Source organism: Aerosakkonema sp. BLCC-F183 (assembly GCF_041929145.1).
Taxonomy (GTDB): domain Bacteria; phylum Cyanobacteriota; class Cyanobacteriia; order Cyanobacteriales; family Aerosakkonemataceae; genus Aerosakkonema.
This window is the reverse complement of the sequence record NZ_JBHFNU010000056.1, coordinates 1-42,816: the sequence shown is the minus strand read 5'-3', so window position 1 is coordinate 42,816 and position 42,816 is coordinate 1. Positions and strand designations below refer to the sequence as shown.

Annotated in this window: 32 protein-coding genes; 18 read left to right on the top strand and 14 right to left on the bottom strand. The window is 44.9% G+C overall.

The window, feature by feature from the left end:
- The first annotated feature begins 450 nt into the window (after window positions 1–450).
- A complete protein-coding gene (locus ACE1CD_RS16835) occupies window positions 451–684 on the top strand; it encodes a Nif11-like leader peptide family natural product precursor (protein WP_374793766.1) in 234 nt (77 codons plus the stop codon).
- A gap of 38 nt (window positions 685–722) precedes the next feature.
- On the opposite strand, the gene ACE1CD_RS16830 is transcribed toward ACE1CD_RS16835, so the two are convergent.
- Window positions 723–2,120 (bottom strand): 1-acyl-sn-glycerol-3-phosphate acyltransferase, encoded by a 1,398-nt coding sequence (locus ACE1CD_RS16830; RefSeq protein WP_374793767.1) that lies wholly within the window; start codon window positions 2,118–2,120, stop codon window positions 723–725.
- Window positions 2,121–2,306: 186 nt separating this feature from the next.
- Complete coding sequence (locus tag ACE1CD_RS16825) at window positions 2,307–6,416, bottom strand: hypothetical protein (protein WP_374825621.1); 4,110 nt, start codon at window positions 6,414–6,416, stop codon at window positions 2,307–2,309.
- Window positions 6,417–7,137: 721 nt separating this feature from the next.
- On the opposite strand from ACE1CD_RS16825, the gene ACE1CD_RS16820 reads away from it, so the two are divergent.
- Window positions 7,138–7,692 carry an FHA domain-containing protein gene (locus ACE1CD_RS16820; RefSeq protein ID WP_374793769.1) on the top strand — a complete coding sequence of 185 codons (555 nt, stop codon included), beginning with the start codon at window positions 7,138–7,140 and terminating at the stop codon, window positions 7,690–7,692.
- Between the two features lie 76 nt (window positions 7,693–7,768).
- On the opposite strand, the gene ACE1CD_RS16815 is transcribed toward ACE1CD_RS16820, so the two are convergent.
- The 3 genes from ACE1CD_RS16815 to rpmG form a co-directional block, all read right to left on the bottom strand.
- Complete coding sequence (locus ACE1CD_RS16815) at window positions 7,769–9,787, bottom strand: ribonuclease catalytic domain-containing protein (protein WP_374825619.1); 2,019 nt, start codon at window positions 9,785–9,787, stop codon at window positions 7,769–7,771.
- Window positions 9,788–10,042: 255 nt separating this feature from the next.
- The gene (gene rpsR / locus ACE1CD_RS16810) at window positions 10,043–10,258 is read right to left on the bottom strand and encodes a 30S ribosomal protein S18 (RefSeq protein WP_190466124.1); all 216 of its coding nucleotides are present in this window, start codon (window positions 10,256–10,258) and stop codon (window positions 10,043–10,045) included.
- Window positions 10,259–10,386: 128 nt separating this feature from the next.
- Window positions 10,387–10,575, bottom strand: a complete 189-nt coding sequence (gene rpmG, locus ACE1CD_RS16805; RefSeq protein WP_190466120.1) for a 50S ribosomal protein L33 — start codon at window positions 10,573–10,575, stop codon at window positions 10,387–10,389.
- Window positions 10,576–10,814: 239 nt separating this feature from the next.
- Here rpmG and glp point away from each other — a divergent pair, with 239 nt between their 5' ends.
- From glp to ACE1CD_RS16785, 4 genes are all read left to right on the top strand, one after another.
- Window positions 10,815–12,098, top strand: coding sequence for a gephyrin-like molybdotransferase Glp (gene glp / locus ACE1CD_RS16800; RefSeq protein ID WP_374825623.1), 1,284 nt, complete (start codon window positions 10,815–10,817; stop codon window positions 12,096–12,098).
- 115 nt (window positions 12,099–12,213) lie between these two features.
- Entirely contained in the window at window positions 12,214–13,404 is a 1,191-nt protein-coding gene (dxr, locus tag ACE1CD_RS16795; protein WP_374793771.1) for a 1-deoxy-D-xylulose-5-phosphate reductoisomerase, read from the top strand.
- Window position 13,405: 1 nt separating this feature from the next.
- Window positions 13,406–13,903, top strand: a complete 498-nt coding sequence (locus ACE1CD_RS16790; RefSeq protein WP_374825617.1) for a tetratricopeptide repeat protein — start codon at window positions 13,406–13,408, stop codon at window positions 13,901–13,903.
- Between the two features lie 105 nt (window positions 13,904–14,008).
- Window positions 14,009–14,812 carry a tetratricopeptide repeat protein gene (locus ACE1CD_RS16785; RefSeq protein WP_374825615.1) on the top strand — a complete coding sequence of 268 codons (804 nt, stop codon included), beginning with the start codon at window positions 14,009–14,011 and terminating at the stop codon, window positions 14,810–14,812.
- Between the two features lie 76 nt (window positions 14,813–14,888).
- Here the strand turns inward: ACE1CD_RS16785 and ACE1CD_RS16780 are convergent, their stop codons facing one another.
- Window positions 14,889–18,698 (bottom strand): AAA-like domain-containing protein, encoded by a 3,810-nt coding sequence (locus ACE1CD_RS16780; protein WP_374825613.1) that lies wholly within the window; start codon window positions 18,696–18,698, stop codon window positions 14,889–14,891.
- Window positions 18,699–19,580: 882 nt separating this feature from the next.
- On the opposite strand from ACE1CD_RS16780, the gene ACE1CD_RS16775 reads away from it, so the two are divergent.
- The gene (locus tag ACE1CD_RS16775) at window positions 19,581–19,799 is read left to right on the top strand and encodes a hypothetical protein (RefSeq protein ID WP_374793776.1); all 219 of its coding nucleotides are present in this window, start codon (window positions 19,581–19,583) and stop codon (window positions 19,797–19,799) included.
- A gap of 52 nt (window positions 19,800–19,851) precedes the next feature.
- On the opposite strand, the gene ACE1CD_RS16770 is transcribed toward ACE1CD_RS16775, so the two are convergent.
- The 3 genes from ACE1CD_RS16770 to ACE1CD_RS16760 all read right to left on the bottom strand — a co-directional run bounded on the left by ACE1CD_RS16770 (window position 19,852) and on the right by ACE1CD_RS16760 (window position 21,684).
- The gene (locus ACE1CD_RS16770; RefSeq protein WP_374793777.1) at window positions 19,852–20,334 is read right to left on the bottom strand and encodes an acyl-CoA thioesterase; all 483 of its coding nucleotides are present in this window, start codon (window positions 20,332–20,334) and stop codon (window positions 19,852–19,854) included.
- A gap of 98 nt (window positions 20,335–20,432) precedes the next feature.
- A complete protein-coding gene (locus tag ACE1CD_RS16765; RefSeq protein ID WP_374825611.1) occupies window positions 20,433–21,428 on the bottom strand; it encodes an ADP-ribosylglycohydrolase family protein in 996 nt (331 codons plus the stop codon).
- Between the two features lie 82 nt (window positions 21,429–21,510).
- Entirely contained in the window at window positions 21,511–21,684 is a 174-nt protein-coding gene (locus tag ACE1CD_RS16760; RefSeq protein WP_374825609.1) for a hypothetical protein, read from the bottom strand.
- A gap of 5 nt (window positions 21,685–21,689) precedes the next feature.
- Here ACE1CD_RS16760 and ACE1CD_RS16755 point away from each other — a divergent pair, with 5 nt between their 5' ends.
- Entirely contained in the window at window positions 21,690–21,944 is a 255-nt protein-coding gene (locus tag ACE1CD_RS16755) for an RsbRD N-terminal domain-containing protein (protein ID WP_374793780.1), read from the top strand.
- A gap of 52 nt (window positions 21,945–21,996) precedes the next feature.
- On the opposite strand, the gene aroQ is transcribed toward ACE1CD_RS16755, so the two are convergent.
- From aroQ to glyA, 5 genes are all read right to left on the bottom strand, one after another.
- The gene (gene aroQ, locus ACE1CD_RS16750) at window positions 21,997–22,455 is read right to left on the bottom strand and encodes a type II 3-dehydroquinate dehydratase (protein ID WP_374793781.1); all 459 of its coding nucleotides are present in this window, start codon (window positions 22,453–22,455) and stop codon (window positions 21,997–21,999) included.
- 37 nt (window positions 22,456–22,492) lie between these two features.
- On the bottom strand, window positions 22,493–22,630 hold the full coding sequence (locus ACE1CD_RS16745; RefSeq protein ID WP_190466092.1) for a hypothetical protein: 138 nt from the start codon (window positions 22,628–22,630) through the stop codon (window positions 22,493–22,495).
- 211 nt (window positions 22,631–22,841) lie between these two features.
- Window positions 22,842–24,089, bottom strand: a complete 1,248-nt coding sequence (locus ACE1CD_RS16740; protein ID WP_374825607.1) for a competence/damage-inducible protein A — start codon at window positions 24,087–24,089, stop codon at window positions 22,842–22,844.
- 23 nt (window positions 24,090–24,112) lie between these two features.
- Window positions 24,113–25,204 carry a glycosyltransferase family 4 protein gene (locus tag ACE1CD_RS16735; RefSeq protein WP_374825605.1) on the bottom strand — a complete coding sequence of 364 codons (1,092 nt, stop codon included), beginning with the start codon at window positions 25,202–25,204 and terminating at the stop codon, window positions 24,113–24,115.
- A 115-nt stretch (window positions 25,205–25,319) separates the two neighbouring features.
- On the bottom strand, window positions 25,320–26,603 hold the full coding sequence (glyA, locus tag ACE1CD_RS16730; protein ID WP_374793784.1) for a serine hydroxymethyltransferase: 1,284 nt from the start codon (window positions 26,601–26,603) through the stop codon (window positions 25,320–25,322).
- Window positions 26,604–26,895: 292 nt separating this feature from the next.
- On the opposite strand from glyA, the gene ACE1CD_RS16725 reads away from it, so the two are divergent.
- The 10 genes from ACE1CD_RS16725 (at window position 26,896) to ACE1CD_RS16680 (ending at window position 42,719) form a co-directional block, all read left to right on the top strand.
- A complete protein-coding gene (locus tag ACE1CD_RS16725) occupies window positions 26,896–27,093 on the top strand; it encodes a hypothetical protein (protein ID WP_374793785.1) in 198 nt (65 codons plus the stop codon).
- Between the two features lie 144 nt (window positions 27,094–27,237).
- A complete protein-coding gene (locus tag ACE1CD_RS16720; protein WP_374793786.1) occupies window positions 27,238–27,789 on the top strand; it encodes a Tic20 family protein in 552 nt (183 codons plus the stop codon).
- A 317-nt stretch (window positions 27,790–28,106) separates the two neighbouring features.
- On the top strand, window positions 28,107–28,880 hold the full coding sequence (locus tag ACE1CD_RS16715; RefSeq protein WP_374825603.1) for a DUF928 domain-containing protein: 774 nt from the start codon (window positions 28,107–28,109) through the stop codon (window positions 28,878–28,880).
- A gap of 241 nt (window positions 28,881–29,121) precedes the next feature.
- Window positions 29,122–29,913, top strand: coding sequence for a DUF928 domain-containing protein (locus tag ACE1CD_RS16710; protein WP_374825601.1), 792 nt, complete (start codon window positions 29,122–29,124; stop codon window positions 29,911–29,913).
- A gap of 131 nt (window positions 29,914–30,044) precedes the next feature.
- The gene (locus tag ACE1CD_RS16705; RefSeq protein ID WP_374825599.1) at window positions 30,045–32,240 is read left to right on the top strand and encodes a CHASE2 domain-containing protein; all 2,196 of its coding nucleotides are present in this window, start codon (window positions 30,045–30,047) and stop codon (window positions 32,238–32,240) included.
- Window positions 32,241–32,509: 269 nt separating this feature from the next.
- Window positions 32,510–34,912: a CHAT domain-containing protein gene (locus ACE1CD_RS16700; RefSeq protein WP_374825597.1), complete on the top strand. Its 2,403-nt coding sequence runs from the start codon at window positions 32,510–32,512 to the stop codon at window positions 34,910–34,912.
- A gap of 45 nt (window positions 34,913–34,957) precedes the next feature.
- Complete coding sequence (locus tag ACE1CD_RS16695) at window positions 34,958–37,483, top strand: filamentous hemagglutinin N-terminal domain-containing protein (protein WP_374825595.1); 2,526 nt, start codon at window positions 34,958–34,960, stop codon at window positions 37,481–37,483.
- 37 nt (window positions 37,484–37,520) lie between these two features.
- Window positions 37,521–39,950: a filamentous hemagglutinin N-terminal domain-containing protein gene (locus ACE1CD_RS16690; protein WP_374825593.1), complete on the top strand. Its 2,430-nt coding sequence runs from the start codon at window positions 37,521–37,523 to the stop codon at window positions 39,948–39,950.
- 48 nt (window positions 39,951–39,998) lie between these two features.
- Entirely contained in the window at window positions 39,999–42,479 is a 2,481-nt protein-coding gene (locus tag ACE1CD_RS16685; protein WP_374825591.1) for a filamentous hemagglutinin N-terminal domain-containing protein, read from the top strand.
- A gap of 66 nt (window positions 42,480–42,545) precedes the next feature.
- Window positions 42,546–42,719: a hypothetical protein gene (locus ACE1CD_RS16680; RefSeq protein ID WP_374825589.1), complete on the top strand. Its 174-nt coding sequence runs from the start codon at window positions 42,546–42,548 to the stop codon at window positions 42,717–42,719.
- Window positions 42,720–42,816 lie beyond the last annotated feature (97 nt).

Here is a 42,816-nt window from a genome sequence, read left to right as displayed (position 1 = left end):
ATCGGCAAATATAGAAAAAGTCGGCACGGGGCATCGGCACGACTCTAAATGTACGTCGAGACAGATTAAGACTACCTCGGTAGCATCCGTCAATGAAGCGTAAAGAATCCCCACGCCTTCAGGCTGGGGAGTATGTCAATTATCCGGGGCCACTATGCCTGATGGGACTAAGCACAAGTAGCTTGGTTGAGCTTTATATCATAAAGGCTGTTATTTTTTGGTTATCTCTGAGACCAAAAGCTTTAACTTATGTCAAGATTTAGTGAAATTTCTGGTTGCTGGATTTATCCTTACATGATAAGGGGTAGGCGATCGCACGATGCCAAGTGGACTTCTCACAGCAGAGGTTGAGTTTATTCAGCTCAACCCAAATTACTATTTCCGAGATCTACAAGCCCCTGCAACTTGAACTACAGCATTGAAATACAGCTTAGAACAGGAAGTAAGATTATGACTCAGGAATCTGCTGCCCGCTTTTTTAAAGCTATCCAGCAAGATGAAGCTTTAAAAGCTAAATTGAAAGCAACCAAAGATCCAGAAACTTTTGTCAAAATTGCTGGAGAACGCGGTTATCAGTTCACGGTTGAAGATTTGCATATTCAGATCGAAAAATTGTCTCCAGAGGAGATAGCATCTGCGATCAATCCGGGTGTAGGCCCTCGGCGGCATCTTGTGCCAAGGTAATATTTCGTAGGGTGGGCATTGCCCACCCCTAAAGCCAATCAATTTGCGATCGAATCTTGTAAAGCATTTTGCAAATTTTGAGTTAAATCGGCAACAGCTTTACGGCGACTGCTTTGATAGGCATCCCACTGAGATGAAACTGATATAGGTTCTCCCAGTGTTATTTTTACCTTTTGCTTACCGAGTCGCGGACGCCCGAAGGGATTGCCTCCTTTAATGCGGGTTAACATATCCCAAAGTAATAAAGTTGTTTCGGCAAATCTTTCTACGGTTGGTTTTTCCAAAACGTAGCTGCCTGTAACAGCCACAAAACTTTCTACCAGTCGCATATGCCACATTCGCAGCGCTGCTTCTTCGGCGATGCGATCGGCCAAACCGCGCTCTAGAGGCGATAATGCTTCTAGATTCTTGATATCTTCTCGATAAATCCAATCCCAACCGGCTTGTTCCAAACGGCGACAGCGATCGATTAAACTGCCTTTAGCGGGAAGATTAAAAGACTTTTCTGCTACTTGCAATGCCACATCAAGCAGTGCCTTGAGTCGAATTGCCAGTACTTCGTTAGCATTCCCCGTTGATATTTCTGGTGCTTTTGGCAGTGTTTGATGATAAAAACGGACATAAAAGTCTTCCATCAAATTTAATATATGCTCGCCCAATCGATAAAGTCTTCGATAGAGCAATGAAGAAGGATGAAGAATAGATGATAAATCTTCATTTATCGCTTCGGTTTGGTCTTTCATCCCCACAGGTAAACCGCTATCGATTTCCAACTGGCTCATCAGCTTTTCTAACGATTTCCAAGGAGATTCAGTATATTGGTATTTAATGCCGATCGGCACGATAAAAACTTGTTCTTGCCGTTCCGCCTTCAGCAAATCTTCCACACACCAAAATCCCATTTGGGCAATCCCAGGCTCAAGCGGACTGATAATTTCATTATGACCGTTGGTAGCTCCTTCTGGAGATGCCATCATTGGAAATGGTGCATTAGCAAATAAATCGCGTGCCGATCGCAAACCCACTCGGTCTAGTTTACCGCGATGAATAGGGGTACCGCCCAATTGGGAATATAGCCAGCCCACGGAAGATCCAGCCCACAGGGGTATGCCGCGATCGTATATAAAATGAGCGTGAATTGGGTATTTCAGAAAAACGCCCTGCTGTTTGGCTACTCGCGGCACTAATTTCCAAAGCAGATACATCAGGCTGAACGGATCTTCGGTGCTAGGATGCCGAAACGCCATCAAGAAGCGGATTTTACCTGCCTGAAACTGACGGTAGAGATCGACTAAAACTTCAACATTTTCAGCTGTAATTTCACCGATCGCAGTTTGATATCGCAGCCAAAAAGGTAGTATCGACTCTGTACATCTTAGTACTAGAGGGTTGAACGCTGGGGCGATAAATTCTAAACGCGGTTGAACTTGGTTCATAGTAGTTGAGGTATGGAGGATGGGGCATGGAGGATAGGGCACAAGCCATAACTGCATAAAAGATCAAAAATTGTCCGATATCCTGCGCCCTATAGAATTTAGGTAAGCATTTACTTTAGCTGAAGTTCACTTCTTCCAAATTTAATTTATCGATAGAACCCTCCCCGATTAACTATGCCCTATACCCTATTCCCAATTTTGCAATTCAGAGAGCGAGTTCCGCACCAAGCTGGCGATTTGGGAACGGCGAGTTTCAAAATTGGCAGCAAGCAACATAAAACCGATACCGACAACTAAACCGATCGCCCATTTTAAAAACGAGTAGCGATCGTTGAGAATCACTAGCTGAAAGCTAGCATTAATTAAAAATGTTACAGTGCCAATAAACAGGAAAGCTCTTATTCTCAAGGCCAATCCCACAAAAATCGCACTACAGCTTATCATGCCGGAAACCAAACCAGTCCAATGCTCAGTCCATAACGATACTCCACAAATCGAACCTATTCCCAGCAGGCGTAAAATATGACGAATCTGTTTTTGTTCTGGCTGCTTTAATCCAGGATCGACTTGGGCAAGGTACAGCACAGCCAAAGCTACGGGGATGACATACCACAAGAAATGATTCGAGATATTGGTGAGTTGCATCTCTTGCCAAAACCAGCGGTAAGTGACCCACTCGACGATGATAATGCTGACATAAGTTAAGCGCACATTTTGTGCTAGCTTGGCCAGCAATAAATAAACAATGGCAACCACAATTAAAGTGATGCGATCGATTACTAAACTTGTCGCTAAAACAGTAAATCCAGGCAATATTGCCATTGAGTTCTTCCAGGCAGTTGCTGGCCAACCCCAATTTTGCCAAGGGGCATTGTACATAATTAAGGCAATGACACAGACGAGCGCTGCCAACCAAGGATCTAATACGCTCAGTTCCGTCCAAAATAATCGCCCATAGGCATATACTCCGGCAACTTCAATTAATCCCAAATATACCCACTCGCTAGGATTAAACCGACTAAACTCGTAGCGTCCCTGTGCGATCGCGTAAGCAGCTAGCAGCAAACTTACCGCAACTCCAATTACCGTCAGTTGGGGCCCAGTGCCAACTCCGATCGACGCTACCGCAAACATCAGGGTACTACCGAGCGCCCAATGAATATGAGCCGTATTGATAATTTCTGCTAAGCTGAGGCGTAGCAATGGTTGTAACCACCTTGCCAACAAACGATAGATAAAAGCGATCGCCGCACCCACTACTGCCAATACAGTCAAACCATCTGCTAGGTTACCTCCCCCTGACAGTCGCATTTGATAAATTACCAGCTCGTATACAGATAGAGAAATACCTGTAAGCGCAAGATATTGCAACGCTTTCCAAGCCGGACTTTTACCGCCAATCCCAAGTCCAACGATTGATGCGCCAAATAAAAGTACTCCCGTCCAACTGTTAAAAGTACTCCCTCGCAACGCCAAACCCAAAAAAGCATAAATTAGAGGCAAAATTCTGATACTGCTTGGCGCTGATGGATAGCGTTTTATCGACCATAAAGCGAGAATAAAACCGACGAGTGCGATCGCAATGTTGGCGATTGCTAAATCGAGGTAAGAACCGCCCCCCAATTTTACGCTTTCTGCGACGAACAGCTCGAATCCCCAACCGATCGCATAAACGCATAGATTCCTGGGATGTGGCAAACAGCGATAAAAATTTGCCCCCATCAGCAAGACAGCAGTTGCTAAATAGGTAAGTGCGGCAGTAAAAATATCGCTATAAATTCCCACACTGCGGAATGTCAGCACCACAAGTTCCTGACTGCACAGGGCGATCGCCCACAGATCCACTGCCCGGGCATAAATAATATATAAAGATGGAGAGGATTTTTCTCCTACACCTTCTGCTGCGGCTTGCACTGCTTTTACAGATCGTTCCAGCAACCAACTTCGCAGCCACCATAAAATATTGATGGCGATCGCACTTACCAGAAACCAACCATCTACCGACAGTGGCGGGAATCCTGGAAAGCCCTCCCACAAGCTAAAACCGAGGAAGCTAATTGTAAAACCTACAGTAACTAATGTTGCTGCCAAATGGCGTAAATAGCGGCTATTTACCAACATCGCCATACTGGCAATACCCAGACCGACTAACCTAGCATCTGGTATGTACACCGTCAAAATCTGCGCCATCCCAAAAGCAATTAAGCTTAACCAACTGGCAAGGGATCTTTGGGATGTTTCGCTGCGATTGGCAACTAAGGTTAGAGTTAGCGGTACTAGCAGCCACGACAACCTTAAAATAGAAGTGCTGCTGAAATCAACCACAAATAGTATGTAACTCAGCGCAGCTAGGCTCAATCCTATGTACCAAGCACTACGACTTGTAGTTTTAGATTGAGGATTTGGATTTTTATATAATAGGGAGCTTTCTGTTTCTGGGATGGGCGTTTGTATCTGCGGTACTCGATCTCTCAGCCCTTTAAGGCTTAATAACCACTCGGCGATCGTTAAACCTAATAAAACCGTCGCCCAATTTTCTAAACTGAAATTTGGCAACAAATAATCGAGCGCGGAGACAAGCGACAAAATAATGCTGATGTGGGTCAGATACACCAATGTACTTCTGGGGTGTCGCCAATTGACTATTGCCAAGTTGATGGTGACAGCCAGCAAATTGAGCGATCGCAACAAAGGGTTAACTAAGCTGATGCAAGTAGTAATCAATCCAAAGGAAAAGGCGATCGTTTCCCCAAATTCCGCTAGTTCCGACTTTGACCGTCTCCAGAGCCAGTCTGTCAGGATGACTATCCAAATAGCATAGGGAAATAGCACTAGGCTCAGTAAAGGATAGGGATTTTCTTGTGCATTGCTTAGCTCGATCGCAGTACTTATCAACCGATCCTGATTTTCTGGAGGAATTAAGCGCCAAAATAACCAAATTGCTTGCAACCCAATCCCCAACATGGCAGAGAAATCCACCCACAACCAAAATCTTTGCAAGCGACTCCAAAAAAACCATAAACCTAAGCCGCTCACTCCGATCGCCTGCCAAGCTGGATCTACGCCGACGGAAACTACCCAGCCTACCAACAACAAAATAGCGCCGATCGCTTCCCAATTCGATTGTGAAAACGCCGATGAAAAATTTAAGGGACTGGGACGTTGTAGCGATAGCCAAGCTAAAAGCCAACCGCAAATTCCTACCGCTAAGCCGAGTTGTCCGATTTCTACATAGTTAGAAAATATCGCCCGCACCAGCAAAACAGCAAGAGCATAAACTACAATACCGACTTTTCCTTGGCGGCGATCTGTCGCTGGCGGCTGAGAACTGGCAATAGGCCAACCATTTGATAATAAATCATTTGGTAATCCGGACAAATTATCTTCCCCAGGCGTCTCACCTACAGACTGCAAGTAAGACAGGAGCAAATCTATGTTTGCCTCTGCGCCTGTGTCTGTGTTGCCATTTTCCCCTGTTTCTATCTCCCCCTTTTCCGAAGTGTTGCGAGAGCGGAGTTTGGCGACGCAAAAGCGCCAAATTAGGAAAACAACCGTTCCTACTATTCCCAGATAAACTGCTAGCAGTGGAAATCCTGAAAATTCCCAGCCCCAGTGCAGGTAGCAAAGTCCTAAATAGTTGATCGGTACAGAGTATTCGAGATTGCGAGGTTGATTTTTGAGAATGAAAGCGGTTATGCCCGTTAAAGTAAGGGACGCGATTCCTACAGTCACCCATTCCGTAGGGTTTCCCCACAAGCGAAATCCATCCATCGCCCAGAAATTCACCGGCACTAGAAACAAAGTCACCAGTTGCAAAGTCTGAGCGGTCAGTTGTAAATTTTTCTGTCGAGCTGTCCAGAAACTTGCTCCCCAGAAGATTAAGGTGTAACCGAGCAACACCGCATACTGTCCAAATGCCGGAAACCTCTGCCATTGACTGGCGGCTAGCACCCCAGAGGACAGTACCACCATAAACACGCCCAAAAACAAAAACCACCGGACGCTGAGTTCTGCCAATAAGGACTGGAATATCCTCTTTCGCCTCTTCGGTAGCTGCGGTTCGTTTACTGGCGTTAGTGGTGGTTTGCTCTGAGCTGGGACTGTCGTCGCTGGTACTTCTAGTGTCTCGATCGGCTGGGGTAGAGGACAGCTGAGATACTTTTGGCACAACTGCCTCACCTGTGCATCAGAAATCAAACCTAAGCGCAGCCATATGTCTAGACCCTCTAACAGCGTTGGCTGCGAGGACGAGAGCATCATTTCTAGTCTGATCTGACGGTCGGGTTGAGATGGCATTTCCTACTTAGTCGCTACTCTCACACTGGGAGATACCCAATTATGAACTTTTTTGAAGGCTTTAGTTATGTGTTGCTATGCCACTTCTGAAAGCGATCTGTTCTGATTGTCCCGATCGATCGCACTCTCCCAGAGGTGCAAAGAAAAGGGTATAAGAAAGCTAATTGTATCAATGTAGCTTGGGTTTAACTTAAAATTTTGCCTTCCATCGCTACTTATTTAACCGCGCTTTCCGTAACAAAAGTAGCTGTTCTGTATAGTAATACTTTAGGATTTTAGGTAATTTTAAATTATATTAATTATTCTTAAAAATTTTGCCCTTAATATGCGATATATGCAGATATGTCCATTTGCGTACTTACGCAAAAATATCAAAATATATACAAATAAATCTACGTACACTTAAGGATATTTCCTATACTGTTTCAGATTTGCACATATCTGTCATTCTGGCAACAGGGCAAACACTAAGTATCATTTTGTCTAAAACTTCATATAAGTGGCTATATATAGTCACTTATATGAAGTTTTGGTAAAGTTAGGCGATCGAGTGGTTGTTAATGCTCTTGATATGTAGTAGATGTCTATTAATACTATTCGCACATGAATTTTTACTGGAACGATCGCGAATGGCTCAAGCTGATTAGGGCTTTCGTTACGGTTGTGAAGTATATATGTTCAAATTTGATGTTTTTGCACAGAATCGTTGAGAAAACGGTGTATGAAAAACCTAAGTAAACCCGGTAGCTCCACCGATGGAGCTTTGAAGTTTTTGGAGCAGAATACCTGCTTCTTACGCTCTTTGTTTGCTAACTGCAACCAAGATGTCGAGAGGGTAACAACAATTATTGAGCCAATATTGAATGCGCCGAAACGCTGCGAAATCACTCCTTTTTACATCCAGGCTATCTGTACCGAACACACAACTTTTCTGGTGACAAATATTACAGAAGGCCAAGTAGTTCGAGTGGTAGACAGTGCTTCTAGTTGGTTAATCGGTAGGCGATCGAGCTGCGCGATCGCCATCCAAGACCCCTGCGTTTCGCGCCAGCACGCTGTACTTGGGCACGAAAGAGGTCAGGATTTTCACATTACAGATATCGGTAGTAGAAATGGTAGCAAAGTAAACAATCGCCCCTTAGCAACTTTGGAGCGTCGCAACCTTCGCGATGGAGATTTGATAGAGCTAGGCTTTGTTCAGGTAGAGTTTTTTGTTACTACCTCTCAACAATCATCGCAACTTGGCACCGATCTCAGTATCACTGACTGGATGTAGAATCGGAAAAGTTACTTTTCCGATTCTGTTCGGTAGTAGACTGATGATTAATTTTTAAATTTTTAATGTTTAGTTTTTAACTAACTGCTGTTTGCGCCGCCCGATCGACAGTTTCTTGGAACTTGATCGCATCTTGGCGAGGATCTACGTGGGTAACGCGCACTTCCATGCGATCGCCTAAGTACACAGAACGCCGAAACACCATCGGCAATTCCAATCCCAAATCCTCTAACAGGATTAAACCCAGCCTGTCATCTTCCCTTAACCAACGCAACAGCAGTGCTTGCCAGACGCGATCCGAATTGCGTCGCAGATACTCCAAAGCCCAATAGCGATGGGTTTGGCGTTCTACTAAACTCGCTTCCTGGCTGACAGCAGTAACGCTCATCATCACTTCCTTCATTTCTTCAGCGGAGAAAGGCAGCTGTTCTCCTCTCAGGTGAGCCTTAATTTGGAAATGGCTGAGCAAATCTGTGTAGCGACGAATGGGAGAAGTTACCTGAGTATAAGTCTGCAAACCCAGACCGGCATGACGAGCGGGAGTGATACTCATTTCGCTGCGAGGCATACATCGACGCATAGCGGCGGCGCGAACCCACCCGGCGGGAAGTTGCAGCAATTCCTCTTCTGAAGGTAATTCTGGTTGAGGCTGACTGCGAAACGGCAAAGGAATTTGGTGAGTGTGACCGTACCGAGCAGCGACTTCACCCGCGACAATCATCATTTCCGCTACCATTTGGCGGGAAGCCGAATCTTCTAAAACGTGGATATAAATCTCGTCATCTTCAACCTTAATTAATCCTTCCGGTAGATGAATGCCGATCGAGCCTTGCGAACGCCGCCATTTTTCCCGTCGTTGCGCTAAAGATGCGATCGTAGCTAATTCCGGTTCGCCAGGGACAGCCAATTCCAGCATCTCATCCACATCTTCGTATGTCAGACGATAGGTTGGCTTGATAATGCTGGCATGGATGCTGTACTCTTGCACGGCTCCATCTTCATCCAGTACAATACCGAAGCTGAGGGCAGTACAAATTTTTCCCTGCACTAAACTCATTGGGCCGGTAGCCAGTTCTGGTGGGAACATGGGAATCATACCAGTTGGCAAATACAGTGTTGTACTGCGACGTCGGGCTTCCAGATCTAATTCATCCCCTGGCATCACCCAGCGAGTGGGGTCAGCGATGTGAACCCAAAGTTTTGCCCGCCCATCAGCCATTGTTTCACAGCTCAAACCATCATCTATTTCGCGGGTACTTTCATCATCTACGGTGTAAACTTTCAAGTAAGTTAAATCGAGACGATTTGTGTCCGCATCGGGGGGTGGAAACTCGATACGCTGCTGAGCCACTTCTAGCACCTTAGTTGCAAAGTTAACAGGGATCTGGCTGCGCCGCAGAAACAGGTTTTCGTGCGTACTCCACAAACCCATCTGCACCAGGAGATCGAAAGCCGCTTGGGGAGTGTTGGTTCGTTCCAAAGCTACCAGCGTTTCTTGGGCTACAGAACGTCCGGAAGCTTCTTCCCCCAGAGAGGCAAACTTTTCTAATGCCTCCAAGCGAGTGCGATCGCTACTCTGCCATTCTACCGACTCACCAGAAAGCGCTTGCTGCACGCGAGCCAAAAATTCTTCCGATTCTCGTTTGCGCTGTCCCGCTACTTGCAACTGATGTTTCAGTTCCTCGACAAGATTGCGAGAGCGAGGTTCGTAGCGGTCTCCCTTTTGTTTGAAATATAGTTTGTCTTCCGACAGCAGGTAGTAAGCTGCGTAACACTGAGGCGCATTTTGCTCGGAAAACAGTAACATCGCCATTTCGCCTATGCTGACGCTCGTACCATCTTCGGCCAATATTTCCCAGGCTACTTCCAAACTGGAAGGGTCGAGATACAGCTCTACCTCTTGCCGGAATTTAGGAATATCCTTTGGCTGGTAACTTTGACCAGTCACTTCATAACTGATTTGCTGGGGATTGACGGTATATGATTGACCGCGCTCATCTTGCACGACCCACTTTGTTTTGCCTTCCGGGCGTTCTGCAACGGTCAACCGCCGCTCTCCGTGCAGCCGAACTTCTATCAGCCTTCCTTTTTCCACAATTTCTCGTTATCCCCGTGCAGTCTTGTGATTTTAGATTTTGAGATTTTAGATTTTGGATTTGGGGATAGCTGTATTAGTGGCAAATACTTTGGAACTTAGCTGTAGCCTAATAATCTCACGACTTAGGCTCTTGCGAGTCAGAAACCCGGTTTTTCCTGGATCTCCAGTTTCCCAAACCACGATTTTTCATAGCAACCGGGTTTCTTTGTAGTCCTAAATCTAAAATCCTTGCATCCAAAATCCAAAATCTGCTTAACCTTCTTGGTTAATAAAGGGCAACAGTGCCAGTATGCGGGCACGCTTAATCGCTATTGTCAAGTCTCTTTGTTGCTTGGCGGTCAAACCTGTGATGCGGCGCGGCAAAATTTTACCCCGCTCGGTCACAAATTTACGTAATAAATCGACATCCTTATAGTCGATCGGTTCGCTTGGTTTTATGGGAGAGAGGCGACGACGGTAGTAGGTCATAGACAATTGGTATTTGGTGAAAGGTAATTGGTAAAAAGGTAATGGCGCATTGGAATGTAGGATTCTAAATGAAGGGTTCTGGATAAAAGACATTTTTCCAGTCCCCACTCAACAGTCCCAATTACCATCTACTTGATCTCCTTGTGAACTGTGTGTTTGTTACAGTGAGTGCAGAATTTCTTCAGTTCTAGCCTTGCCGTCGTGTTGCGGCGGTTCTTTTGGGTAGTGTAACGAGACACGCCATTCGATCGCTTCACTGAATTAGAGCGACACTCGGTACATTCCAGTGTCACTATGATACGAACACCTTTAGCCATAAGTTTACTAGCTGCAACGTCAGGGCAGAATTAAACACAAATATCTATCATTTCATAAAATGGGTAGCTTCAGCAACCGATCTGTGAAGTTTTTAGGGGTTAGGGGTTAGGGCGTCGGGGCTAGGGGTTAGGGGAAGAGGGAAGAGGGAAGAGGGAAGAGGGGAGAGGGAGGAGGGAAGAGGGAAGAGGGGAAGAAGTTTTTTAATATAAAAATAAGTGTTGAGGGTGGGTGGATGGCGATGCTGTCGGTTGAACAAGCAGAAGCAATTATTTTAGAAAAGGTGCAACCGCTAGATACAGCGCGGGATACAGAAGTTATAGACTTGTTGGAAGCAATGGGTCGGATTTTAGCGACACCAGTTACAAGTCAGCTAGATTTTCCCCACTGGGATAACTCGGCGATGGATGGATATGCGGTGCGTTATGCCGACGTGCAAGGCTGTAGTGCCGAAAAACCAGCTATTTTAGCAATTGTGGACGAAATACCCGCCGGATATCAACCCCAGCATACTATTCAATCGGGACAAGCTGCGAGGATATTGACTGGGGCGATGATGCCAGCCGGTGCGGATACGGTGGTAATGCAGGAAGTAACGAGACGAGAAGGCGATCGCATTTTCATTCACTCAGCACCAGAACCGCAAGCATTTGTCCGCCATCAGGGTGCTTTCTACAAAGCTGGCGAACCGCTATTACCAGCGGGAATTGCTCTCGGTGCTACGGAAATAGCTGTGCTGGCATCTGCCCAATGTAACCAACTTTCTGTTTACCGTCGCCCTCGCGTGGCAATTATCTCCACTGGCGACGAATTGGTAACGCCAGACCAAGCTTTGCAACCCGGTAAGCTTGTAGACTCGAATCAGTACGCTTTGGCGGTGTTGGTAGCGCAAAGCGGCGGGATACCGGAAATGCTCGGTATTGTTCCGGATGAACCGGAGGCGCTCAAAAGTACGATCGCCAAAGCAGTCGCCTCTGCTGATATGGTAATTTCTTCCGGCGGCGTCTCCGTTGGCGATTACGATTACGTCGATGCAATCTTGGCTTCCCTCGGTGCCGAAATACACATTCGCGCCATTGCGATCAAACCGGGTAAACCGCTGACTTTCGCGACATTCTCCCAGTCCGGGGAAATTTTTTCCTCTCCCCCATCCCCCATAACCCATGCCCTATATTTCGGTTTGCCGGGAAATCCGGTATCATCTTTGGTGACTTTCTGGCGGTTCGTGCAACCTGCGCTGAAAAAACTGGCCGGACTTTCCCAATTTTGGGGGCCAAATTTTGTGCAGGCGAGATCGCACCAAGAGTTGCGATCGGATGGTAAACGGGAAAGTTATGTTTGGGGTAAATTGCAATTAGTAGATGGTCTGTACGAATTTGATTTAGCCGGAGGAAGTCACAGTTCCGGTAACTTGATTAATTTAGCCCAAACTAATGGTTTAGCCGTTCTGCCAGTTGATGTAAAATTTATCCGCCCTGGAGAAATGGTAAAAGTTTTACAGGTCGGCTCCCCTCTGTTAAATTAACGATTAGCCCACCATTCCCAACGGCCTTTTTTTCTTTTGACTTTTGACTTTTAATTTTTGACTTTCTAGTCCCTAGCAGGCGTATAGTAAAATTGCCCTTAATTCTTCAACAATTGTGAAAGCGATTACACTTCTTGGTTCCACCGGCTCAATAGGTACTCAGACTCTGGATATCGTCGCTCAGTACCCCGACCAGTTTAGGATTGTGGGATTGGCAGCAGGAAGCAATGTGAAGATGCTAGCTGAGCAAATTCGCCAATTTAAACCGGAAATTGCTGCTATTTGTGCTGAAGATAAGCTGCCAGAACTGAAAGAGGCGGTTGCTGACCTCGACCCCCAACCGATTTTACTGGGTGGAGAAGCAGGTGCGATCGAAGTGGCACGCTACGGCGATGCAGAATCTGTAGTAACTGGTATTGTTGGTTGTGCGGGATTGCTACCTACCATCGCCGCCATCGCAGCTGGCAAAGATATCGCTTTGGCAAATAAGGAAACCTTAATTGCTGGCGGGCCGGTCGTGATACCTTTGGTAGAGAAACACAACGTCAAGTTATTGCCAGCAGATTCCGAACATTCAGCGATTTTTCAGTGTCTGCAAGGCGTTCCACCAGGAGGTTTGCGGCGCATTCTGCTTACGGCGTCTGGCGGTGCTTTCCGAGATTGGCCGGTGGAAAAGTTGGCAGAAGTTAAAGTTGCAGATGCGCTGAAGCATCCCAATTGGTCGATGGGTCGCAAAATTACTGTCGATTCTGCTACGTTGATGAATAAGGGATTGGAAGTAATTGAAGCACATTTTCTTTTCGGTTTGGATTACGACAACATCGAAATTGTGATTCATCCGCAAAGCATTATTCACTCTTTAATAGAATTGCAAGATACTTCTGTTTTAGCTCAGTTGGGTTGGCCGGATATGCGCTTGCCGCTGCTTTATGCTATGTCTTGGCCGGAACGAATTTACACTGATTGGGAACGCTTGGATTTGGTGAAAGCTGGCAGTTTAACTTTCCGAGAACCGGATCACCAAAAATATCCTTGTATGCAGTTAGCTTATGCTGCGGGTCGCGCAGGCGGTTCGATGCCTGCGGTATTGAATGCGGCAAACGAACAAGCAGTAGCGCTATTTTTAGAAGAGAAAATCGGCTTTTTAGATATTCCGAAAGTGATTGAGCGGGCGTGCGATCGACATCAATCGGACAATCACCTAAATCCATCTTTAGATGATATTTTGGCCGCAGACAAATGGGCGCGTCAAGAAGTTCTGTCAGCCAGTAAAATGTTGGAAAAGCCTGTGATTTCAGTTGGATAAAATGAATTATATCGCAAAGGCGATCGCTACCTCAGTAATTTCTGCTGCCATTGGCGGATTAATTGGGGCTTGCTCGATTCAAGAGCCGAAAATCCTCATTAATCAAAAAATGGCAGAACATTTCTATAACCGAGGATTGGAGAGGTTGGAGAAAAGAGATTACCAAGGTGCGATCGCCGATCTCAACGAAGTAATTCGACGGCAATCTAGTAATTATCGAGCTTATACAAACCGCTGTGTCGCCCGCTTTAAAATGGGAGAAATTCAAACGGCTATAGCAGATTGCGATCGAGCAGTTAAACTCAATCCAAAAGATGGTGACGCCCGTTACAAACGGGCGGATATCCGCCTTTCTCTTGGCAATAAGCCAGGTGCGATCGAAGATTTGCAGACGGCAGCATTAATTTATCAACAAGAAGGAAATATGCCGCGATACCAAGATGCAATGGAGAAATATCAAAAATATTCAAAAGATATAACCCAGGATGGAAACATCTGATTCAATCCGATAATCGAATTATAAAAATTATCCATTCCAAAGATGTAAGTTGAAATTAAACAGGGAGTTTTTGACATATACAATTAATTTGCAAGGGTGGGAAAAATGAATTCAGAAAAATTATTTAACCAAGCTATAGCAAAATTCGGACAAGGAGATTTTTTGGGAGCGATCGCAGATTTCGGTCAGTCAATTTCGCTTAATCCTAACTTGGCTCCTGCTTATTATGAATTAGGTAAAATATGCTACCAAGGTGGAGATTATGAAGGAGCCATAGAAAATTTCGATCGAGCAATTCAAGTAAAGCCTGACTTTGCAGATGCCTATTATATGCGGGGTAGCGTCCGTTACAGCCAGGGGGATTTTCAACGAGCCATTGAGGATTTCACTCACTACATTAATTTGCATCCCCATATTGCTAATGCCTATTATATACGAGGTGCTACTCGTTCTTATATAGGGGATAATCAAGGAGCAATTGCAGATTTTACGGAGGTTATACGTCTCAATCCCACCTACAATAACTACTACAACCGAGGAGTTATTCAGTATTTGCTAGGAAATTATCAGGAAGCGATCGAAGATTTAACTGAAGCAATAAATCTCAATCAAAACTTTGCTGATGCCTACTACAATCGGGGAAATGCACGTTATGAGTTAGGCGACGAACAAGGAGCTTTTGAGGATTACAACCAAGCTCAGCTAATAGACGCATCTGAAGGTAATATTGATAGCAAAGACGAACATGGATGTTACGGACGGGGTATAGCCAGATCTAAGTTAGGGGACGTTCAAGGAGCAATTGAAGATTTACGAAATTCGTTAAGAATCTGTTCTTACCAGAGAAACATGGCTTTCTACAAAGAAGTCGAGCGGGTGCGGGGACAGATCCAGCAGGATAATATTTAAGTAAAAATATGGCTTTTTACCAACAAGTGCAGGAGACGATCGCACAGCATCAGCAGTAGTTTAGCGAGATTGCTCATTAGCGCATACCAATTCGATCGCACAAATGGCGCTCGGTGCTGTGTACTTCTTTATTAGTTCGCAGATAATCTCGTACCCACTTGCAGCCATACTGTAGCGGATCGAGCTTGAGAATACGGTTTAAGTCCCACAGAATCACCATTTGGTCATCACCTCCAGAAGCGATCGTCTTGCCATCTGGACTGAAAGCAACTGCAAAAAGACTGGCGGTATGTCCGCTGAGAGTTTTGAGCAAAGTGCCGTCTAACTTCCACAATTTGATCGTATTGTCGGAACTGGCAGCAGCGATCGTCTGACCGTCTGGACTGAAACTAATGGCAGTAAAACCGCTCATACTAGGGCCAGTAAGTATTTTGTAGGGCTTAGTTTCAAACTCACCCGTAGTATCTTTTCTCCAAAGCTGAATAGTGCCGTCCACACTTGCCGAGGCAATAGTTTGACTATCTGGGCCGATCGCAATTGCCCAAACAGCATTTTTATGTCCCTGAAGGCTGCCAAGCCAAGTGCCGTCAGGCTTCCATAAATCAATTAAATTATCTGCGCTGGCGGCAATATATTGACCGTCAGGGCTGAAAGCAACACTCCAAACTCTAGAACCGTGAGCCTTGAGGTGTTTGTAGGGTTTGGTTTCAAAAAGGTTCATACCGTCAACCCTCCATAGATTAACAGCCCCATCATCACCTCCTGATGCCAAAAGCTGTATAAATTCTGACTTGTGAGCATCTGAAAATTTGGGATCGACGCGCTCGGTGGAGGTCACGTTCACCCAGCCGAAGGCAACATCAAGAACCATAGCACTATGCCCTTGGAGAGTTTTGCTAGCAGTGCCATCTAAGCGCCAAAGTTTCACCGTATTATCGTCACCTGCCGATGCCAGTATCTGACCGTCAAGGCTGAAGGCGATGCCATTGATTCCACCAGTAGTGTGTGCTTGGATGGTTTTCAGCAAAGTACCATCCGATCGCCAAAGTTTGATTGTTTGGTCTGCACCCGCAGAAGCGATCGGCTCACCGTCAGGACTGAAAGCGATACTCGCAATGGATGCCGTATGACCGTTAAGGGTTTTTAGCAGTGTCGCAAACGGTTTCCAGAGTTTAACAGTGGTGTCGGAACTTGCCGAAGCGATCGTCTCACCGTCTGGGCTAAAAGTAACATCCCATACAGTAGCGCTGTGTTCCCTAAGTGTTCTCAATAAAGTTGGCTCTTTTAAAGTAACTTCCGGAGGAGCCTGAAATATGGGTAGCCCTCTTGTGCCTTCTGGAACAGTTTTAAACACGATCGGTTCAGAAGTCTGCTCAGAAAGTTTAAAAATATTACCGTTGTAAAAGCCGGAAAAAATGCCATCCAACTTCCAAAGTTTGACCGTTTTATCTGAGCTTGCCGAGGCAAGGATCTGACCGTCTGGACTGAACGCCACTCCATGCACTTCCGCTTGGTGCCCTTTGAGCGTTCGCAATAATTTGCCGTCTCGTTTCCAAAGCTTAATCGTATTATCTGCACTTCCAGAGGCGATCAGCTTTCCGTCAGGGCTAAAGGTAACATCCCAAACAGATGCCTGATGACCTTCCAGACTTTTCACAAAAGTACCGTCTGTTTTCCACAGTTTGACGGTGGCGTCTACACTGCTAGAAGCGATTGTCTTACCGTCCGGACTGAAGGCAACATTCCAAACGCTACCGCGATGTCCCAGCAATGTTTTCAACAAAGTGCCATCCCGTTTCCAAAGTTTAACGGTTTTGTCTGCGCTGGCAGAAGCTAGAGTCTGACCATCGGGGCTGAAGGCAACGTGCCAAACTGCTGCACGATGTCCTAACAGGCTCCCTGCTAAAGTGCCGTCCAGATTCCACAGATTAACGACTCCATTTACATAGGCCACCGCAATCTGGTGACCGTCTGGGCTAAACTGGACTCCGTAGGCTACCGAATCGTATTTTATAGTTCTGATGATGGTACCGTCTCGCTTCCAGAGTTTGACAGTTTTGTCGTTACTGGCAGTTGCGATCGTCTTTCCATCCGGACTGAAGGCAACGCTCAAAATTGCACCGGTATGTCCTGACAGGCGGTTGAATTCCAAAGCTCCATAAACTGTCTGTTGCAGTGTATTTTCAACTTTAGTCTCGGTTTCTGCATCTGTATTTTGGCTCCTGGAAGAACTGAAAATATTGCTGCCCCATGAGTTTGTTGTTAGTGTTATCCCTTGCAGTCGTTGTTTTGCTTTGATGGCATCTACCAGCGCATCTAATGTTTGATTGGAGGCAAACAGTCCTTGAGATGATGAAGCGAGTGCCTGAACTTCACTAATTCTGGCGTGCCATTCGCTGACTATGGCTTTGCGGTATTGCCAGAAAACTGCCGCTCCCAATCCAATCGCGATCGCTAATGCAATACTCAGTACGGCAATAAATAATTTTCCCAACAGGGCACTTTCTTTTTGTTGTACCAGTCTCTTTTGTTCTTCTGCCAGTCGCGCTTCTACTTCTTCCGCTCGTTCTGCCTCCAATCGGATCTCAACCTCTCGCCTGTCGAGTTCTTGAGACACAGCTAAAAACTGATAATCTAAGTCGCTCAAACTTTTACCTCGCGACCACGATTGGGCATCAGTTAAGGCTTGTCCGCGCAACAGCCGCGATTCATCTGTTCGATTGGAAGCTATCCAAGCATCAAATACCTGCGAGTAAGGGCGCAGCGAACTTAGTTGTTTTTCTACCCATTCTAAATTGAAAACTTCTTGATAAATCCGGTTCCTAATCTTCAGTTTTCCCTGGTCTTTCACTACCAAACCAGACAGCAACAAATCCACTTGTTCTTGCGAGTCATCCGTCTGCACTTCTGTACCTTGTAATATATGCTGGTACAGCCCCAACAATCTTCCCGCACGAAGCTCGTTTCTCAAAAGACGATCTCTGATCGTCCGTAAATGTTCCGGCTCATCTTGGGATTCCCATTTGTGAATGATGCGCTCTCGCACCAAATTTTCTAACCAAAATGCCTCTGTCCCCGGCGGAAGAGTTAAGTTATCGCTGAGTGCATCTTGAACTGTCCAAACTACCAATTGACACAATTTTTGGGTTAGAAATGGTTGTCCTGCTGTCCAAGCTAATATCTCTTTGAGAATGTTTTGAGGATTACTTACTTTTCCCTCTAGCCCTTCCGCTAGCGGTTCCGTCTCTGCCAATGTAAAACCATGCAAATCAATAGCTTTCCCGATATTAAAAGGCGTTCTATTTTTATCTTTTATTAAATCGGAAGGGCTTGTTACGCCAAACAGTGCAAAGCTAATACGGTTATATTCTGGATTAATTGCTCGCTGATTATAGCAATAGCGAATTAGTGCAAAAAAATCATCTATTGGAAAATTTAAACTGATAATACTATCGATTTCATCTATAAATATAAACAGTCGTCGTGTGGGGAATTGCTTCAGCAATAATTCAGCAATAAACTCGCTTAGCTTTTGTAAAAGGGAGTATTCTTCTTTTTCTTGCCACCAGAATTTTAAGTTGATTTTACCCAAACAACCGAACCCCAACCACAGATCTCCCACGACTCCCTTATACCACTGCAAAGGAGTAATATTCTCACTACCGATCCGAGTCATGTCAATGCTAGTGCAGAGGTAACCTTCTTTTTCTAATTGATATTTTGCTCTCACAAGGAGAGAAGATTTCCCCATCTGACGGGAGTTAAACACATAACAAAATTCACCATCTCTCATTGCTTGATATAGTTGTGAATCAGCAGAACGGACAACATATGTAGGGTCGCTATTGTGAAGACTGCCACCAACTTTATACCTGGTAAAAGCCATTTGGGTAGCTCCAAAAATTTCTAAGTTTGCAGTATTTATTATTGGCTATTACAACTATAATATTTGTAATCATTCTGAGCCGAATTTAAATAATGTCCGATAGATTTACCCCAGCAAAAGGAATATTTCTGTCCGATCGAATTCACAGCTAACATTCTGTTATCTGTGAACTTTTCCTTAGTAATAATACCGCTCATTAGACATCTCCAAAAATTCTTGTGGTGTAGGTATATTGCCTGCCGAAAGAGATTCTTTTGGAGGAGATGTCTATTAGGAAAGTTTTTAGCATTTGCCAAACGACTTTATTAAAGGTAATGCTTACCAGTTTTAAAGTCAAAGAGGTGGTGAAAAAGGGAGGGTTCTTTTATGGCAGGATGTTCTTCTGTAAAGTTTAGAGTTTAGGGACACAGTGCGGCTGGTAAATTCCGGAACTGCTTAAAATATAAACTTTTTTATGCAATTAGGGATAGTTTCTTCTTCAAACAACTTTACTTTATATTGTTGACAAATTTGCATGTGCGTGCATTGCTTTTGATTTCAGCTGTTGCTGAGGAGGCAACTAGAGGTAACCGCGCCTCTGCTTGCGATCGCACTCTTACTAGAGCGCCAGTCCACTAGAATAAATTGACAAAAACAATGAAATATGTGTTGTGTAGGGGCGAAGCAAGAGGGCGACAATCGATCCTCAGAAGCAACAATTTTTATGTCCTCTTGCTTCGCCCTGCCGATCTATACAAATACACATCTTATTTCTTTTGTCAACTTCTTTGACTGGACTGGCGCTATAGCAGCAGTTGTTAGAGCCCCTTCCCTGACAATTACCAGCTATAGTAGAAAATAGCTGGCTGGTTACTACGCTTTTATGTATTGATAAATCAAATTATGCCAATAGATTTAATCATTTGGATTGCTGCTATAGTTGTAGCTGGTTTAGTGTTTACCTTGTTGCTTAAAGTAGTAAAAGCAACTATTAAAACTGCTATTACTATCGCTATAATAGTTTTGATTTTGCAGTTATTCTTTGGGATTGGCCCCAATCAGCTTTGGCAGCAGATTATTTATATTCCCCAAGCATTTTGGCAAGCAGTAACTGGCAAATAAGCACATCAAAGATACTCCCTTTATTGCAGGTAAAGAGAGTATCTTAAAACATTTACAATTTAGTGGAAAGTCTGACTAAGGCATCTTTTACTGCTGGTGGCAATTGGCGCATAATCTTACCTTTTTCGCGATCGACTGCTACCAACGTTACCCGCGCCGATAAATATAGTTCTTCTCCATCTAGGGACTGAATTTGGTTATCCCAATTGAGTCGCACGCCTTCGATTTCTGCCATTCGCGCCTTAACTTTTGCAGTCATTCCCATTCGCAAGGGGCGATGATAGCGCACGGTAAGTTCTACCACAGGTAGATCGCAACCCAAAGCTACCAAATCCGCGAATTCAATGCCAATCGATCGCAAACATTCTACCCGCGCTTCTTCCATCCAAGCAATGTAAGAACCGTGCCAAACATTGCCTGAATAGTCGGTGTGGTGAGGTTGTACGCGGATTGGATACTCAAACCACGTTGGAGTTACCATTTCCCGCATGGTTTGAATAGCACCAGTGGGTGGAAGTTGAAGTTGTTCGCTCATCTTTCAGCGGTCAGTTGTTATTTGTGAGTTGTCAGTTGTGATGATTATTTTTTGAGTTTTGATTGAGTGACTTTTGATTTTTCTATCCCTTACCTATTTTATCGCGGTTTGATAACTTTGGGAGCGGCAACGGCTGCCACAATACTCGTATCAATAAGGAATTTATCTGCATCGTAAACGCCAGACCAAGCTGCGAGAAGACGAGCTGCCAGTCTTAACAGCTCCGCTTCGGAATTTAGCCCCCACAATGTAGTTAAAGGTGAGTCATTCTCATATCCGGGAAAGCTGTGACGATCGCCCAAAGCCAGCCGCCATCCCACAGGTATACCGGCTATGCTGTTATAAGCTCCAGAAATAGCACCTGCGATCGCACTGGTAATTTGCGCTTGCGGACAGCGAGCAGCCCGAATAACGCTAAGGCGGAGGTCTTCCAGCGTACTCAAGAAACAGTAAAAAGCCAAGGCAATAGCGGCATTAGGACGCGGTGCTGAATGACGGGGCATCAAAGTTGCCAAAGTCATTTCCAATCCAGCGCCTTCATCTAATAAACTTTGGACTTGTTTAAGCTGCTGTACCAGTGGGGTTTCGACATCAAGATACTCAAGTGTTTGCGGAATGAGGGTAGCAGGATCGAGTTTTTCTTTGAGTGCCAAGGCGATCGCATATCCGACAGCTAAAGTGCCATCTTTGAGCACAGAATCATCTTGCCACACATCTGCCACTTGATGTAAATTTTGTCGCAGTTTTGCTTCATCTTCATGGAAAAATAAAGCTACCGGCACAGTAGCAACAATGCCGGAACCAGAAACGCTTTTTGGTGGAAAGTAGGATGAAGCAGTAATATCCTGACGCTTTCCTGTGTCTGTGGGGGAAAGTAGCGTTTCTTCAACAGACTCGCACCAATCGGCTAAATCTAACTTTCCTTGTCGGATTAAGCCTTCAGTACCGCGCACAACCAAACGCCCCCAGCTATACAGCTGCCCAGAAGGTTGCTTTGTACCCAGCTGCCACGAGTTACCGTAAGCGCCCCAAATTTCTCCTACAGCAGCGCCCAGCAAGGCACCGCGAAACCTGCTTAATAGAGAGTACTGCATCAATCTATTTTGTTAGCAACCGTAATGACACCTAGATTCGTCATCGTAACTTAATCTATCTTTGGTGAATACCTATCTTTTGTTAGAAGTCTAATACTATTAAGCAGTTTAGCCTGAGATCGGTAGGAAATGGGTAATGAGTGTAGGCGACGATCTTGAAAAGACGCTCATGCGATCGGTAATTGGCGATCGTTTTGTTTGTCTGTTGTGCTTGTGCCTTCGTCATTTCCCGATAACCGATTGCCGATTGCTGCATCAATTATGTTCGATCCCAGCCAAATACTCGCTACCAAAATTGACCAGATTCTCGAAAAGTGGATGGATGCTGTCCGCAAAGATAAGCACGTAGAAAGTGCAAAGAATCTATCGGATACGGCGTTGAGCAATTCTTTGACAATCCTGCTCGATCAGTTAGTCAAGGCGCTGTCTCACTCTCAAGCAGAGAATAAGTCAAACTGCTACAGGGTGAAATTCACCTTAATTCTCAAAAAGGTGTCGGGTCTACTTTTACAGTGACTTTTCCGCTCAAGATTACAGCCAATCGAACTTTTGCCGAAGAAAGAACACCCTAAGCTGATGTTTGAGATTTCCGGATCTCGTTGACCAGAGCTTGTAACCCCAAACGGTAACTTTGCGCCCCAAAACCGCTGATTTGCCCAATTGCAACGGGCGCGATCCAAGAATGATGCCGAAATTCTTCCCGCTTATAGATGTTACTCAGGTGAACCTCTACGGTTGGGAGCGCAACGCCTGCGATCGCATCCCGAATCGCTACACTGGTGTGGGTATAGGCACCTGCATTAATCAGAATGCCTTGATGACGCCCCAAAGCACCGTGAATTGCATCGACTATGATGCCTTCGTGATTCGACTGTAGCGCTGTTACCTCAGCGTTTAACACCTGCCCTTCTTTTTCTAGCAGGCGATTGATTTCATCTAAAGTTACACTACCGTAAACTCCTGGTTCTCGTTGTCCCAGCAAGTTTAAATTCGGGCCATGCAGTACCAGAATACTTAGTTTTTGCAATTTAGTTTTTGCAATTGTTTAACTTAATTCAGACGGACTAGCGGCGACGCCCTGGTTCGTTTACAGGAATGGGAATCGGTTCTGGTTCCGGTTGAACCTCTGGGCCGAGCAGCACTTCGAGAATTTTACGTGCCCATTCCTTCAGCGTTTCCAGTATATCTTCGATAAGGTCCATTGAAAAGACAGCTCCTTCAATACTGCCTGAGTCTTCCGCTCTAGAGCGAAACACCCAGTATTAAGTCTGAGGTTTTGAGAACTCAACCAAGATTTTTGTATCTAAATATACAAAAATTTCTCAGCATGGTTGCACTGGTTATTGAGTTCTTTACTTTATGATAACCAATAAATCCTACAAGGTTAAGGATTGTTAATAAATTTTCAATAGTTTAGGACAACAAATAGCGCCGCAAGCGATCGAGAGCGCTACAAGTGCTGAAGTGACGAATCAAAGAGCGGTCTTGCAGGGGATTAAAGCGATGCTCGAAACTTTTCACCAGGGCGTTTGGCCCAGCCAACCCGATGTAAACTAAACCTACAGGCTTAGTTTCCGTACCGCCCCCCGGACCGGCAATTCCCGTAATACTCAGTCCCCAAGTTGTAGAGAGGAGAGATCGCACACCTACTGCCATTTGCTTGGCCACCGTCTCGCTCACCGCTCCATATTGAGCTAAGTCATCCGGATTCACTCCCAACAAGGAAATCTTGACCTGATTATCGTAAGAAATTATCCCTCCTTGGAAATAAATAGAACTTCCGGGCACAGAAGTAATCGCACTACCCAAACCGCCGCCAGTGCAGGATTCAGCAACGGAGAGAGTTTGATTGGCTGCTTGGAGGAGTTTTCCCACTACCGAAGCGAGAGAGTCGTCGTCTGCACCGTAATAATCCAGACCGGCAATTTCTTGCAGTTGTTGTGCTACTGGCGCGATCGTTTCCTCAGCCAACTCAGCAGATGCCGCTTGAGCAGAAACGCGCAACTTCACCTCACCCATACTCGCATAAGGAGCAACAGTCGGATTTGAGAGATTGAAAAAAGGAGCAACTTTTTCCGCCAATGCCGCTTCGGCAATGCCCCAAAATTTTAACATCCGGCTATAGATAATTTCTTGACCCCAACCTTGACTTTTCAGGTAAGGGACAGCAGTTGCATCCCACATCCGCTGCATTTCAAACGGCACACCTGGAAACGTGAGGATAGTAAGGTTGGGGCGGGGTTGCCAGATGATACCGGGCGCTGTTCCCCACTGATTCGGTAGAATTTCTGCGCCTTGAGGAATAAGGGCTTGTTTGCGGTTGCTGGGAGTCATTTCGCGCCCGCGTCGGCGATATTTGTCGGCGATATCTGCGAGAATTTCTGGCCGTTCCACTAGAGGGACGCCAAAAAAGTCGGCAATGGTTTCCGTCGTGAGATCGTCTGGGGTGGGGCCAAGACCGCCCGTAAAGATGAGGATCTCAGATCGATCGCACGCAATCGCCAGCACTTGTTGGAGGCGTCCGGGGTTATCTCCCACAACCGTTTGGTAATAGTGAGGAATTCCCAATTGAGCTAATTGCTGGGCTAAAAACTGGGCATTGGTATTGACAATATCACCCAGCAGTAACTCAGTTCCGACACAAATAATTTCTGCGCTCATTTTAGGTGTACTTCGACTGGAGACTAGGGACTGGGAGGGGAAAAATTTTCATTTTTCCTTCTAGCAATGTATTGCCATACCTTCCAACTGGTAAAACCCAGCAGCAAGGTTCCAGCTAAAGCATAGACTAGCCCATGAGGTACGCCAGCAAAAGCCAATGCCCAACTGCCCGCCCACAGAGTTAAGGAATAGATAAACAATACCGTCAAGCGGTGTGATAAACCAGCCTTGAGGAGTCGGTGATGCAGATGTCTTTTATCGGCAATAAAGGGAGATTTACCGTGACGCAGACGATCGAGGATCACCGCCGACATATCCAAAATCGGTACTGCTAAAATCACATAAGGCAGAGCGAAAGAAGTGAAAGCAGTAGTTTTTACCAAACCGATCACACCAACGCCAGCCAAGGTAAAGCCCACAAAGTAAGCACCGCCATCCCCCATAAAGATTTGGGCTGGATTGAAGTTATAGCGGAGGAAACTCAGCAGCGCACCCGCCAAGGCTGCCACAATTAAGGCGGCTGCTGGTTGACCCATAAACAAACTGACAATCAGCATCACGAAGGCGGCAATACCTGACACACCGGCGGCTAAACCATCCAAACCATCTATCCAGTTGGTGGCGTTGACCATACCCACTAGCCAGAGTACCGTAATCGGCAGACCGATCCAATCTGGCAATGGTAGTGCTTCCTGAAAAGGCATGGAGAGAAAATTAATTTGCACACCAGCTTTCCAAGATGCGCTGGCGACGATTACCTCGATCAACAGCCGGGAGAAAGGTGACAAGCCAAATAAGTCATCTGCTAAGCCAATCAAGAAAAAAGCCAGACCTCCAATTGTGACACCCCAAATTTCGTACTCCTGATTTGGGGGGAGAATCTGGCCACGGGCATCTACAAAGCCGCCAGACCACCACACGACTAAAAGTGCGATCAGAGTTCCGGCGAAAATGGACACGCCTCCCAAGCGCACCATCGGGCGTTGGTGAACTTTGCGTTTGTCCGGTACGTCAAACAGTCCGCTTTTGAGGCCAAATTTGTTGACAGCTGGCGTACTCCAGAGGACAACTACGGCAGAGACTGCAAAGGCAATCAGATGGTAGGGGTAAGGCATCTGAAATCAGTAGGAAGTGCGACAAAAATGCGTCAGGCAGAGTCTACTACATTTCAGACCTTCACTGTTCCCGCTCTCAATCCGTAAGGGAAGCGATCGAATATTTTCATAGGCCCTATGCCAATGCCGGTAGTGGTATGGTGAGATGAGGGTACAGGGGAAAGCGATCGCATAAAGAAGCTACCCGACGCCGACATTCTTGGGCAACTGCGCTGTCTTCCGGATTTAGGAGTCGCTCGGCAATTATATCGCCAATTTCGCTAAATTCTGGCGTTCCTAAGCCCCGTGTGGTCATGGCGGGAGAACCCAATCGCAAACCGCTGGTGACGAAGGGCGATTCGGTATCGAAGGGAACGGTATTTTTGTTTGTGGTGATGTTTACTTCTCCCATCAGTTGGTCTGCTCGTTTGCCGGTCATACCGATGCAGCGCAGGTCAACTAGCATGAGGTGGTTATCCGTGCCTCCAGACACAATTTTAAAGCCGCGTTCTTTGAGTTGGCTCGCCAAAGCGCGGGCATTTTCGATTACTTGGGCCGAATAAGTTTTAAATTCTGGTTTGAGGGCTTCTCCAAAGGCAACTGCTTTACCAGCGATGACGTGTTCCAACGGCCCACCTTGAGTGCCTGGAAAAACGGCTTTATCGAGTTGTTTGCCCAATTCTGGGTCGTTGGTCATAATTAAACCACCTCTAGGGCCGCGCAGCGTTTTGTGGGTTGTGGTGGTGACGACGTGACAGTGGGGGAGGGGATTGGGGTGATGACCGGTAGCTACTAATCCGGCAATGTGGGCAATGTCGGCTAACAGGTAAGCACCCACTTCGTCAGCGATGCTGCGGAATTTGTCAAATTCAATGATGCGGGGATATGCTGAGTAACCGCAAACAATTAATTTGGGACGATGTTGTTTTGCCAGATCCCGAATGCGATCGTAGTCTAGTTGTTCTGTTTCCTGACTGACGCCGTAGTGACAAACTTTGAACCATTTCCCGGAAACATTGACTGGCGAACCGTGGGTGAGGTGTCCGCCGTGGGACAAGTCCATTCCCATAATCGTGTCCCCAGGTTGCAACAAGGACAGGAAAACAGCAAAATTAGCCTGAGCGCCAGAATGGGGTTGTACGTTGGCATGAGCTGCGCCGAACAATTGTTTCACCCGATCGATCGCCAGTTGTTCGACTTTATCGATAAACTCGCAGCCGCCATAATAGCGCTTACCGGGCAACCCTTCTGCGTACTTATTGGTTAAAACAGAACCTTGTGCTGCTAAAACAGCTGCCGAGGTAAAGTTTTCGCTGGCAATCAATTCCAGATGGTCGCGTTGACGCTGTAGTTCCTGCTGGATAAATTCTGCGATCGTCGGATCGGTCTGAGCCAAAAATTCTAAGTTAGTTTTAGTCACAAAGCAAATCTCTAGGAAACCAAAAGAAGAAATAATTATGCGAGGTCGATATTCCCACCCACGCTGGAGCAGTCGCTCTCGTCAAGCCTGCCGCGTTCTTCATCATAACCCCGCTTCATCAAAACTACCAAACAGCACGAGGTAAGCTTTTTTGTAGGTTGGGTTTTGTACCTCAACCCAACCTACAAAGGTATATTAGCGCTCATTAAGCTCTGTATGATTTTACACTATCTCCCAAAAACCTTGGCATACAATGAATTCAGTGACATCGGCCCTATGGGGGAGGTGTGAAATGGTTGTGATTTTAATAGAGGATGGGATCGTTCCCTCCCAAATGGTTTGTCAAAACTGTTTGCTGGCCGATCGCAGCGGTCAACCCCGCTTTCGGGCCGGTCAACTCCGCTGCGGTCATGCAATCCGCAAACTCGCCGAAAATCAACCAGAGCAGTACGAGTGTCAAATGGGCTTCCGAGTTGCCAACATCGAATAATCTCGGTGTCTGGAATTTAATTTTTTTAATTTGTAGACGTTGAGAGTGTTTTGGAACTAAGATCGTTCCAAGCTCTAGGCTATTTTATGGCCTCTTCTCACCTAATCAAAAAGTACCAATTTAATTTTGATAGGAGAATAATCGATGACTTGGCGCGGACGCACTTCCATACCAGATCGCCTTTGGTCTTGTGTAGTATACATTCTACCTCTAATTGAAGTGTTTGTATTGGGAATATTCTTAATAGCAAAGTTTCCCATAATAGGACTGTTCTATGTACCTCTATTTCCGGTTATGTATGTGTATGCCTTTTTAGAAAGTCAAATCCCGTATTTTAGTTTCATGGTATTTTTGGCTTTGTACTTTTTCCTCGTGAGAAATGGAAAAATTAACCATTTTATTCGCTTCAATATTATGCAGGCTTTGATGCTGAGTATCGTGGTGCAACTATTTTTGACAATTATGGAGCTTTTGAATCTATTGTACATACCAAGTATGTACAGTTTGCTAGTATCCGGAATTCCGCAAGGTAGTAGCGCATCTGCATTTATATTGGAGATAATTTTAGATGCCATATTCATCGGAATTGTGGCTAGTTGTTTGTATTCTATTGTTCAAGCTTTGAGGGGAGTTTATGCAGAAATTCCTGTAATCTCTGAAGCTGCTTATGTACACAGCCGCAGTTGCTGCGATTAATTATTTGGGGATAGTGAGAAGGCTTTTTTGTCCGAGTCCCGTTTACCTTGTTTAAACTCTTGCGTACTTAGTCCGGAAAACGGATTTTTTTTGGCTGGGTATTAGGCATTGGGTAAGAACTATGGTAAACTCAACTGTGTATACTTATACCACGATGTACAGGAGAGGGCTAAGCAGGGAACAGAGAGCTTTTAAACAGTGGATTTCTTCACAAGTTCTTCACTTTTGAGTTTTACCATATGGTGACAGAAGGTTAGCTTTAACCTAACCAAGTGACCAAACAGGCTTTCTTTCATAAGTGAAAGGGTAATCTTCTTATGTTGAAACTAAATCGTCTTATGTTGAAACTGAATCCGCTTGCCAGCGCAATCCGATTAAGCGCACATACTTTGCTGGGCGCATTAGCGCTACTCAGCGCTCCTACCACTTTTAACTCTCTTACACCCCTGGCGAGTAGCAATGAATTGACAGCTAATGCAGCCGAGGTCAAACAGTACGTTCCTCCCAGCGGTAGAGAGCGACTCCAAAGAACAGAAGGTAGTGGATCGCGAGGATGCACAAATTCTATTCCCGTATCTTTAAAATTATTGACGCCCAGCGACCATATTGCACAGACAGTCTCAGGTCGCCCCACATTCTTTTGGTACATATCAAATCCTACAAATGTACCAATGGAGTTTAGTTTGGTAGAGCCAGGAATGACTCAACCGGTTTTCCAACAACAGATCAAAGTTGATAAAGCTGGCATAGTAAAGGTAGAACTTCCGGCAAACGTTTCAGAACTGGCGGTAAGTAAGCAGTATCGATGGACAGTTGCTCTAGTTTGCAGCCAAAAGCGTCCTTCGGAAAATATTTATGCCCGTGCTTGGATCGAGAGAGTTTCCGCTTCACCTGAATTAAATCAAAAGCTTGCTGCTGCTACTTCCGCTCGCGATCGCGCTTTGATATATGCTCAGTCTGGTATTTGGCAAGATGCAATAGCCACCCTTTACAGGGTTTATACTGCTAATCCAGGCGAAAATCAAGCTTTAGATACTCTGAATAAGTTGCTAGCACAAGTTGGTTTAACGCAAGTAGCAGCAACTCACTGAAAATTTATTCAATTTTACAACAAATTTACACCAAAACTGATATCCCTTCAATTAAAATATATTGTTGGGAAACACTTGATTTTTCCACCTGCAAGCCGAGTCTTTAACTAAGTAGTTTCAAAGACTAAGTAGTGTCAAAGACTAAAGTTCGACCTTTGACTTGTACTAAACGACGATCTTGTCGAACTTAGGCTTCATGCTGTTTATCCTGTTTATAGTTAACAATTTGTAATCTCAACCAATGAATAATACCAAAATTACGGCAATGCTCACCGGAGCAGCCTTATTCACGTTTTTGCTATCTACAAATGCGATCGATATTGCGAGCAAACATTCGCTGGCACAATGGAAAGAGTTGAGCGTCTGGAATAACAAAGCGTCGGCTAATCCATTGGGAGGTTACGTTCCCCCAGCCGGTCGAGATAGAATTCTACGCACTGAAGGAGCTGGATCGCGAGGCTGTCCTTCAGGTTCTTTCGGATCGCTCACGCTACTGATTCCCAACGATCATATCGGATTGACAACTTCCAGTCGTCCCACTTTCTCCTGGTACGTCTCATCAGTAGCATCAACGCCGATGCAGTTTACTCTTGTAGAACCTGGAGTAGCAAAACCATTGCTAGTTAAGCAGTTCCGCAACCATAAAAGTGGCATTATTCAACTAGAACTGCCGCCAAATGTGCCAGAATTGTCCGTAGGCAAAGTATATCGCTGGACAGTATCTTTAGTGTGCAATGCTAAGCGTCCCTCAGAAAATATCTACGTGCGAAGTTGGATCTCAAGGGTTGACTACCTAACTGCAATTAATAGCCAAAGCGGTTCGGAAAGCGACTCTTATGCACAGAAGCTTCGCCAAACTGCCGCCGCTTACGCACAATCGGGAATTTGGTATGACTCGATTGCTTCTGTTGCTAAAGCTTATTTAGCAGAACCTCAAGATCGACAAAACTATCAATATCTCCGCTTTTTGTTGGATGAAGTAGGCTTATCTCAGGTTCCCATTTCCCAACCACAAATTTTGGCGGGAAATTAAAGCTGAATTCAGGAGCGAAAATTCAAAATTAAGCATAGATAATTGAGGTTGAATTATAACGCCTGAATCTAGGCTCCTAAATCCTGAATTTTGACTCTTAACGCCTGAGTCCTAATTTTTGACTTTTGTCAATGATAAAGCATTCTTCAGCTAAATTAGCTAAGCAATTTTTGGGGCGGTTGTCCTTAAAAAATTGCCCTATATTAGCCAGCCAAATAAAAAAGGTAGCGTGGGAATGGCAAGGTGTGGCGTTCGTGACACTTGGAGTAGCAGGAATAACGATCGCTATCAGAATGTTGGGATGGTTTCAGCCTTCAGAATTAGCAGCTTTAGATCTTCGCTTTCGCCTGCGTCCTCAAGAACCGATCGACGATCGCATTTTGCTCGTCAGTGTGGAAGAATCAGATCTAGCTAAGCTAGGACAATGGCCTTTTTCTGATGCCACTTTGGCAGAACTTATAGAACGGATTAAGCAAAAAAGACCAAAAGCAATCGGACTGGATTTGTATCGCAATTTGCCTGTAAAACCCGGTTACAAAGAATTGGTAAAGGTATTTAAAAGTACTCCTAATTTAATCGGCATTCAAAAAGCGATCGGAGACAAATATATTTCTGCGATCGCACCTTCTCCCGTGCTTGCCGAATTAGGGCAAGTCAGCGCTAACGATATTGTTGTAGACTCCGATGGAGTGGTACGTCGTGCCGTACTTTTTCCTATGCCTGAAGGTAATGAAGCATTACCCACTTTGGGATTAGCGGTAGCAATGCTTTACTTAAAGGGACGAGGAATTACCCCTAAAGCAGACCCAAATGGCTTTATGCAATTGGGGAAAACAATTTTTACTCCTTTTGAGAAAAATGATGGCGGCTATGTGCGTGCAGATGCGGGAGGTTACCAGATTTTACTAAATTTTCGGGGGCCTGCCCGCACATTTGCAACTGTTTCGGTAATGGATATATTGCAGAACCGAGTTTCATCGAATTTAATTCGCGATCGCATCGTTTTAATTGGTGCCAAAGCTAATAGCCTGAATGATGTTTTTTACACACCTTACAGCGCAGGTTTCAGTAGCAGTCCGGTACGGACTTCGGGAGTAGAAATTCAAGCAAATATCGCCAGCCAAATTTTGAGTTCCGTCTTGGACGATCGGCCTTTAATTCAAGTTTTGCCTAAATTCATAGAAAACTTATGGATTTTAGTTTGGGCTGGGATAATTCCTGTGTTTGCATGGAAATGGCGACACGATCCAGGTAACTTTTTTATCGGTAAAGTTACAGCACTCATACTCCTGGCAGGTGCTTCTATATTACCGATCGGTTATTTTAGCTTTTTAGCAGGTTTGTGGATTCCTGTTATATCCCCATTGGTAGCTTTAATCGTGTCGGCTATAGCAATTGGAAGTTACATTTATGTCAGCAAGTTGCACGAACTGAATACCATACTAGATCGAAGCGTCAAAGATCTGGAACACGCTTTAGAGAAATTACAGCGATCGCAATTACAATTAGTTAATAGTGAAAAAATGTCAGCCCTCGGTCAATTAGTATCGGGAGTTGCTCACGAAGTAAATAACCCGATCGGCTTTGTTTCTGGCAACCTCACCTATATGCAGGAGTATATCGAAAATTTGATCGAGCATTTAAAACTATATCAAGAAAAATTTCCCAATCCGGGCACAGAAATTGAAGAAAATGCTACGGAAATAGACCTTGAATATACCTTAGAAGACCTGCCCAATTTAATTACATCAACTCAGGTTGGGATGAACCGAATCAAGGAAATAAGTGTATCGTTACGCACTTTTTCCCGTAGCGATACAGCTAATAAGGTAGCGTGTAACATCCACGATGGGATTGATAGCACTTTGATGATTTTAAAACACCGACTGAAAGCTAATAGTCACCGTCCAGACATTAAAGTTGTTAAAGAATATAGTAAACTACCTGCGGTAAGTTGTTATTTAGGCCAATTAAATCAGGTAATAATGAACTTATTGAGTAACGCCATTGATGCGTTTGATGAATTCAACCAACAACGCTCTTTAGATGAAATTAAAGCTAATCCCAATATAATTACAATTCGCACAGAAATATCTGAAGATAATGCTATGGTAGCGATTCGGATCAAAGATAATGGCCCTGGCATACCGGAAAGCGTACAGCAGAAAATTTTCGAGCAATTATTTACAACTAAAGGAGTAGGTAAAGGCACAGGTTTGGGTTTATCAATCAGTCGCCAAATTATTGAAGAAACCCACAAAGGCAAATTGACTTGTATTTCTGCTCCAGGAAAAGGAGCAGAGTTTGTGATTGAAATACCAGTTTGACATTAAGGAGTAATTTTATGAAAGCAAAACAGCTTATAGGGCATTTACCAAACCGATTCCAAAATATAATAAGTATATTTAAAATAATCGGCATTTATTTGCATCCATTTGGATTATATAGGCGTGTAACAAGAAAAGCACGCCCTTTACAAATAAAAATATCATTATTTGCATTGGGCTTTTTTATTTATTTATTGCTGCATATTTTAACTACTGATTCAATCGCTAATGCTGTAGACACAAAATTGACACAGAACAGTTATGAATCAATGGATAAAAATTCACAAAATAGTGGCGAAGACGAAGGCAGTATTCGCTATAATGCAGGACAATACCAAGAAGCGATCGCAATTTGGCAGTCAGCACTAAACCAAACATTCGATCGCAAACAAAAAGCCCTACTTTACACTAATGTAGGAACTGCTTATCGCCAAATTGGAAATTTAGGAGAAGCAATCGCCAATTGGGAAGAAGCTGCCAAAATTTATCAATCTTCCTCAGATGGAGAATCTCGCCGTTTTTTAGCGCAAGTATTGACCGAACAAGCACAAGCTTACAACGCTTTGGGACAATTTCGCCAAGCCATGCCAATTTTGCAGTCTGCGATCGATATAGCGCGTAAAAATCAAGACAAAACCACAGAAATAGCCGCTCAAGGAGCATTAGGAAATACCTATTCTGCTGCGGGAGAATTGGAAAAAGCGATCGCGGCTTACCAAACCAGTTTAAATTTAGCAAATACGTTGAAAAATCCTCAAGCGATCGCGACGAATTTAAACAATTTAGGCAGCGTTTTTAACCGGCGCTACCAACAATATTTATTACAAGTGAATGCCGCCCAAAGAGAAGGAGACGATCGAGAAGAAGCGCGGTTGACGAATTTAGCCCAACAAGACGCCGTATCTGCTCGCACGACTTACGAACGTGCCATAGAAGCCAGTAAACCTTTAGGCGGCATCATGCACGCCAAAGCATTATTAAATTTAGCTCAGTTCTTACAGCAATTACCATCTTCAAAAACTGATGCGATCGAAAATTATTCCATACAAGCCATCTCTCTTTTAGAGAAAGTACCCGACTCCCGTCAGAAAGCTTATGCTTTAATCAACGCCGCCGAAATTGTAGGCAATGCCAACCGCAATAACCAACAATTAAAAGCTCAAACCTTACAAAAAGCGATCGTCATTACCAGAAATATCGGGGATAAACGCGCCGAATCATTTGCCGTCGGAGCATTAGGAAAAGTTTACGAACAAGCTCAAAACTGGACGGTAGCGATGCAGCTTACCCAGCAAGCTGCTTTAGCCGCTCAACAAGCAAATGCTGCCGATAGCCTTTATCGCTGGCAAGCACAAACGGGACGAATTTACAAGTATCAAGGACAAAACGAACAAGCAATAGCATCTTATAAAGAAGCGATCGTTACCCTCCAAAGTATTCGCAGCGATTTAGCGGCTGCCAGCAAAGACTTGCAATTTGACTTGAGAGATTCGGTAGAACCAGTTTATCGAGAACTGATCGGTTTATTACTCAATGAAAGCGAAAAATCTGCTGGTGAGGATGCCAAAGCCAAAATCGAAGATGCGTTGCAAGTAGTAGAACTATTGCAATTAGCTGAATTGCAGAACTTTTTCGGCGATGAATGCACGGAAGTAGCGCGGGATAAAAGCGATCCGCTTGCTGAAATAGCCAGCACTAACACTGCCGTTATCAACTCGATTATTTTAAAAGATCGCACCTATTCAATCTTGCGCTTACCAGATGGTTCTGTCCATCGGTATGAGGTAGCTCTATCCCGTCAAGAAGTAGAAAACCAAATCGATCGCCTTCGCTTCACTTTAGAAGATATTTCCACAGATGAATACTTAGTAGAGAGCCAGAAAGTTTATAATTGGCTGATCGCCCCAATGGTAGCAGATTTAGAAACAGCCAACCCCAAAACTATTCTATTTATTAACGATGGCGTTTTGAGAAATGTACCGATGGCAGCATTGTACGATGGCAAGCAATATTTAATTGAAAAGTACGCTATTGCCACCACGCTAGGTTTACATTTAACAGCTAATAAAAAATCAAATCTAGTTAAGTCTAATGCTTTAATCTTTGGTTTAAGTGCAGAAATTCCTCCTTTCGCTCCCTTACCAAATGTCCCCAAAGAAACTCAAGGTATTCAAGAAATTGTGGGAGGAGTGCGATTTTTAGATAAAGATTTCACCTTAGCCAATTTAGAAAAGCAAATTAATAAAGGCAACTATCCCATAGTTCACTTAGCCACTCACGGCAAATTTGGTGCCGATCCTAACAGTACCTTCTTGCAAGTTTTCGACCAGAGAGTATCTTTAAATGAGTTTGAAGAAGTGCTGCGCCAAAGTAAACACCCGATCGAACTCCTTACCCTGAGTGCTTGCCAAACGGCAGCGGGGAACGATCGCTCTACTCTGGGTATTGCTGGGGTAGCATTGAGAGCCGGGGTAAAAACCACTTTTGCCAGTCTTTGGTTTGTCAACGATGCCGATACCTTACCCTTAATTGAAAACTTTTATAAACTTCTCCAACAACCGGGAATAAGTAAAGCAGAGGCATTGCGACAAGCACAAATCAAACTAATCAGAGATCCTAACGGTCATCCAGCAATTTGGTCGCCATTTATTTTAGTGGGTAATTGGCAATAATTCAACGTAATTTCGACAGGGAATTTTTTATGGAAAAATGCTTTTATGAAATTGATTAAAGACCGAAGAATTTGGTTGTTAATGTTGCCAAATTTGATATTTCTAGAAATGCCAATTTTCGGTCAAATCGTCCCCGATCGCACCGTAGGCACGACAGTTACCCCCAACGTAAAAATTAAGGGCGTGCCGAGCGAAATCATTGACGGTGGCACAGTTCGCGGTGCTAATTTATTCCACAGTTTCAGTGAATTCAATATCCAAAACGGACGATCGATATACTTCACCAACCCAGATGGAATTACCAATATATTCAGTAGAATTACAGGTTCTAATCTGTCTAATATTAACGGCATCTTGGGAGTATTGGGTAATGCCAATTTATTTTTACTCAACCCCAATGGCATTATTTTTGGAGCCAATGCCAAACTCGACCTCAACGGTTCGTTTATCGGTACAACAGCTAACAGCATTCGGTTTGCCGATGGAGTAGAATTTAGCGCCACGAATCCAGCCACATTACCAATACTGACCGTGAGCGTACCCACTGGGTTGCAAATGGGACAAAACCCAGGCGCAATTACCGTGCAGGGACTGGGAAACAAGTTAACAGATAGCACTGGCTTTGGTCAGGCTAATGCCAGCAATAGCCCGCCGGGATTGCAAGCCGGAACCGATCGAACTCTGGCGTTGATTGGCGGTGGTGTAAACTTCTCCGGCGGAGTTATTTCCACTAAGAGCAGCGGACATTTAGAAATAGGCAGTGTCAGCCCTGGGAAAGTTGGACTAAATGCTACTCCTACGGGTTGGGTGGGGGATTACTCCGCCGTGTCGCAATTTAACGATATTCATCTAGCACAAGAATCGCTGCTGAATGCTAGCAGCAGTAATGGTTCCATCCAAATCGAAGGACAAAACATCAGCTTGAGTGAGGGATCTTTTGTTTTGCTCCAAAACCTGGGAACGCAATCCTCTGGCGGAATTACGATCGATGCCAGAGGCTCCCTCAGTTTGACGGGGAATACAGCCGACGGTCAATTGCCAAGTTCGATCCAAAGTAACAATTTCGGTACGGGTCAGGTAGGAGATGTGGTCATCTCTGCCGATCGACTCTCCCTCCAGGATGGAGCCAGAATTATTACGAGAAGCCGGAGTCAAACAGCTGGTGCAAACGCGATCGCGAATGTAGGCGAGACAATCGATATCCGTGGCTTTAACCCCACCAAGCCAGTCATTTATAGTGGGCTGGTCACATTTTCAGTAGCGAGCGGCAAAGCAGGGAACATCACGATATCGACGGATAATCTCCATATCCTCGATTCTGGCCAAGTTCTTTCTTTAGCTCTCAATTCTGGAGACAGTGGAACAATCCAAGTGAATGCCGCCGATCTAGTTGAAGTTGCAGGTTACAACCCAAGGGCATTTTCAGAAAGTGCGCTGTCTTCCAATACTCAGGGGTCTGGTAATGCGAATCGCGTCGTCATCAACACTTCTCGATTAGTAATTCAAGAGGGCGCATCTTTGGGGTCTACGAGCTTAGCCAGTGGTTCAGTCGGTAGCGTAGAAGTGAATGCTTCGGAGTCGATCGATATTGCAGGTCGCGTCACTCAGGGTCGTGCGATTGGATTACCCGCTCGCATTTTTTCCAATGCTGAGATCGTCGATCTAACTACTCAAGCTGCCTTTGGAATACCGCCTATTCCTACTGGTAATGCAGGTTCCCTAACCATCCATACTCCTTTATTACGCCTGACGGATGGGGGAACTGTGACAGTCAAAAATGATGGGCCAGGACTTGCAGGAAACGTACAAATTGACGCCAACTCGATTTTCTTGAACGACGAAGGCAGCATCACCGCCACCACTGCCTCCGGGAATGGGGGTAATATTCGCTTAAACCTGCAAGAAAATCTGCTGCTGCGTCAGCATAGTCTGCTTTCAGCCACAGCACAAGCCAATGGCAATGGTGGCAATTTGTCAATTAACTCACCCATTCTGGTTGGGTTAGAAAATAGCGACATTATCGCCAATGCAGTTCGAGGTAATGGCGGCAATATTCAAATCACTACCTCTGGCATCTTCGGACTGGTAAATCGTCCCCAACTCACCGAAAGTAGCGACATCAGTGCTAGTTCCCTATTGGGGCTCAGCGGCACAATCAATATCTCTATTCTCAACGTCAAACAACACGGTGTTCTACCACCTCTCCCCAGTAATTTTGTCAATACCGATCGAATCGTCGCCAATAGCTGTCTGGCACGCCAACGCAATACCCTGGCAACCTTTGTCGTCGCGGGCAACCGAGGATTGGCGGAAACACCATCAACTCTATTGCTGCCCTACGAAGTAGTGCAAGTACAAGCGATCGAGACTGGGCAAGCAGCAATCACCGATCCGGAATCGCAAGATGCTGCTGCAATTGCCACTTTCACTTGGAAATTGGGCGACCCCATTATCGAAGCCACTGAGTTGAGTGTCAATGCCAATCGACAAATGGTACTGATTGCAAAGGGAAATTCTGCGGCGGCGGTCGCACAAGCCCACCCCTTACCCTGTCATCCCAATGAATTATAGTATCAATTAATACTTCAAACTTAAGAAGCACAGACTAATGAATATCTACCGTCTAACTTGTTGGTTGGGATTGATGAGTGTAATTTTTACTGTACCTGTAGCAGCCCAAATTGCTTCCGATGGCAGTATTCCCACCAGCGTCAGATCTCCTGATGGATTAAATTTTACCATCGACAGCGGTGCGGTTTTCGGTAACAACTTATTTCATAGCTTCAGAGAGTTTTCCATTCCTACCAAAGGCTCGGCATTCTTCAACAATGGCGCTAACATTCAAAACATTTTTAGTCGAGTAACAGGAGGAAATATTTCCCATATCGATGGGGTGCTTCGCGCCAACGGAGGTGCAAATTTGTTTTTACTAAATCCAGCGGGAATACTATTTGGACAGAACGCGAAATTGAATATTGGTGGTTCATTTTTAGGGACGACTGCTAACAGTATCCGATTTGCTGATAGAGTCGAATTTAGCGCTACTAATCCTACGGCCACACCCTTGCTGAGTATGAATGTTCCCGTTGGTTTGCAGATGGGAGAAAATCCTGGCACGATTACGGTTCAAAATAGCGGACATCGGTTAAATCAGAATATATTGACACCGCTCGATTTTCAAAATAATGCCGTCGGATTAAGAGTGACTTCTGGCAATAGTTTGATCCTAGTAGGAGGGAATCTAAACTTAGATGGGGGTTTATTAAATGTCGAGTCAGGACAGATTGAACTCGGTAGTGCTAGTAGCGGGACTATTAATTTTAACTTGAGTGGAAAAACTTGGAGTTTTGACTATAACAATATTCAACAATTTGGCGAGATAAAATTTTCCCAACAAGCACTCGTCGATGGAAGTGGTGCGCCTAGTGGTTCTATTCACCTTCAAGGCAAAAATATCAGCCTCAATGAGGGATCGATCGTCGCATTAAGCAATCTAGGTAATAGTCGCTCTGGGAATATTACCATTCATGCCAGCGAATCTTTGGAATTGCGAAAAGTCGGTACTTATGGTTTTCCCAATCCCAGAGTGACACTCGACAATTTGGGCAATGGTGTTATGGGCGATATTTTGGTGTCTGCTCGCGAACTATTATTACAGGATGGCGGAGCAATTATTTCGAGAAATTTTAATGGAGAGGTAGGGGGAAATATTTATGTTAACACAAGAAATTTTATTCTAATCGAGGGCTTTTCAGCAATTAATACAACCTTGCCTAGCGGTATTGATTCTTTCAACTATAACGTTGGACGGGGAGGCAATATTTGGGTTGATACGAAGCAATTAACGCTCCAAAATGGAGGTGCTATTCCCAGTGTTGCTTTCGGCTCTGGAACGGGAGGAGATATTCAAATAAATGCTCCTGATTTGCTCGAATTAGGCGGAGAAAATCCGCTTAATTTTACTCCTACCGGCATCGGAATGTCATCATTCCGGGGAAATACAGGTCAATTAACAATTAATACTTCTAGGCTAATAGTAAGAGATGGCGCGAATGTAAGTGCTGCTACCCAAAGTCCGGGAAATGCAGGTAATTTAACGATTGACGCTACCTCCAGTATCGAAGTAAGTGGTGTGGGTGCTATCTCAGGTCAACCCAGCAAAATTAGTGCTGGAGCTACAGTTCTGACTCCCACTTTTCAACAGATATTTGGGTTGCCACCATTTCCCACAGGTAACACGGGAGATTTAATCATCAAAACTCCACAATTGCAAATTAGCAATGGTGGAATTGTCGGCGTTAGCCATGAAGGAGTAGGTAATGCTGGTAATCTCCAAATTAATGCTAATTCTATTTTGCTCGATCGGGCTGGCACGATTGCAGCAGCGACTAATTCTGGAGAAGGTGGTAGTATGAATCTGCAAACTAATACTCTCCTCGCACGCAATGGCAGTAGCGTTACCGCCACCGCAGGTGGCAGTGGCAATGGCGGTAATATGACGATCGCATCTGCGATCGTAGTTGGCTTAGAAAATAGCGATATTACCGCCAATGCTTTGCAAGGAAACGGTGGCAACATTCAAATTACTACCCAAGGAATTTTTCTGTCTGCCGATAGCAATATCACCGCTTCTTCTCAATTGGGAATTAGCGGCAATGTGAGCATTTCCAATCTTAATTTGCAGCCAGAAAACTTGGTATTTCTGCCTGCCAATACTTTGCTCAGCCAAGCACCAGTAATTGCCAGCAGTTGTTTGAATCAACGCAATACCCAACAAGGTCGGTTTGTAGTTACTGGAAATGGTGGTTTATCCGAAACACCAGATACCTTATTGATGTCATACGAAGTAACGCAGGTGAAACCTGTGGGTAGGTTAGGGACTACCAGAAATCGATCGCCAGAAACAACCAATTCTAGGCAACCTAATCGCCTAATGCAAGAAGCGACGGGATGGGCGGTTACTCCAGATGGAAAAGTAGCCTTGATAAATAATCAAAGCCAGCCAAATAGTCCTGAAAATTTAACTTGTTCGAGCTAATCTTCACCAATTCATCAAAATATTAGGTTACAAGGGAAATTCAATCTTATGAATAAATGTGCATTCAAGTATATCACCATCAAGCCGCCGCATTTCCCCTTATGTCTTACTTTTATTCTCGCAATTGCTAACTTGGTAGCATCGGTTCCCGGTCGATCGCAAATTGTTCCTGACGCTACTGTTAACTCAATTGTTGTTCCCAATGGCAATACTGTTCAAATCGATGGGGGAACAACTGTCGGCGGAAATTTATTTCATAGTTTCCAAGAATTTTCCCTGCCAACGGGAACAGAAGCCTTTTTTAATAATGCCTTGTCGATCGAAAACATTATTACTCGCGTCACGGGAAACAAGATTTCTAATATTGATGGGTTAATTCGTGCCAACGGAACGGCAAACCTGTTTTTACTCAATCCCAACGGGATTGTTTTCGGTCAGAATGCACAGTTAAATATTGGCGGTTCATTTATCGGTTCGACGGCTGAGAGCCTTCTGTTTGAGAATGGTAATATCTTTAGCGCTAATAATCCTCAAGTATCTCCTCTACTCACCATCAACGTACCCGTTGGTTTGCAGTTTAGCAGCAATCCGGGAACGATCGTCGTACAAGGGAGAGGACACAATGCACAGTTATTTCTCTTTCCTCCTAGCATTACCAACTTGAATCGAGATGCGTACAGATTACAGGTCAAACCTGGAAAAACCTTGGCCTTAGTCGGTGGTAATGTGACCTTAGAAGGTGGGATACTCTCAACATTAGGAGGGCGGATTGAATTGGGGAGTGTTACCGATGGCAGCGCCATTCTCAATGCTCTCCCTCAAGGACTGACGTTAACTTATCCCGCTACCAACACCTTTGGCAATATCCAGATGACCCAACGTGCCTTAGCTGATGCCAGTGGCATTAATACAGGAGGGGTGCAAATTCAGGGTCAACAGGTGAATATTGAAAGTGGCTCATTAGTCTTTGTGCAAAATCAGGGCAATCAAACAGCTGCCGATATTAAGGTCAGCGCCACCGAATCTTTGCACATTAATGGACTTTTCTCTTCGATCTTTTATGAAACACTAGCAACGGGAGCGACTGGAAACATTATCCTGACGGCTCCCTCGATCGCGTTTGAGAATGGAGGTAGCGCGATCTCCAATGCTTTTAGCGATAGCCCTGGTGCCAATATCATCGTGAATGCTAGCAAGGAGTTGAACGTCACAGCACAACCAGGGGAAAGACCCTTTACCCCATTGAGTACAATCTTGACAATAAATTACGGTAATGGTGTGGGAGGTAATATATCAGTGACCACCCAACACCTTTCGCTCGTCAATAGCGGCCAGGTGCAAACTACAGTGGTGGGGTCGGGGAATGGCGGCAATATTACGGTGAAGGCAGATAGCATCCTTGTCGTCGGTTCCACCCCTCCACCCGGTACGGTGTACGGACAGATTGTATTTCCTTCTGTATTAACAGTTTCAACTTTTGGTTTGGGAAATTCAGGTAACTTAGCGATCGAAACGCGCACCTTGTCCGTTCAAAATGGTGGTATTGTCTCAGCCTCCACTCTGGGTCAGGGCAATGCAGGTAATGTTAGGATCGATGCGTCTGAGTCGATCGAAGTTAAAGATCGAGTATCCCAAGAAGATGCCAGCCAGATTGCTGCGGCTGCGGACACTTTTGGAATTTCTCTATCCGATCTCCGTGGCAATGGGGGTCAAGTAACAATAAACACTCCTGTCTTGAAAGTTAGCAATGCTGCGACGGTTTTCGTGGAGAACCAAGGTGCTGGTGATGCTGGAATTTTAAGGATAAATGCAGATAAATTACAACTTGAAAATGGCAGTAACATTTCGGCTTCTACAATAGTAGGCGAAGGCGGCAACATTGACCTGCAAATCTCAACCCTCTTACAAATGCGCGATCGCAGCTTTATCAGTGCAGAAGCAGGTGGCAGGGGAAATGGGGGAAATATCACCCTCAATGCTCCCGTACTGGTCGGCCTAGAAAATAGTGACATCATTGCCAATGCGGTGCAAGGGGCTGGGGGCAATATTCAAATCGGCACTCAAGGAATCTTCGGACTAGCCTTTCGCACTCAACTAACTCCTGAAAGCGATATCACCGCTTCTTCTCAACTGGGGGTAAACGGTACGGTGAATATTTCCACTTTCGACTTCAGTAATCAAAATATCGTATTTGTTCCCCCACATAACTTCTTGGGAGAAGCACCAGTGATAGCCAGTAGTTGTTTGACTCGGCGTAACACTCAACAAGGGCGTTTTGTAGTTACTGGTAATGGTGGTATATCCGAAACACCAGATACCTTATTGATGCCATACGAGGCAGCGCAGGTAAGAAATATGGGGCAACTACGGGAGAGCGAAAATCGATCGTCAGAAACAAGTAATTCTACACAAAGAGGGCGCTCTATTCAAGAAGCAACTGGATGGGATTTTACCCCAGATGGAAAATTAGTACTGGTGGTAAAACCAGATAAGATTGCTTCTCCTACAGAATTAACTTGTAGCAATTAATGGATTTGCCTTTTGCCGTCAACTCAAAATTTGGAAAAATTAGATTTCAGGCTAAGGAACACTTTTATGAAATTAACTCAATTGCGCTTAATTTGCTTTTGTCTGTTACCAGTTGAGATTTCGATCTCGCTGCCAAGTTTCGGTCAAATAACACCCGATCGCACGGTGGGAACTACAGTTACGCCAAATGTGGAGATTAACCTGGAGTTCCCCGCGCTGCGGGGAACTCCAGAAGACTAAAACCCTTACCCAGAAATGGATGTAAAGATTATCGTTCGGTCAAGTTGTACCCATGTAATTTAAGCTTTTCTTTATTTTTGAGATGATTAGCTTATGG

What these genes read in the sequence shown, in the direction of transcription:
- ACE1CD_RS16745 (WP_190466092.1), bottom strand. Translation starts at nt 22,630, where the DNA reads ATGGACCTTATCGAAGATATACTGGAAACGCTGAAGGAATGGGCACGT.
- ACE1CD_RS16705 (WP_374825599.1), top strand. Translation starts at nt 30,045, where the DNA reads ATGATAAAGCATTCTTCAGCTAAATTAGCTAAGCAATTTTTGGGGCGG.
- ACE1CD_RS16785 (WP_374825615.1), top strand. Translation starts at nt 14,009, where the DNA reads ATGAATTCAGAAAAATTATTTAACCAAGCTATAGCAAAATTCGGACAA.
- ACE1CD_RS16695 (WP_374825595.1), top strand. Translation starts at nt 34,958, where the DNA reads ATGAAATTGATTAAAGACCGAAGAATTTGGTTGTTAATGTTGCCAAAT.
- ACE1CD_RS16720 (WP_374793786.1), top strand. Translation starts at nt 27,238, where the DNA reads ATGACTTGGCGCGGACGCACTTCCATACCAGATCGCCTTTGGTCTTGT.
- ACE1CD_RS16735 (WP_374825605.1), bottom strand. Translation starts at nt 25,204, where the DNA reads ATGCCTTACCCCTACCATCTGATTGCCTTTGCAGTCTCTGCCGTAGTT.
- ACE1CD_RS16725 (WP_374793785.1), top strand. Translation starts at nt 26,896, where the DNA reads ATGGTTGTGATTTTAATAGAGGATGGGATCGTTCCCTCCCAAATGGTT.
- ACE1CD_RS16755 (WP_374793780.1), top strand. Translation starts at nt 21,690, where the DNA reads ATGTTCGATCCCAGCCAAATACTCGCTACCAAAATTGACCAGATTCTC.
- ACE1CD_RS16690 (WP_374825593.1), top strand. Translation starts at nt 37,521, where the DNA reads ATGAATATCTACCGTCTAACTTGTTGGTTGGGATTGATGAGTGTAATT.
- ACE1CD_RS16710 (WP_374825601.1), top strand. Translation starts at nt 29,122, where the DNA reads ATGAATAATACCAAAATTACGGCAATGCTCACCGGAGCAGCCTTATTC.
- ACE1CD_RS16830 (WP_374793767.1), bottom strand. Translation starts at nt 2,120, where the DNA reads ATGAACCAAGTTCAACCGCGTTTAGAATTTATCGCCCCAGCGTTCAAC.
- ACE1CD_RS16825 (WP_374825621.1), bottom strand. Translation starts at nt 6,416, where the DNA reads ATGCCATCTCAACCCGACCGTCAGATCAGACTAGAAATGATGCTCTCG.
- ACE1CD_RS16775 (WP_374793776.1), top strand. Translation starts at nt 19,581, where the DNA reads ATGCCAATAGATTTAATCATTTGGATTGCTGCTATAGTTGTAGCTGGT.
- ACE1CD_RS16835 (WP_374793766.1), top strand. Translation starts at nt 451, where the DNA reads ATGACTCAGGAATCTGCTGCCCGCTTTTTTAAAGCTATCCAGCAAGAT.
- ACE1CD_RS16685 (WP_374825591.1), top strand. Translation starts at nt 39,999, where the DNA reads ATGAATAAATGTGCATTCAAGTATATCACCATCAAGCCGCCGCATTTC.
- ACE1CD_RS16700 (WP_374825597.1), top strand. Translation starts at nt 32,510, where the DNA reads ATGGATAAAAATTCACAAAATAGTGGCGAAGACGAAGGCAGTATTCGC.
- ACE1CD_RS16780 (WP_374825613.1), bottom strand. Translation starts at nt 18,698, where the DNA reads ATGGCTTTTACCAGGTATAAAGTTGGTGGCAGTCTTCACAATAGCGAC.
- rpsR (WP_190466124.1), bottom strand. Translation starts at nt 10,258, where the DNA reads ATGACCTACTACCGTCGTCGCCTCTCTCCCATAAAACCAAGCGAACCG.
- ACE1CD_RS16765 (WP_374825611.1), bottom strand. Translation starts at nt 21,428, where the DNA reads ATGCAGTACTCTCTATTAAGCAGGTTTCGCGGTGCCTTGCTGGGCGCT.
- ACE1CD_RS16680 (WP_374825589.1), top strand. Translation starts at nt 42,546, where the DNA reads ATGAAATTAACTCAATTGCGCTTAATTTGCTTTTGTCTGTTACCAGTT.
- glp (WP_374825623.1), top strand. Translation starts at nt 10,815, where the DNA reads ATGCTGTCGGTTGAACAAGCAGAAGCAATTATTTTAGAAAAGGTGCAA.
- ACE1CD_RS16760 (WP_374825609.1), bottom strand. Translation starts at nt 21,684, where the DNA reads ATGCAGCAATCGGCAATCGGTTATCGGGAAATGACGAAGGCACAAGCA.
- rpmG (WP_190466120.1), bottom strand. Translation starts at nt 10,575, where the DNA reads ATGGCTAAAGGTGTTCGTATCATAGTGACACTGGAATGTACCGAGTGT.
- ACE1CD_RS16790 (WP_374825617.1), top strand. Translation starts at nt 13,406, where the DNA reads ATGAATTATATCGCAAAGGCGATCGCTACCTCAGTAATTTCTGCTGCC.
- ACE1CD_RS16770 (WP_374793777.1), bottom strand. Translation starts at nt 20,334, where the DNA reads ATGAGCGAACAACTTCAACTTCCACCCACTGGTGCTATTCAAACCATG.
- ACE1CD_RS16820 (WP_374793769.1), top strand. Translation starts at nt 7,138, where the DNA reads ATGAAAAACCTAAGTAAACCCGGTAGCTCCACCGATGGAGCTTTGAAG.
- ACE1CD_RS16740 (WP_374825607.1), bottom strand. Translation starts at nt 24,089, where the DNA reads ATGAGCGCAGAAATTATTTGTGTCGGAACTGAGTTACTGCTGGGTGAT.
- ACE1CD_RS16715 (WP_374825603.1), top strand. Translation starts at nt 28,107, where the DNA reads ATGTTGAAACTAAATCGTCTTATGTTGAAACTGAATCCGCTTGCCAGC.